This is a genomic window from Marinobacter sp. OP 3.4 (assembly GCF_036224885.1).
Taxonomy (GTDB): domain Bacteria; phylum Pseudomonadota; class Gammaproteobacteria; order Pseudomonadales; family Oleiphilaceae; genus Marinobacter.
The window spans coordinates 1-56,424 of sequence record NZ_JAVVLT010000040.1 but is presented as its reverse complement, the minus strand read 5'-3'; the positions used below and the strand labels follow the sequence as shown (position 1 = coordinate 56,424).

At 55.5% G+C, this 56,424-nt stretch carries 60 protein-coding genes (1 of these 60 only partly in view); 46 read left to right on the top strand and 14 right to left on the bottom strand.

What is annotated here, in order from left to right:
• Window positions 1-1,387 carry the 5' portion of an EAL domain-containing protein gene (locus tag RO069_RS07920; protein WP_328186548.1) on the bottom strand. 791 nt of this gene lie to the left of the window's left edge, so 1,387 of the gene's 2,178 nt are visible here — the first part of the coding sequence; its start codon is at window positions 1,385-1,387; its stop codon lies off the left edge, out of view.
• 87 nt (window positions 1,388-1,474) lie between these two features.
• On the bottom strand, window positions 1,475-3,019 hold the full coding sequence (locus RO069_RS07915; protein WP_328186546.1) for an HDOD domain-containing protein: 1,545 nt from the start codon (window positions 3,017-3,019) through the stop codon (window positions 1,475-1,477).
• 218 nt (window positions 3,020-3,237) lie between these two features.
• Here RO069_RS07915 and RO069_RS07910 point away from each other — a divergent pair, with 218 nt between their 5' ends.
• The 4 genes from RO069_RS07910 to RO069_RS07895 all read left to right on the top strand — a co-directional run bounded on the left by RO069_RS07910 (window position 3,238) and on the right by RO069_RS07895 (window position 9,712).
• On the top strand, window positions 3,238-4,491 hold the full coding sequence (locus tag RO069_RS07910; protein WP_328186545.1) for a MinD/ParA family ATP-binding protein: 1,254 nt from the start codon (window positions 3,238-3,240) through the stop codon (window positions 4,489-4,491).
• A 575-nt stretch (window positions 4,492-5,066) separates the two neighbouring features.
• Window positions 5,067-6,611, top strand: a complete 1,545-nt coding sequence (locus RO069_RS07905) for a fatty acyl-CoA reductase (RefSeq protein ID WP_328186544.1) — start codon at window positions 5,067-5,069, stop codon at window positions 6,609-6,611.
• A 307-nt stretch (window positions 6,612-6,918) separates the two neighbouring features.
• Window positions 6,919-8,865 carry an acetate--CoA ligase gene (gene acs, locus RO069_RS07900; protein WP_328186543.1) on the top strand — a complete coding sequence of 649 codons (1,947 nt, stop codon included), beginning with the start codon at window positions 6,919-6,921 and terminating at the stop codon, window positions 8,863-8,865.
• Window positions 8,866-9,046: 181 nt separating this feature from the next.
• Window positions 9,047-9,712 carry a response regulator transcription factor gene (locus RO069_RS07895; protein WP_328186542.1) on the top strand — a complete coding sequence of 222 codons (666 nt, stop codon included), beginning with the start codon at window positions 9,047-9,049 and terminating at the stop codon, window positions 9,710-9,712.
• Window positions 9,713-9,866: 154 nt separating this feature from the next.
• Here the strand turns inward: RO069_RS07895 and RO069_RS07890 are convergent, their stop codons facing one another.
• From RO069_RS07890 to RO069_RS07875, 4 genes are all read right to left on the bottom strand, one after another.
• Entirely contained in the window at window positions 9,867-10,271 is a 405-nt protein-coding gene (locus tag RO069_RS07890; RefSeq protein WP_328186540.1) for an endonuclease domain-containing protein, read from the bottom strand.
• Between the two features lie 341 nt (window positions 10,272-10,612).
• Entirely contained in the window at window positions 10,613-11,170 is a 558-nt protein-coding gene (locus RO069_RS07885) for a DUF1439 domain-containing protein (RefSeq protein ID WP_328186538.1), read from the bottom strand.
• Between the two features lie 88 nt (window positions 11,171-11,258).
• On the bottom strand, window positions 11,259-11,444 hold the full coding sequence (locus RO069_RS07880; protein WP_328186537.1) for a CPXCG motif-containing cysteine-rich protein: 186 nt from the start codon (window positions 11,442-11,444) through the stop codon (window positions 11,259-11,261).
• 62 nt (window positions 11,445-11,506) lie between these two features.
• On the bottom strand, window positions 11,507-12,730 hold the full coding sequence (locus tag RO069_RS07875) for a pyridoxal phosphate-dependent aminotransferase (protein WP_328186535.1): 1,224 nt from the start codon (window positions 12,728-12,730) through the stop codon (window positions 11,507-11,509).
• A 227-nt stretch (window positions 12,731-12,957) separates the two neighbouring features.
• On the opposite strand from RO069_RS07875, the gene RO069_RS07870 reads away from it, so the two are divergent.
• A complete protein-coding gene (locus RO069_RS07870; protein WP_328186533.1) occupies window positions 12,958-13,938 on the top strand; it encodes a D-2-hydroxyacid dehydrogenase in 981 nt (326 codons plus the stop codon).
• A 168-nt stretch (window positions 13,939-14,106) separates the two neighbouring features.
• On the opposite strand, the gene RO069_RS07865 is transcribed toward RO069_RS07870, so the two are convergent.
• Genes RO069_RS07865 through pilB form a run of 3 tightly spaced genes read right to left on the bottom strand, consistent with a single transcriptional unit; the run spans window position 14,107 to window position 17,939 of the window.
• Window positions 14,107-14,994, bottom strand: coding sequence for a prepilin peptidase (locus tag RO069_RS07865; RefSeq protein WP_328186531.1), 888 nt, complete (start codon window positions 14,992-14,994; stop codon window positions 14,107-14,109).
• On the bottom strand, window positions 14,995-16,221 hold the full coding sequence (locus RO069_RS07860) for a type II secretion system F family protein (RefSeq protein WP_328186529.1): 1,227 nt from the start codon (window positions 16,219-16,221) through the stop codon (window positions 14,995-14,997).
• Window positions 16,222-16,223: 2 nt separating this feature from the next.
• The gene (gene pilB / locus RO069_RS07855; RefSeq protein ID WP_328186528.1) at window positions 16,224-17,939 is read right to left on the bottom strand and encodes a type IV-A pilus assembly ATPase PilB; all 1,716 of its coding nucleotides are present in this window, start codon (window positions 17,937-17,939) and stop codon (window positions 16,224-16,226) included.
• A gap of 396 nt (window positions 17,940-18,335) precedes the next feature.
• On the opposite strand from pilB, the gene RO069_RS22100 reads away from it, so the two are divergent.
• From RO069_RS22100 to RO069_RS07815, 8 genes are all read left to right on the top strand, one after another.
• Window positions 18,336-18,695 (top strand): prepilin-type N-terminal cleavage/methylation domain-containing protein, encoded by a 360-nt coding sequence (locus RO069_RS22100; RefSeq protein ID WP_442915353.1) that lies wholly within the window; start codon window positions 18,336-18,338, stop codon window positions 18,693-18,695.
• A 100-nt stretch (window positions 18,696-18,795) separates the two neighbouring features.
• Window positions 18,796-20,265 carry an O-antigen ligase family protein gene (locus RO069_RS07845; protein ID WP_328186526.1) on the top strand — a complete coding sequence of 490 codons (1,470 nt, stop codon included), beginning with the start codon at window positions 18,796-18,798 and terminating at the stop codon, window positions 20,263-20,265.
• A 160-nt stretch (window positions 20,266-20,425) separates the two neighbouring features.
• Window positions 20,426-21,190, top strand: a complete 765-nt coding sequence (cysQ, locus tag RO069_RS07840) for a 3'(2'),5'-bisphosphate nucleotidase CysQ (protein WP_328186524.1) — start codon at window positions 20,426-20,428, stop codon at window positions 21,188-21,190.
• Between the two features lie 35 nt (window positions 21,191-21,225).
• Window positions 21,226-21,522, top strand: a complete 297-nt coding sequence (locus tag RO069_RS07835) for a type II toxin-antitoxin system ParD family antitoxin (protein ID WP_328186522.1) — start codon at window positions 21,226-21,228, stop codon at window positions 21,520-21,522.
• A gap of 8 nt (window positions 21,523-21,530) precedes the next feature.
• A complete protein-coding gene (locus RO069_RS07830; RefSeq protein ID WP_328186520.1) occupies window positions 21,531-21,818 on the top strand; it encodes a type II toxin-antitoxin system RelE/ParE family toxin in 288 nt (95 codons plus the stop codon).
• A 100-nt stretch (window positions 21,819-21,918) separates the two neighbouring features.
• A complete protein-coding gene (locus RO069_RS07825; protein ID WP_328186518.1) occupies window positions 21,919-22,251 on the top strand; it encodes a nucleotidyltransferase family protein in 333 nt (110 codons plus the stop codon).
• A gap of 321 nt (window positions 22,252-22,572) precedes the next feature.
• Window positions 22,573-23,931, top strand: coding sequence for a fibronectin type III domain-containing protein (locus RO069_RS07820; protein ID WP_328186516.1), 1,359 nt, complete (start codon window positions 22,573-22,575; stop codon window positions 23,929-23,931).
• Between the two features lie 138 nt (window positions 23,932-24,069).
• Window positions 24,070-24,303: a type II toxin-antitoxin system Phd/YefM family antitoxin gene (locus RO069_RS07815; RefSeq protein WP_328186514.1), complete on the top strand. Its 234-nt coding sequence runs from the start codon at window positions 24,070-24,072 to the stop codon at window positions 24,301-24,303.
• Between the two features lie 139 nt (window positions 24,304-24,442).
• Here the strand turns inward: RO069_RS07815 and RO069_RS07810 are convergent, their stop codons facing one another.
• Entirely contained in the window at window positions 24,443-24,655 is a 213-nt protein-coding gene (locus tag RO069_RS07810) for a hypothetical protein (protein ID WP_328186512.1), read from the bottom strand.
• 70 nt (window positions 24,656-24,725) lie between these two features.
• On the bottom strand, window positions 24,726-25,199 hold the full coding sequence (rfaH, locus tag RO069_RS07805; RefSeq protein WP_328186511.1) for a transcription/translation regulatory transformer protein RfaH: 474 nt from the start codon (window positions 25,197-25,199) through the stop codon (window positions 24,726-24,728).
• A gap of 398 nt (window positions 25,200-25,597) precedes the next feature.
• On the opposite strand from rfaH, the gene RO069_RS07800 reads away from it, so the two are divergent.
• The 19 genes from RO069_RS07800 to RO069_RS07715 all read left to right on the top strand — a co-directional run bounded on the left by RO069_RS07800 (window position 25,598) and on the right by RO069_RS07715 (window position 45,137).
• On the top strand, window positions 25,598-26,878 hold the full coding sequence (locus RO069_RS07800) for a Wzz/FepE/Etk N-terminal domain-containing protein (RefSeq protein ID WP_328186510.1): 1,281 nt from the start codon (window positions 25,598-25,600) through the stop codon (window positions 26,876-26,878).
• Window positions 26,879-26,950: 72 nt separating this feature from the next.
• Window positions 26,951-27,736, top strand: a complete 786-nt coding sequence (locus RO069_RS07795) for a Wzz/FepE/Etk N-terminal domain-containing protein (protein ID WP_328186508.1) — start codon at window positions 26,951-26,953, stop codon at window positions 27,734-27,736.
• 269 nt (window positions 27,737-28,005) lie between these two features.
• The gene (gene pseB / locus RO069_RS07790; RefSeq protein ID WP_328186507.1) at window positions 28,006-29,004 is read left to right on the top strand and encodes a UDP-N-acetylglucosamine 4,6-dehydratase (inverting); all 999 of its coding nucleotides are present in this window, start codon (window positions 28,006-28,008) and stop codon (window positions 29,002-29,004) included.
• A 2-nt stretch (window positions 29,005-29,006) separates the two neighbouring features.
• Window positions 29,007-30,176 (top strand): UDP-4-amino-4,6-dideoxy-N-acetyl-beta-L-altrosamine transaminase, encoded by a 1,170-nt coding sequence (pseC, locus tag RO069_RS07785; RefSeq protein WP_328186505.1) that lies wholly within the window; start codon window positions 29,007-29,009, stop codon window positions 30,174-30,176.
• Window positions 30,177-30,881: a pseudaminic acid cytidylyltransferase gene (gene pseF / locus RO069_RS07780; protein WP_328186504.1), complete on the top strand. Its 705-nt coding sequence runs from the start codon at window positions 30,177-30,179 to the stop codon at window positions 30,879-30,881. It begins immediately after the preceding gene.
• The gene (gene pseG, locus RO069_RS07775; protein ID WP_328186503.1) at window positions 30,878-31,990 is read left to right on the top strand and encodes a UDP-2,4-diacetamido-2,4,6-trideoxy-beta-L-altropyranose hydrolase; all 1,113 of its coding nucleotides are present in this window, start codon (window positions 30,878-30,880) and stop codon (window positions 31,988-31,990) included. The genes pseF and pseG overlap by 4 nt, the downstream gene beginning before the upstream one ends.
• A complete protein-coding gene (gene pseH, locus RO069_RS07770) occupies window positions 31,977-32,522 on the top strand; it encodes a UDP-4-amino-4,6-dideoxy-N-acetyl-beta-L-altrosamine N-acetyltransferase (protein WP_328186502.1) in 546 nt (181 codons plus the stop codon). Before pseG ends, pseH begins: the two co-directional genes overlap by 14 nt.
• 4 nt (window positions 32,523-32,526) lie before the next feature.
• Complete coding sequence (locus RO069_RS07765) at window positions 32,527-33,225, top strand: hypothetical protein (protein WP_328186500.1); 699 nt, start codon at window positions 32,527-32,529, stop codon at window positions 33,223-33,225.
• The gene (gene pseI / locus RO069_RS07760; protein ID WP_328186499.1) at window positions 33,222-34,268 is read left to right on the top strand and encodes a pseudaminic acid synthase; all 1,047 of its coding nucleotides are present in this window, start codon (window positions 33,222-33,224) and stop codon (window positions 34,266-34,268) included. Before RO069_RS07765 ends, pseI begins: the two co-directional genes overlap by 4 nt.
• Window positions 34,261-34,932, top strand: coding sequence for a PIG-L deacetylase family protein (locus RO069_RS07755; protein WP_328186497.1), 672 nt, complete (start codon window positions 34,261-34,263; stop codon window positions 34,930-34,932). Before pseI ends, RO069_RS07755 begins: the two co-directional genes overlap by 8 nt.
• A gap of 182 nt (window positions 34,933-35,114) precedes the next feature.
• A complete protein-coding gene (locus RO069_RS22095) occupies window positions 35,115-35,816 on the top strand; it encodes a phytanoyl-CoA dioxygenase family protein (RefSeq protein ID WP_442915352.1) in 702 nt (233 codons plus the stop codon).
• Window positions 35,817-35,826: 10 nt separating this feature from the next.
• On the top strand, window positions 35,827-37,014 hold the full coding sequence (locus RO069_RS07750; protein WP_328186496.1) for a hypothetical protein: 1,188 nt from the start codon (window positions 35,827-35,829) through the stop codon (window positions 37,012-37,014).
• Window positions 37,011-38,153, top strand: a complete 1,143-nt coding sequence (locus RO069_RS07745; protein WP_328186494.1) for a hypothetical protein — start codon at window positions 37,011-37,013, stop codon at window positions 38,151-38,153. The genes RO069_RS07750 and RO069_RS07745 overlap by 4 nt, the downstream gene beginning before the upstream one ends.
• Window positions 38,154-38,219: 66 nt before the next feature.
• Window positions 38,220-39,560 (top strand): hypothetical protein, encoded by a 1,341-nt coding sequence (locus RO069_RS07740; RefSeq protein WP_328186492.1) that lies wholly within the window; start codon window positions 38,220-38,222, stop codon window positions 39,558-39,560.
• A 69-nt stretch (window positions 39,561-39,629) separates the two neighbouring features.
• The gene (locus tag RO069_RS07735) at window positions 39,630-40,412 is read left to right on the top strand and encodes a glycosyltransferase family 2 protein (RefSeq protein WP_328186490.1); all 783 of its coding nucleotides are present in this window, start codon (window positions 39,630-39,632) and stop codon (window positions 40,410-40,412) included.
• Between the two features lie 72 nt (window positions 40,413-40,484).
• Complete coding sequence (locus RO069_RS07730) at window positions 40,485-41,357, top strand: sulfotransferase family protein (protein ID WP_328186488.1); 873 nt, start codon at window positions 40,485-40,487, stop codon at window positions 41,355-41,357.
• Window positions 41,341-41,931 (top strand): sugar transferase, encoded by a 591-nt coding sequence (locus RO069_RS07725; protein ID WP_328186487.1) that lies wholly within the window; start codon window positions 41,341-41,343, stop codon window positions 41,929-41,931. Before RO069_RS07730 ends, RO069_RS07725 begins: the two co-directional genes overlap by 17 nt.
• Before the next feature lies 1 nt (window position 41,932).
• Complete coding sequence (locus RO069_RS07720; RefSeq protein WP_328186485.1) at window positions 41,933-43,093, top strand: DegT/DnrJ/EryC1/StrS family aminotransferase; 1,161 nt, start codon at window positions 41,933-41,935, stop codon at window positions 43,091-43,093.
• Between the two features lie 112 nt (window positions 43,094-43,205).
• On the top strand, window positions 43,206-45,137 hold the full coding sequence (locus RO069_RS07715) for a polysaccharide biosynthesis protein (RefSeq protein ID WP_328186483.1): 1,932 nt from the start codon (window positions 43,206-43,208) through the stop codon (window positions 45,135-45,137).
• A 222-nt stretch (window positions 45,138-45,359) separates the two neighbouring features.
• Here RO069_RS07715 and RO069_RS07710 read toward each other — a convergent pair whose 3' ends face one another.
• Together RO069_RS07710 and RO069_RS07705 are read right to left on the bottom strand one after the other, a co-directional pair.
• Window positions 45,360-45,905, bottom strand: coding sequence for a GNAT family N-acetyltransferase (locus RO069_RS07710; protein WP_328186482.1), 546 nt, complete (start codon window positions 45,903-45,905; stop codon window positions 45,360-45,362).
• A complete protein-coding gene (locus RO069_RS07705) occupies window positions 45,906-46,214 on the bottom strand; it encodes a type II toxin-antitoxin system TacA family antitoxin (protein ID WP_328186481.1) in 309 nt (102 codons plus the stop codon).
• A gap of 356 nt (window positions 46,215-46,570) precedes the next feature.
• Here RO069_RS07705 and RO069_RS07700 point away from each other — a divergent pair, with 356 nt between their 5' ends.
• From RO069_RS07700 to RO069_RS07650, 13 genes are all read left to right on the top strand, one after another.
• Window positions 46,571-46,936 (top strand): GxxExxY protein, encoded by a 366-nt coding sequence (locus RO069_RS07700; RefSeq protein ID WP_328186480.1) that lies wholly within the window; start codon window positions 46,571-46,573, stop codon window positions 46,934-46,936.
• Between the two features lie 154 nt (window positions 46,937-47,090).
• Complete coding sequence (locus tag RO069_RS07695) at window positions 47,091-47,348, top strand: DUF4258 domain-containing protein (protein WP_328186478.1); 258 nt, start codon at window positions 47,091-47,093, stop codon at window positions 47,346-47,348.
• A 1-nt stretch (window position 47,349) separates the two neighbouring features.
• The gene (locus RO069_RS22090; RefSeq protein WP_442915351.1) at window positions 47,350-47,541 is read left to right on the top strand and encodes a DUF2283 domain-containing protein; all 192 of its coding nucleotides are present in this window, start codon (window positions 47,350-47,352) and stop codon (window positions 47,539-47,541) included.
• Window positions 47,542-47,574: 33 nt separating this feature from the next.
• Window positions 47,575-47,766, top strand: coding sequence for a hypothetical protein (locus RO069_RS07690; RefSeq protein WP_328186476.1), 192 nt, complete (start codon window positions 47,575-47,577; stop codon window positions 47,764-47,766).
• Window positions 47,767-48,004: 238 nt separating this feature from the next.
• A complete protein-coding gene (locus RO069_RS07685) occupies window positions 48,005-48,277 on the top strand; it encodes a type II toxin-antitoxin system Phd/YefM family antitoxin (protein ID WP_328186474.1) in 273 nt (90 codons plus the stop codon).
• 17 nt (window positions 48,278-48,294) lie between these two features.
• Window positions 48,295-48,726, top strand: coding sequence for a putative toxin-antitoxin system toxin component, PIN family (locus RO069_RS07680; protein ID WP_328186473.1), 432 nt, complete (start codon window positions 48,295-48,297; stop codon window positions 48,724-48,726).
• 90 nt (window positions 48,727-48,816) lie between these two features.
• Window positions 48,817-49,431, top strand: a complete 615-nt coding sequence (cysC, locus tag RO069_RS07675) for an adenylyl-sulfate kinase (RefSeq protein ID WP_328186472.1) — start codon at window positions 48,817-48,819, stop codon at window positions 49,429-49,431.
• Between the two features lie 177 nt (window positions 49,432-49,608).
• Window positions 49,609-51,375 carry an SLC13 family permease gene (locus tag RO069_RS07670; protein WP_328186471.1) on the top strand — a complete coding sequence of 589 codons (1,767 nt, stop codon included), beginning with the start codon at window positions 49,609-49,611 and terminating at the stop codon, window positions 51,373-51,375.
• A gap of 223 nt (window positions 51,376-51,598) precedes the next feature.
• A complete protein-coding gene (locus RO069_RS07665; RefSeq protein ID WP_328186470.1) occupies window positions 51,599-51,961 on the top strand; it encodes a histone-like nucleoid-structuring protein, MvaT/MvaU family in 363 nt (120 codons plus the stop codon).
• A gap of 20 nt (window positions 51,962-51,981) precedes the next feature.
• The gene (locus tag RO069_RS22085) at window positions 51,982-52,269 is read left to right on the top strand and encodes a DUF4160 domain-containing protein (RefSeq protein ID WP_442915350.1); all 288 of its coding nucleotides are present in this window, start codon (window positions 51,982-51,984) and stop codon (window positions 52,267-52,269) included.
• A 34-nt stretch (window positions 52,270-52,303) separates the two neighbouring features.
• Window positions 52,304-53,710: a mannose-1-phosphate guanylyltransferase/mannose-6-phosphate isomerase gene (locus tag RO069_RS07660; protein ID WP_328186468.1), complete on the top strand. Its 1,407-nt coding sequence runs from the start codon at window positions 52,304-52,306 to the stop codon at window positions 53,708-53,710.
• Window positions 53,711-53,981: 271 nt separating this feature from the next.
• Window positions 53,982-54,971 carry a hypothetical protein gene (locus tag RO069_RS07655; RefSeq protein ID WP_328186467.1) on the top strand — a complete coding sequence of 330 codons (990 nt, stop codon included), beginning with the start codon at window positions 53,982-53,984 and terminating at the stop codon, window positions 54,969-54,971.
• Window positions 54,943-55,326, top strand: a complete 384-nt coding sequence (locus tag RO069_RS07650; RefSeq protein ID WP_328186466.1) for a hypothetical protein — start codon at window positions 54,943-54,945, stop codon at window positions 55,324-55,326. The genes RO069_RS07655 and RO069_RS07650 overlap by 29 nt, the downstream gene beginning before the upstream one ends.
• 15 nt (window positions 55,327-55,341) lie before the next feature.
• On the opposite strand, the gene RO069_RS07645 is transcribed toward RO069_RS07650, so the two are convergent.
• Window positions 55,342-55,542 (bottom strand): SlyX family protein, encoded by a 201-nt coding sequence (locus RO069_RS07645; RefSeq protein ID WP_328186465.1) that lies wholly within the window; start codon window positions 55,540-55,542, stop codon window positions 55,342-55,344.
• Window positions 55,543-55,724: 182 nt separating this feature from the next.
• On the opposite strand from RO069_RS07645, the gene RO069_RS07640 reads away from it, so the two are divergent.
• On the top strand, window positions 55,725-56,291 hold the full coding sequence (locus RO069_RS07640; RefSeq protein ID WP_328186463.1) for a cold-shock protein: 567 nt from the start codon (window positions 55,725-55,727) through the stop codon (window positions 56,289-56,291).
• Window positions 56,292-56,424: the final 133 nt, after the last annotated feature.

The following is a 56,424-nucleotide window of genomic DNA, read 5'->3' as shown; positions in this document are numbered from 1 at the left end:
GGCTGGAGTCCACGGTCATGCTGCTGTCGAAGAAGCAGTAGTTGTCCTTGCCCCGGGACTTGACGTGGTACATGGCCAGGTCGGCGTTGCGTATCAGCTGTTCGATGCGCTTGCCCGCTTCCGGGTACATGGCGATACCGATACTGACGCCGACAAAGATATCCTGGTTGTCGAGCCGGAACGGCGCCTTGAGGGCATCGATCAGCTTGCGGGCAATCACGGCGGCGTGATCCCGGTCCGGTACCATCGGCAGCAGCAGGGTGAATTCGTCGCCTCCGAACCGTGACAGGGTGTCGCCCTTGCGCAGGCATTTTTCCAGGCGCTGGGTGACCGCCTGCAGCAACCGGTCGCCCATGGAATGGCCCAGGGTGTCGTTGATGATCTTGAAGCGGTCCAGGTCCAGGAACATCACGGCCAGCGGATGACGGTGCCGGTTGGCCTGGTTGAGGGCCATGTTGAGCCGGTCCCGGAACAGGGCCCGGTTGGGCAGGCGGGTCAGCAGATCGTGGTAGGCCTGGAAGCTGATAAAGGCCTCGGCCTCCTTGCGCTCGGTGATATCCCGGGCGATGCCGTAGTAGCGTGCGCGTTCGTTGAGTTCCCGCTCCTCCGGATTGCCCGTGCTGCTCCAGCTACCCGGGTCGATGGGGAACGCAGTGATCTCGAAGTGCCGGGTGGACTGAAGCCTGCCCTCGGCCTTCAGGCGCACCTCGAAGGTGGCGGGCCGGTCCGTGCTGATGCCCGGGTCGTTGAGGGAGGGGGCGCTCAGTGACGCGTCCTCCTCATGCAGCAGCAGGCGGAAGTGCTGGCCGATCAGGTCGGAGGGCCGGTAACCGAGCAGGTTGGACACTTTGGGGTTGAGGAAGCAGAAACGCCCCTGGTCGTCGAGCATGAACACGATATCGGGGGAGTTGTTGACGATATAACGGTGCAGGGTTTCGGATTTCTCCAGCCGTTGCTGGACATCCTCGTGGGCCCGCAGCAGCGACTGCCTGCCGAGCACGTTCTCCAGGGTTGCCAGCACCTCCTCCGGGTCGAAGGGCTTGCGGATATAGTCGCTGGCCCCCCGCCGCAGGGCACGGCTGACCGACAGGAAGGAGGTTTCGCCGCTGACCACCACCAGCGCGCACCGGGGCTGCAGCCGGCAGGCTTCCTCCATCACCTGGAAGCCGTCGCGTCCGGGCATGTTGAGGTCCAGGAAGGCGAGGGTGAACGGGTGTTGCTGCAACAGGCGACAGGCCTCATTGCCATCGGCGGCCATGGAGACATGATAGCCATGGTCACCGAGCAGGTCCGACAGGCCTTTCAGCAGTCGCGGATTGTCATCGGCCACCAGTATCCGCTGGCGCTCCCGATAAGGTTCTGGATCTGATTCGACTTTATGGATCATCGCACGCTACTCGTCGACCTTTGTCGGTTTTCAGCGAGTTCCTTACCGCAGTTGCCCGGGGCATGGCCACCGGGTCCTGCCGTGCTGTTACCGATCTTCGGTACTGGTCCCCGCAGGGAATAGCAGCCGGAACAGGGTTCCCGAAGGACTGCTCTGGCAACTGATGATGGCGTCCATGTCATCCATTAACTGTTTGACGATGCTCAGGCCCAGGCCGCTGTGGGCGTCACCCTTGCCGGTGGCGACCGGCTCGAACAGGTGTCGGCTGACGGAATCCGGCAGACCGGGGCCGTCGTCCTCCACGGTCAGTTCCACCCATTGCCGGTTCTGTTGCCAGACCGGGGCGGAAGACCGCAGGGTGATTCGTACCGGCCCGTCCGGCCGGCTTTCCGCAGCATTGCGAAGCAGGTTGAGTACCACCTGCCGGATCTGTGACGCGGGGGCCGCAATGGCGGAACTCGTGTCGCAGAGTTCCAGCGCACAGGTGACCTGCAACTCCTGGAACAAGCCTTCCGCCAGCAGGTCCCGCAGCGCACGGACCTCGTGATTGAGGATAGCCTGGCCGTCGTTGTCCCGCTGTCCCGGCGCCCCGTCCGCGTTGTTGCTGGCCAGTTCCCCAAGCAACTCGCTGGCCCGGGCAAGTTCTTCCTCGATGATGTCGATATCCCGCTCGCTGCCGGTTTCCGTCAGTCGTTTGCGCAACTGGTAGAGGTATTGGCGAACCACCGTGAGCGGGCTGTTGATCTCATGGACCTGCCGGCGTATCTGCTCCGCCGACACCGGTGGCGCCGACTGCTCCAGCAGGTCCCGGGCCAGCAGTTCCCGGACGGCGGCAATGGTCAGCCGTCGCGTGGCCTGGTCGCCGTCGTAGTGGGTAAAGGCCGGCACGCCCATCTCCCGGGCCAGGTCCCCGGTTTCCAGCCGGATACGGCGCAGGATTTCCGCCGTCAGTTCATCCTCCAGCCCGAACAGAGCCTTCGCCATGGTCAGGCCATGGCCCTCCCGGATCACCAGTTGCACCGCCACCGCGATAATGCGGGCCAGGTGCCCGGTATCGCCCAGAGTGCCGGTATCATCCTGCTGATGGGCCAGGGCCTCCAGGATCGCCGGGTCCAGTTGCCAGTGGCGGGCGAGGGTGGTGCTGAGCGCCACGTAGCCGGTTTCCGGCGGCCGGTGGGGGGCCTCGAGTTCCTGCCGCAGCAGGAGCAGCCTGCCGGCGTTGTGCAGCATGCCGGTGAGAAAGGCGGTGTCCGTTGCCGGGTAGCGGGTCAGGCGCGCCAGTGCCCGGGCCATCAGGGCGACGGACAGGGCGTCATGCCAGAAACCGTGGAGCTGCTGCCAGTGGCCCTTGCCCAAGTCGAACAGCAGTTGTTGCAGGGCCGCGGTCAGTACCAGGTTCTGCACCCGATCGGTACCCAGGCGCAGCAGGGCCTGTTCCAGGCTGTCCATTGGTTGGCTCGGGTGCGAGCCGGCAGCGTTGGCCAGGGCAAGGATGCGTGCTGACAATGCCGTGTCGAGCTGGATGATATCGGTGATCCGCCGGTAGCTTCGCTGCTGTCGACAGGCTTCCAGAGCCCGTAAATGGGGCTCCGGAAGGGTGGGGAGCTGCTCAGTGGCCGACGGCGGTGTCATTGTCTTTGTGTAACGGTCCGTAACGTAATGTTAATGAACAATACGTTAGGATAGTCATTAGAGAATACATATCAAGAGATTTTTGCCGAGGAATTGATCAATCGTCCCTCCCATTCCCGGAATGGCCTGAATCAGGGTATCATTGTCGTTTTGGTGTACTCACCTGATGATGTTTTGGTCGACTGACGGATAGCGGCCATTAGTGCAGGGTTATGGATGTGAGCGATTCCCAGAATGACGGGGCACAGGGCAGTGGCGGCGTGCCGGACCGTACGGGGCGTCCCGATATTGTCGCCCTGACGGGCGGCAAGGGCGGCGTCGGCAAGACCTCGGTGGCCGTTAACCTGGCCCTGACCCTGGCGCGTCAGGGCCGGCGCGTGCTGCTGCTGGATGCGGACACCGACCTTGCCAATGTCAGTATCCTCCTCGGACTCTATCCCACGCGGACCCTCGAACACGCCATGGCAGGGGAGTGCCGGCTGGCCGATGTCATCCAGGAAGGGCCTTTTGGTCTGCATATCATTGCCGGTGCCTCCGGTGTGCAGCGGTGCATGGACCTGGACATCGGCGATGCCGAGGGGGTCCTCCGGGAGCTGGCGGGCATGGAGCGGGCCTACGACACCATCCTCATCGATACCGCCTCCGGACTGCGCCCGGCGGCGCTGCACATGATCGCCGCGTCGTCCCTGGCCTGCGCGGTGATCACGCCGGACCCGGCTTCCCTCACCGATGCCTTCTCCCTGCTCAGGGTGCTGCAGCGCCGGGGCTATCGGCGCACACCGGGGGTGGTGGTCAACATGGCGGCGGGGGCGTCCCAGGCGCGGTCGGTCTACCGTCGTTTCGCCGGTGCCACCCGTCGTCACCTGGGCATGGACGTGGACTACATCGGTGCCATCTGGCGGGATGAATCCATACGCCAGTCGGTGGAACTGCAGCGGCCGGTGGCCACACTGTCGGAGTCAGACCCTTCAAGCCGGCAGTTCGTCACCCTTTCCGACCAGTTGCTGGGGCATCTGTCACGGCTGCCGGCACGGAAAGCGGGGCTGGCGGCCTATTGGTATCATCGCAGCCGACGGCAGCAGGAAGCCTCCGGCCAGGCCCTGCCGGCGCCAGCCTCCGGATCGGCCGATGCCCGGCCCGATGGCAATGTGCCGACCGGCCATGGTACGCAGGTGGCGCAGGACGACACCCCTGACGCCCGTTGCCGGGCCCTGTTTGCCGACCTGGAGCGATTGCTGTCGGAACAACCCGGGGATGCCCGGCTCAGACAGGAAGCACTGCGCGGTGCCTCCGCGCTGTTATCGCGGATGGCGTCGTCGGAGCCGGAGTTGCCATCGCTTCCCCAAGGGACAGGCTACAGCAAGGCCGATTTCGGTTCCCAGGATGCCCTCCTGGAGCGCCTGAAGTCCCAGCCGGATTCCGTGCGTGTCGACGGATTCCTCGCGGCGCTCTCCAATACCGCTGACGAGTAGCCAATACCGCTGACCGGTAGCGGAACGTGCCCGGATTCCGGTCTTCCTCACGCACGTGGTGCCTCACCGGTTTATCGACCGATCCGATGCTTCAGGATCGCCCGTCACAGGATTGCCGTGCACTTCATTGGGGCGGCCCGGGGCGGGCAGGATAGGGAGAAATGACGATTGTCGTCGGGCTTCCCCCGGTCAATAATCAGCAGTTCTATAACACCTTTTGTTATTCAAAACCGTGACGTGATTTTCGTGATGAGTGTCATGAAGTTACGTTCATGAAATAGGCAGTTTAATTTGTGCGATTTGTCTCTATATTGTCACGATGCCATGCCAGACTCACGGCGTCTCAACGTGAGGGAACGCGGGCTGGCGCGATTTCTGCAGATTCCCCGACAGATAGTGCATTAATGGCCGTGACACTGATGTTCAGACGCACATCGGGTATGGCTGAGGCGATGCTTTCCCGGCGAGCCAAACGGCTCAGGGATAACCGGGTTTGACCACCAGGGATGCCATTGGGATCCGGAACCACCCCCCACGCCGGATCCGTGATATTAACGAGAAGGAGTTCAACTGAAATGACCCATCTGTTTCCGGATATCGACGACACAAGTTCCTCTGTGCGCCGCGCCCTGGAGGGCAAGCATATCCTGATCACCGGCACCACCGGTTTCCTTGGCAAGGCCGTGCTGGAGAAGCTGATCCGGGCAGTGCCCGAGATTGGCGGCATTCATCTGCTGGTCCGTGGTAACGCCCGCCACCCGGATGCCCGTGAACGCTTCTACAGTGAGATCGCCAGCGCCAGCGTATTCGAACTCCTGCGCAGTGAGGACCAGGAGGGGTTCGAGGCCTTCCTGGAAGACAAGGTGTACTGCGTCAAGGGCGAACTGACCCGCCCCCGGTTTGGCCTGCCCGATGCCGAGTACGAACGCCTGACGTCGCGCATCGACCTGGTGATCAACTCCGCCGCCAGCGTCAACTTCCGCGAGGAACTGGACAAGGCCCTCACCATCAACACCCTGTGCCTGGACAACGTGGCCCACTTTGCCCGCCATGGTGGTGGCATCCCGGTGGTGCAGGTGTCCACCTGCTACGTGAATGGCATGAACAGCGGCCAGGTGGCTGAAGACGTTATCAAGCCTGCCGGTGCCCCCATTCCCCAGAGCGAGGATGGCTATTTCCAGACCGACGCGCTGGTGCGGCTGCTCCACGACAAGATTACCGATGTGCGGTCCCGTTACTCCGGCAAGCAGCTGGAGAAGAAGCTGGTGGAACTGGGTATCCGCGAGGCCAACCACTATGGCTGGAGCGATACCTACACCTTCACCAAGTGGCTGGGCGAACAGCGGCTGATGGAGGCGCTGGCGGACCAGAGCCTGACCATCGTGCGGCCCTCCATTATCGAGAGCGCCCTGAAGGAGCCCATGCCGGGCTGGATCGAGGGGGTCAAGGTGGCCGACGCCATCATCCTGGCCTACGCCCGCGAGAAGGTGACCCTGTTCCCCGGCGACCGCGAGGGCGTGATTGACGTCATCCCGGTGGACCTGGTGGCCAACAGCATCCTGCTGGCCGGTGCCGAGGCAGTGAGTGCCGGACAACGCCGCCGTATCTACCAGTGCTGCAGTGGTTCCATGAACCCCATTTCCCTGGGGGAGTTTATTGACCACCTGATGGACGAGGCGCGGGAGAACCATGCCGCCTACGACAAACTGTTCAGTCGTCAGCCAACCAAGCCCTTCATTGCGGTGAACCGGGCCCTGTTCGATGCGGCGGTCACCGGTATCCGGGTGCCCCTGTCCCTGGCCAGCAAGGCCCTGAAGATGGCGGGCCAGAGCCGTGAGCTGAAGCTGCTTCGCAACCTGGACACCACCCGGGCCCTGGCAACCATCTTCGGCTTCTACACCGCGCCGGATTACGTGTTCCATAACGAGAAGCTGATGGACCTGGCCGAACGCATGGGGGATACCGACCGTGAGATGTTCTCGGTGGACCCGCGTCGTATTGGCTGGGAAACCTATCTCCGCAAGACCCACCTGGGTGGTCTCAACCGCTACGCCCTGGCCGAGCGCCGGGTGTACAGCCTGCGAGCCCGCCGCGAGCGCCGCGCTGCCGTCGCTGCCTGATATCCGCACAAACCGTCGTCTTCTCCCGGGGTTGCTTTTCAGCCGCCCCGGGGGGAACTATCCTTCCTGTATGCGACACCTGTCCCCTGACATCGTCAGAACACTCTGGTAGTACGTTGGTCTAATTCAATGGTCAGGTCTGACATGGTCAGATAGGGCAATCCACTTATCAGGGATTTGATGGGCCGACCGACTGACGGCCACGATCCCTGCCCACTGCTGAAACCCGACTGCCCGGCAGTGGCTGACAAGTTCTGTTCCAACAATTCCGACAACTCAGCAACAGACTCTGAAAAAGGGGGAGATAATGACCGACAAGAAGCTATACCCGGTACCCGACAGCTTCGCGAAACGAGCCATCGTCAATCGCGAGCAATACGAACAGATGTACAAACAGTCCATCGAGGACCCGGAGACCTTCTGGGGTGAACACGGCAAGCGACTGGACTGGATCAAGCCCTACAGCAAAGTCAAGAATTCCACCTACGACTACGACAACCTCTCCATCAAGTGGTTTGAGGACGGCGTGCTCAACGCCTCCGCCAACTGCCTGGACCGGCACCTGGAGACGCGCGGCGACAAGACCGCGATCATCTTCGAGGGCGATGACCCCGCCGATTCCCGCCATGTGACCTATCGTGAGCTGCATGCGGAGACCGCCAAGTTCGCCAACGTACTCAAGACCCTGGGGGTCAAGAAGGGCGACGTGGTCACCATCTACATGCCGATGATTGTGGAAACCGCCGTGGCCATGCTGGCCTGTGCCCGTATTGGCGCCATCCACTCCGTGGTGTTCGGCGGCTTCTCGCCGGAAGCCCTGGGTGCCCGCATCGAGAACGGCAAATCCCGGTTCGTGGTGACTGCGGATGAAGGTGTGCGCGGTGGTCGCAAGATCCCGTTGAAGAAGAATGTGGACGCTGCCCTCAAGGGCAAGAACGTGCCGGATGTCGAGAAGGTGGTAGTGGTCAAACGCACCGGCGGGGACGTGCCCTGGGACGCCAGCCGTGATGTGCACTACGAGGACCTGATGAAGGACGCCTCCGCCGAGTGCCCGCCGGAGCCCATGGGCGCCGAGGATCCGCTGTTCATGCTGTATACCTCCGGCTCCACTGGCGCCCCCAAGGGCGTGCTGCACACCACGGGCGGTTACCTGACCTTTGTGTCCATGACCCATGAGTACGTCTTCGACTACCAGGAAGGCGATGTCTACTGGTGTACCGCCGACTTCGGCTGGGTGACCGGCCACAGCTATATCCTGTACGGCCCGCTGGCCAATGGCGCCATTACCGTACTGTTTGAAGGGGTGCCCAACTACCCGGACACCTCCCGCATGGGGCAGGTGGTGGACAAGCACAAGGTCAACGTGCTGTACACCGCCCCCACCGCCATTCGCGCCCTGATGGCCGAAGGCGAGGACTGCATGAAGGGCACCACCCGGGAGAGCCTGCACCTGCTGGGTTCCGTGGGGGAGCCGATCAACCCGGAAGCCTGGGAGTGGTACCACCGGGTAATCGGCAACAGCCAGTGCCCCATCGTGGACACCTGGTGGCAGACCGAGACCGGCGGCATCCTGATTTCCCCGCTGCCCGGGGCCGTGGACCTCAAACCGGGCTCCGCCACCCTGCCGTTCTTCGGTGTCAAGCCGGCGCTGGTGGACAACGACGGCAATATCCTGGACGGCAAGGCCGAGGGCAACCTGGTCATCCTCGACAGCTGGCCGGGGCAGATGCGCACCATCTATGGGGACCACGAAAGGTTCAAGCAGACCTACTTCAGCACCTACGCCGGCATGTACTTCACCGGTGACGGCGCCCGCCGTGACGAGGACGGCTACTACTGGATCACCGGTCGCGTGGACGACGTGCTAAACGTATCCGGCCATCGGCTGGGCACCGCCGAGGTGGAAAGCGCCCTGGTGGCCCACGACAAGGTGGCCGAAGCCGCCGTGGTGGGGTATCCCCACGACATCAAGGGGCAGGGCATCTACGTGTACGTCACCGTGGTACACGGCGTGGAGCCCACCGAGGAACTGCGCAAGGAACTGGTGCAGTGGGTACGCAAGGAGATCGGCCCGATCGCCTCGCCGGATGTCATCCAGTGGGCGCCGGGGCTGCCCAAGACCCGCTCCGGCAAGATCATGCGCCGTATCCTGCGTAAGATCGCCGCCAACGAGCACGATCAGCTGGGGGATACCTCCACCCTGGCGGATCCGAGCGTGGTGGACGAGCTTATCAGTGAGCGTGCTTTCAAGTAGACTCCCGTCCATAACGACGGACGGCGATGCCCGCAGGGATCATGCCCCTGCGGGCATTGTTGTGTTTGGGGTAGAATAACCCTGTTTCCCCGCCGGGTTTTCCGCTGATGTAACGGATCAGCGCTGAGAGATAGCCCGTTGCCAGGGTACAAACACTGGTTTAACAAGAGGATGTCCGTGGATGGCCCAACACATAATCATCGCCGATGACCACCCGCTGTTCCGCGCCGCCCTGCGCCAGGCAGTCAGCCAGGCCGTACCCGACGCGGAGGTGGCCGAGGTCGAGAGCATCAAGGCCCTGCAGGCGGAGGTGGAGCGGAAGCCGGACGCGGACCTGGTACTGCTGGACCTGAACATGCCAGGGGCCCATGGCTTCTCGGGCCTGGTGTTCATGAGGGGGCAGTATCCGGGGCTGCCGGTGGTGGTGGTATCCGGTTCCGAGGACCTGCAGGTGATGCGCCGCTCCATCGACTATGGCGCCTCGGGCTTCATCCCCAAATCCGCCCCCCTGCCGGAAATCACCGAGGCCATCCAGGCGGTGCTGGAAGGGGACATGTGGCTGCCGGCAGGCGTCGCGGAAAAGCTGGAACAGATGCAGGCGGAGAGTACCGACTTCTCGGATCGCCTGGCCTCCCTCACACCGCAGCAGTTCCGGGTACTCGGGATGCTGGCGGAAGGCATGCTCAACAAGCAGATCGCCTACGACCTGGACGTCTCAGAAGCCACCATCAAGGCCCACATCACCGCCGTCTTCCGCAAGCTGGGCGTACGCAACCGCACCCAGGCGGTGATCGCCATCCAGCAGATGGAGCTGGACCCGTCCGATACCTCCTTGTCCGGGGATTAGTAAAGCAGGGCTAAAGCCAGCACCCGCCACCATCGCTTGCGTCTTGATCTCCCTCTCCCCTGGAGGGAGAGGGCCGGGGAGAGGGGGAGGAGCCGGACTGCGGAGTTGCTATCTCCACCCTCTCCCCACCCCCTCTCCCGTCAAGGGAGAGGGGCTAAAGCCGGCGCCCGCCACCATTACTCGCGCCCTGATCCCCCTCTCCCCTGGAGGGAGAGGGCTGGGGAGAGGGGGAGGCGCGAAGCGCCCGATAAACCTCTTCCAGAACCACGTCAGTTTGGCGAAGGATATCGTGGTTCCAGAATCTCAGAACCCGAAACCCTTTCCGAGTCAGCCAGGCATCCCGTTCAGAGTCATTGTCGCACCCGTTATGCTGACCACCATCCGCTTCCACAATTATTTGATGCTTAAGCTCAACGAAGTCAACCACATAGGGTCCAATAGGATGTTGCCTTCTGAACTTGGCACCTTCGATCCTTTTGGCGCGTAAGTGACGCCAAAGCAAGTGCTCCGCATCCGTCATGTTGCTACGCAGGTTTTTGGCGAACTTCCTTTGTTCCATATATTGCCTTCCTTGATCGGAGGTGGAGTCTCCACCCTCTCCCCACCCCCTCTCCCGTCAAGGGAGAGGGGCTAAAGCCGACGCCCGCCACCATCGCTTGCGTCCTGATCTCCCTCTCCCCTGGAGGGGGAGGGCCGGGGAGAGGGGGAGGAGCCGAACTGCGGAGTTGCTATCTCCACCCTCTCCCCAACCCCTCTCCCGTCAAGGGAGAGGGGCTAAAGCCGGCGCCCGCCACCGTCGCTCGCGCCCTAGTTCCCCTTTCCCCTGGAGGGAGAGGGCCGGAGAGGAGGTCGGACTGCGGAGTTGGCGTCTCCACCCTCTCCCGTGAAGGGAGTGGGCTATCAGCGCTTCACGAACTCCAGCCGGCCCTGGGCCACGCGGAGATCCATATCCGTCATCCCCATCACCCGGGCGCCGAGGCTGGTGCCATCCAGCCGGTAGACGGGCACGGTCTCCAGCAACTGGGCCACCACCCGCATGACGTTCTCGGTGACCGGGGCCAGTTCACCGCTGCTGAAGTAGGGCGTGTCCACGCTGCTTTCCAGCAGCTTCAGACGGCGGATGTAGATGGCCTGTTCCTCGCTGTCGTACACCGGTGAGCCCTCCACCTTGAGGGACAGGTCCGCGGGTATCTTCGCCATCAGCGCATTCAGGGCCACCTGGCCGGACAGGTCGATCACCGCGACATCGCGGCCATCGGGCCCCAGGGTGATATCCGCCCTGTCCAGTGACAGGCTCAGGGGAGAGCCGGCCTGGAGTTGCTGCCGGTCATAGTTGCTCACCGCATCCTGCAGGTGTCGCTCGAGGGTGGATTCGCTGATGGTCAGGGGAGAGAAGCCGGCACAGCCGGTGATCAGCACGCTGGTGAGAATCAGGGCCAGTACAGCACGAACAGTCATGACATTTCCTGTGGCAGTGATAGGTGTTTATAGGGTCTCCGAGGCCGGTTCCGGAGGCAAGCGGAGATGCCGCCAAAAGCGTTACACCTTAGTCATTCTCCGGGGTCGCGGTGAGGTGCAGCTCTTCGTCTTCATCGAACCAGGCATGGATCAGGATCGGCTGGCAGCAGACCTGGCAGTCCTCCACATATTCCTGGTCCCGGACACTCGGGTCCACGAAGACCTCCAGCTGCTCCCAGCAATAGGGGCATTGCAGGACGGCGGGTTCCAGCATGGCATAATCACCCTGCCGGGGGGGGGGGGTAAACGCCAGCCCCCGGCGTTGTCAGTGGTGTATCAGAACTGCTGTTTGGCCATCCATGGGATAATGCGGTCGAAGGCCTCCTCCAGCCTCTCACAGGTGGTGGAGAAGCTCAGGCGAAGGGCACTCTGGGTGTGCTCGCCGAAGGCATCGCCGGGCACCGTGCACACGCCGGTTTCCTTGAGCATCCGCAGGGCCAGGTCCGACCCGTCCACATGGGGCGGCAGGTTGGGGAAGGCGAAGAAGGCGCCCCCGGGCTTGTAGCCGGTCAGGTGGGGCGTCTGGTCGATCAGCTCGACGATCTTGTCCCGGCGTTCCCGGTAGATACCCACCATATCCCGGATGCATTGCTGGTCACCGGTCAGGGCGGCAACGCCGGCAAACTGGGCCGGGGTGTTGGCCACCGAGGTGGTGAACATGTGGTACCGGCGCAGGCTCTTGATGGTGGCCTGACTGGAGATCACCCAGCCTACCCGCAGCCCCGCCATGCTGTAGGTCTTGGAGAAGCTGCTGATGCACATGATGTTGTCCAGGTCCACCGCGCAGTTGAGGACACTGGCATAATCATCGTCGTCGAAGATCAGGTGGTCATAGACCTCATCGGAAAAGATCTGGATCCCCCGGTAGGCGCATTCCTCCACGATGGTCTCGATGGTGGAGCGCGGGTAGACGGCGCCAGTGGGGTTGTTGGGGGAGTTCAGGACCAGGGCGAAGGTGCGCGAGCCCATGGCCCGGATCACCTCGTCCGGGTCAAGCTGGTGATCGTTCTCCGCCCGGGTGGGAATGTACTTCACCTCGCCACCGTTCATGCGGATCAGCGGCGCGTACAGCAGGAACGTGGGGTCGGTGATAATGAACTGCCGCCCCGGCTGCGCCGTGGAGGTGATGGCCAGGTACATGGCCTCGGTGGCACCGCTGGTGATCAGGATGTTGTCCCGGGTCAGTTTACGGCCGTAGCGCTTGCCGTAGTAGTCCCGCAGGGCCACCAGCAGTTCCGGCAGGCCGGCGTCCATGGTGTAGCCGGTCTGGCCCGCGTTGAGGGCGTCCACGTAGGCGTCGATCACATGCTTGGGGGTCGGCAGGTCCGGCTGCCCGATGGACAGGTGGATGACGTCCTTCATGGTGGCCGCCATGTTCACCATCCGACGGATACCAGGCACCGGAATCGCCTGCATGGCGGGGTTCCAGGACGCTTTTGCCTTGCGATACTTCACCTTGCGCGGCTGGGTTTGCCCGGTATCTCTTGCAGCCTCTGCCATAAGCACCTCTCACTGCCATGGGTTGTATTGCGGCAAGGCCCTGGGCCGGGCCTGCCAGCGGATCTGTAGCGCCTTTCTTCCTTCTCGCAGAGTAGTCCACGACACAATCCGGGTACAAGAGGCATCAGACCTTTTTCTGACGATCCCACTGACAGGTTTGACCCCGCATGGTCCAGCGGCCAAACTCATTTCAGGTTATACCCCGTCGTCAGGAGGATCCGACACCCATGAGCCAACAGCAGAAGCCGATCATCACCGTACTCACCGCCCCGGGGGAAGACGCCCCCCCGGGCATCGACGCCGTGAAGGCCCGTGGCGAGGTTCGCTTTGCGTGGGACGAAGCTACGCTGCGAGAGGCCTTGCCCGGCAGCCAGGTGATGATGGTGACGGATTTCCGCACGGAGGCCCTGGAGGCCGCCTGGTCCTGTGCCGACCGGCTGGAGTGGATCCACGCCACCAGCGCGGGGGTGGACGCACTCATGTTCCCGGCACTGATCGACAGTGATGTGACCGTCACCAACGCCCGTGGCATCTTCGATCGCAGTATCGCCGAGTACGTGCTGTGCACCATGCTGATGTTCGCCAAGGACTTTCCCCGGTCCATGCGGCTGCAGGCCGGCCACAAGTGGAAGCACCGGGATACCGAGCGGGCAGAGGGCAGTGAGGTACTGGTGGTGGGCGCCGGCTCCATCGGCCGTCAGATCGCACGGCTGGCCCGGGCCATTGGCATGAACCCCCACGGTATCGCCCGCCGGGCCCGAAGTGACGATGATGATTTCATCGCCGTGCACGCCAACGAGCAGCTCTTCGACCAGTTGGCGGTGGCGGATTTCGTGGTGATCGCCGCACCCCTGACGCCGCAGACAGAGGGCCTGTTCGACCAGAAAGCCTTCAAGGCCATGAAGAACAGCGCCCGCCTGATCAACATCGGCCGCGGCCCCATCGTCAACACCAAGGACCTGATCGACGCCCTCAACAAGGGGGATATCGCCGGCGCCGCCCTGGATGTGTTCGAGGAAGAGCCGCTACCGGAGGATCATCCCCTGTGGGAAATGGGCAACGTCATCCTCACGCCCCACATGTCAGGCGACTTCATCGGCTGGCGCCGGGCCCTGACGGACCAATTCCTGGAGAACTTCGACCGGTGGCATCAGGGGGGAGAGTTGTTCAATAACGTGGACAAGAAGCTGGGTTACGCGGGCAGTTAACCCCCCCCCCAAGCGTCCGTCGTACATCCCCTCTCCCCTGGAGGGAGAGGGCCAGGGAGAGGGGGAGCGCCCGCAGGGCGCCAGAGCTGGACGAAGGAGTTACCATCTCCCCCCCCCCCTCTCCCTCCAGGGGAGAGGGGCTACATAAAGCTCGCGTCAGTCATCCCCTCAGGCCACACCCAGCCAGGCATACCACCCAGCCAGGATCTCATCCCCAAACCACAACGCCAGCAAACCCGCAGCCGCCAGGTAAGGCCCAAAGGGAATGGGCACATCCCGTCCATGACGATGGAATACCATCAGGCTTATGCCCACCACGGCACCCATCAGCGACGACAGCAAGATCACCGCCGGCAGCAGTTGCCACCCCAGCCAGGCACCAATGGCCGCCAGCAGCTTGAAATCGCCATGGCCCATGCCTTCCTTGCCGGTCACCAGCTTGAACAGCCAGTACACGGACCACAGCGACAGATAGCCAGCCACAGCGCCCCAGAAGGCACTGGTAAAGTCCGTCAGGTAGCCAAAATAGTTCAGCACCAGCCCCAGCCACATCAGGGGCAGGGTGATGTTGTCCGGCAGCAGCTGGGTGTCAAAGTCGATCATGGTCAGGGCAATCAGCGCCCAGACCAGTACAAGCGCCCACAGGGTGCCCACGGAAGGCCCCAGCAGCCATACCGTCAGCACCGAGAAAAGCGCGGTCACCGCCTCGATCAGCGGATAGCGGACCGAGATCCGGGCGCTACAGCTACTGCACTTGCCACGGAGGAACAGGTAGCTGACCACCGGAATGTTCTCCCAGGGCCGTATCCGGTGCCCACAGGAAGGGCAGGTGGACGCCGGGCGGGAGAGGGTAATGGCTTCCTCGGACTTACGGTCTCCTTCCGGAACCGACAGGAACTCCTCACACTGGCAGCGCCAATCCTGATACATCATCTTCGGCAGGCGAAAGATGACCACGTTGAGGAAGCTGCCGACGCAGAGGGAGACAAAAAGAACAACCAGTGACAGAAGCCACTGGTTGCTGAGTAGGGTATCGAGGAACTGCTGTAGGATCATTTAGCCGACGACCTGGCCCATCTTGAAGATCGGCAGGTACATGGCAACGATCAGGCCGCCAACCAGCACGCCGAGAACCGACATGATCAGGGGCTCCATCAGTGTTGTCAGGTTGTCGACCATGTCATCCACGACACCTTCGTAATGCTCGGCAACCTTGCCCAGCATCTCGTCCAGATTACCGGATTCTTCGCCGATGGCAGTCAGCTGTACGGCCATGACCGGGAAGATATCGGTTTGTCGCATGGCAGCCTGCAGTTGTACACCTGCGGATACCTCTTCCTTGATTTTTGTAATGGCGTCCCTGTACACGGCGTTACCGGTTGCGCCCGCCACGGAATCCAGGGCATCCACCAGTGGCACCCCGGAAGCAAACGTTGTCGACAGTACCCTGCCAAACTTGGCGACAGCGGACTTATCGATGATTTCGCCGACAATGGGCAACTTCAGGATGTATTTATCAATGAGATCGGAGAATTTCGGTGATCGTTTCTTGGCCTGACTAAAGGATATGATGAACCCAACAATGCCCAGCAGTACCAGAAACCACCATTGCTGCATCCACTCAGACAAGTTGATAACCATCTGGGTAAACACCGGGAGGTCGGCGCCAAAACCCTGGAACAGGCTTTCAAACTGGGGCACAACCTTGACCAGCAGAATGGCCGTCACAATGATGGCCACCACGATGACCGAGATAGGGTAGGTCATCGCCTTCTTGACCTTCTTCTTGAGCAACTCGGTCTTTTCGAGATAGGTGGCGATCCGCTCCAGCATCTGTTCCAGGGCACCTGCCTTCTCACCGGAGTCCACCAGGTTGCAGTAGAGGTCGTTAAAGTGTTTCGGCTGCCGTCGGAGTGCACCGGCGAAACTTGTGCCGGAGGCAACATCATTCCTGATGGCAATCACCAACTCCTGAAGGCCCTTGTGATCCAGGCCATCGGCCACGATATCGAAGCTCTGGACCAGCGGGACACCGGCCTTCATCATGGTGGCGAGCTGGCGGGTGAACATGGCGATGTCAAAGGGCGTAACCTTTTTGTTGCCGCCAAACAGGGGTTTTGGCTTGCGCTTGACCTTGCTGGGCATAATGCCCTGCTTGCGCAGTTGGGCCTTCACCAACGCCAGATTGGTGCCGGAGACCTCGCCTTTGGTCTTGTTGCCCTTACGGTCTTTACCTTCCCAGACATACGCCTGAAGTTTTTCTGCCTTCTGTGCCTGTGCCATGCTTAATCCTTCGTTACGCGATTGGCTTCCTCAAGACTGGTCACCCCTTCGATCACCTTGCGAAGGGCGGATTGACGCAGGTTACGGAAACCTTCTTTCTGAGCCTGGCGAGCAATTTCCAGGGAGCTGGCCTCCTCCATGATCATGTTTGCCAACGCCTCGGTTATTTTCACCACTTCGTAGATACCTACGCGGCCCTTATAGCCTCCATTGCATTTATCACAGCCCTTGGGCGTGTACAACGTGAAGCCAGTATCGATTTGTTCTTCTGTGAACCCTTCCTTCAAAAGCGTCTCTTTCGGGACATCCAGTGGCTGCTTGCAACTGCAGAGTCGCCGGCCAAGACGTTGGGCAATGATCAGGCTGACAGACGTGGCGATGTTGAACGAAGGCACCCCCATGTTCATCATCCGGGTCAGTGTTTCTGCCGCGCTATTGGTGTGAAGGGTGGATAGCACCAGGTGTCCGGTCTGGGCCGCCTTGATGGCGATATTGGCGGTTTCCAGGTCCCGGATCTCGCCCACCATGATCACGTCCGGATCCTGCCGCAGGAACGCCCTGAGGGCTTCCGCAAAGCCAAGTCCGACCTTGGTGTTGACGTTAACCTGGTTGATCCCTTCCAGGTTGATTTCAGCTGGATCTTCCGCAGTAGAGATGTTGATCTCTGGTGTATTCAGGATATTCAGGCCGGTATACAGGGATACGGTCTTGCCAGAGCCCGTGGGGCCGGTTACCAGAATCATGCCCTGAGGTTGCTTGAGGGAGTCCAGGTACATCTGCTTCTGGTCCTCTTCGTACCCCAGGGCGTCGATACCCATCTTGGCCTGACTCGCATCCAGAATCCGCAATACAATCTTTTCGCCCCACAGGGTGGGCAGCGTATTCACCCGGAAATCGATGGATTTGGTCTTGGATAGCTTCATCTTGATCCGACCGTCCTGGGGTACCCGGCGCTCGGAAATGTCTAGCTGGGCCATGATCTTGACCCGGGCTGATATCTTGGGGGCCAGCTTGACAGAGGGGCGGGACATTTCCTTCATCATGCCGTCGGTCCGGTAACGCACCCGGTAGACTTTCTCGTAGGGCTCGAAGTGGATATCCGAGGCGCCTCCACGGATGGCATCCAGCAACATCTTGTTCACATACTTAACGATAGGGGCGTCGTCTACATCGGTTGCCGCAACAACGCCTTCGTCTTCGTCCTGTTCTCCCCCTTCTGTCTCAACGCCCTCCAGGTCGGCATCGTCAAGATCACCCATCGCATCATCATGGGACTCGAGGTACTTGTCGATAGCTCCCCGCAGCGCGGCATCGTCAACCAGGATGGCATCGGTACTGAGGCCGGTATTGAATTTGATCTCATCCAGCGCCTGGATATTGGTGGGGTCCGAAACGGCGATAAATAGCCTGTTACCTCGCTTATAAAGGGGTAAAGCGTTGTGCTTGCGGACCAGCTTCTCGTCCACCAGCTTCTCTGGCAGCATCTCCGGTGTAAAGCTGCTCAGGTCCAGCACGCTGACGCCGAACTCCATGGCCGCCGCAAAGGCCAGCTTCTGGCTATCGGCCAACTGGTTTTGCACGAGATAGGTGATCAGGGGGATGCGGTTATTGGCTGCCTGGAGATAGGCATCTTTTGCGACGGCCTCATCCAGTAACCCGTCTTCCACGAAGCGTCGGGCCAGGCCGGTGAGAGTCACGTTGCTCTTGTCGGTTGCCATAGATAGTAAGCTTTCGTTGGTAAGGCACTGACAGATCGGTCAACTGCCTGCGGTGATCAGATGACACAGAGTTTAGATGGGACAAGTATGATTGGAAAGGCCAGCTGTCGACCATTTGCGTCACTCGAGCATGTGAAGGTTGTCCCAGAGTGACGTTGAGCGTCAGTATTGGACCCGGCGGGGCAGGCTGTATTGTGCCTGAGTTCAGGCTATGGTTGTTTCCGAGTTTTCAGTAATGCTCTGTTTTAGAAAGAAAAAAAGGATTTTCGATGAATTGGCACGCCTGGTGCATTTGGTTCATCAGGCTCACACCGGGTCAGGGGCGACGCTCCTCCGGGGCCGAGGCCAGCCCAACGCAAACGCAAACGCAGAGGCAGTTTTATGAACAACATGCAAATGAACCACGCACAAAAGGGTTTCACCCTGATCGAATTGATGATCGTTGTGGCGATCATCGGTATCCTGGCCGCCATCGCGATTCCGGCGTATCAGGACTACGTAGAGGATAGCCGTATCACCTCCTGTCTGGGAGAACTGAAAGCGCAAACCAACAACTGGCTGATTGAGTATTCTCAAGATCCAACCATTGCCAACTTAACCGGCGAGGAGGAAGGGTCTTGTGCTTCTATTACCGCTCCGTCCAACTCGCCGACAAACGGTGGTGCCCCTCGTGATCCCTGGACACAAGCTGTAGCCAAAGACTCGAATAACACTGTTATTACCTGTGATGGCTCTGGTAGTTGCTCTGAGAGCTGATTCTGGTCATTCAATAGAATTATCAGGTCATCAAAGGCCCGGTGGTTGATTCCCCGGGCCTTTGTCGTTTCTGCTTTTCAATTTTTGATTGAAGTTCGTTATGCGTACTACCCAAACAGTTCTGTTTTCGCTGGTCGTGGCGATGGTATTTGTGATTGTACTGTTCGCAGATCTGTTGCCGTTGCCTTTGGGGGACTATGCATCACAGCGGTTTTTACTGGTCGGGTTTCTGGCACTAGGGTGTAGCTCTGCTGTCGCGGTATGGGTGAGCCGGAACGGCTGGCAGGGGTTCAAGCGAGCATGGTCGGTATTGTTGGTTGCGGCTGGTTATATAATGCTGGCGGTACCGTTTGGAACTAATCCCCACGCCTGGGTTGAGCCCGGCATGTATGCCGCTTTCTTCTCCGGTTTCGTTTTTGTGGGGAATCTCGCGGCCGATGACACCCAAAAACATCGTTGGGTCGTTATTCTGGTTTACACGGGAGCGATTTCGGCGGCGCTCTATGGGGCTGTCACCCTGATGGTCTACCTGTTTGCACTTTTGGATCAGGTGACGGACCTTTCAACCTTTATTCCCTGGGGCTTCGTTAACATCCGTTACTGGAGTCATGTTGCCACCTGGTTGATACCGTTGCTTGCGCTGGCATCGTTGGTTGGCCCTTTCCAGAAGCAAAGGTTGTGGCAGTTCTGTTGTGCTATGGGGGCCACCCTTTGGTGGTGGGTTGTGCTCCTCTCCTCTGCCCGCGGCACCATGCTGGGGCTTGCGTTTGGCGCACTGGTAGCGGTCAGCTGTGTAGGGCGCCCGGCACTGCCCTGGCTGAAAGTGTTCCTGCGGTACCTGGCTTATGGCGTAGTTGCGTGGCTGTTGCTTTCGGTGCTGGTTCCGGCGCTGCTGTTGAATGAAGCGAGCCTTCGCAACCTTCATGCAGGCAGCGCCGGCAGACTACCGATGTTTATTGAAGCCTGGCGAATGAGCTTGGAAAACTTCCCGTTGGGCTTGGGGCCTCAGTCATGGCTGACCCACGACATCCTCACTGAAGACTATCTACGGCGTTCCAAACCCGGCCACCCACACAATATGTATCTGATGTGGGCGGCTGAATATGGCTGGCTGATGATGGCGGCCATTCTGGTTCTGGCTGGCCAGGCTATCCGGCTGTTCTGGCAACGGCGGGCTGAAGTTCGCGCTCAAAGTTCAGGCGAACAGGCGCTCCCACTGGCCGCTTTTACCGCTTCGGTATCAGCTGCCTTGTTGCATGCGGGGGTATCCGCCGTATTTATGGCACCGGGTTCCATGTTAATTGGCTTTTTGGTGCTCACGGTTTTCTGGGCCTTGATTTCACCTAATACACAGGCTGCCCCCAGGAAATCGAAAGGAAGAGCGCTGGCTGCGATTGTGGCCGGGGTAACCCTCGGTATTCTGGCCTGTTTTTGGCTCCGTGAGGTCACGGTGTATTACCACGCTATGGTGGAGGACCGTGACCATCACTTTGATAGCGTGCCGTACGGGACCCCTCCCCGGTTCTGGTATTACGGCAATTTTCCACGCCATCCAAGCCAGATGCCGTAGTGGCGAATCTGTCCCTATGACTTGCCCGGGAGAATGCACCGTGTATCTGGTGTCGAACAACACGAGATGGTCCTGGGGCAGAACCCGGGTTCGGTCTGTGGGGTGATCATCAGGAGCCGGATATGAAACAATAAGCCCCAAACCTCAGACAGGACGACCTATGAACCACGCCTCCCTCCTGGACAACCTCCTCCAAATCGCCGACACCGCCAGCGAAAGGGTCATGGCCATCTACCAGACCGATTTCGAGGTGAATACCAAGGAAGACGACAGCCCCATTACCGCCGCCGATATCGCCAGCCACCACGTTATCGTGGATGGCCTGAAGGCGCTGACGCCGTATATCCCCATCCTCTCGGAAGAATCCGCCAACGCCCCCTGGGACGAGCGCAAGCACTGGATCCGCTTCTGGCTGGTGGACCCGATTGACGGCACCAAGGATTTCACCAATCGCACAGGGGAATTCACCGTCAACATCGCCCTGATCGAGAATGGCGAGCCGGTGATGGGCGTGGTCACCGCCCCGGCCCTGGGTGAAGCCTACTGGGGCATCAAGGGGCAGGGCGCTTGGAAGCGGGAGGCGGATGGCGTTACCCGTAAACTGCAGGTGGTGGAGCCGCCGGAAGCGGTGCGCACCGTCGCCAGCAAGAACCACCTGAACCAGGAAACCCGCGACTTCATCGAGCAACTGGGTAAGCATGAACTGGTCCAGGCCGGCAGCAGTCTCAAGTTCTGTCGTATCGCCGAGGGCAAGGCCGATATCTATCCCCGCCTTGGGCCAACCTGCGAATGGGATACCGGAGCGGCCCATGCGGTGCTGGCCGCCGCCGGCGGAAAGGTCAACAAGCTGGATGGCACGCCGTTGCTCTATGGCAAGGAGGATGTGCTGAATCCCTATTTTGTGGCTTCCGGTGCCTGGTACTGATTGCTCTAGTGAATCCGAAATCGGTGCTTTCCAGAATGGCAAAAATTGGCAATAATTGCCATTCAGGTAAAGTAGAAACGCTGGAGGTGCCCATGGCCACAATGAATGTATCGCTGCCGGAACCAATGAAAGACTGGGTCGAGGCCCAGACCCGAACAGGTCGATACGCCAATACCAGCGATTATGTAAGGGACCTGATCAGAAAGGACCAGGACAGGGCTGATAAGATCGCCAGAATGCAGCAACTGGTCAATGAAGGGCTGGAAAGTGGCGACGGATCCAGAACCATGGACGAACTACGTGAACACGCACTAAGGATGGCCAAAGGATAGCCCCGCCAATGGACTATGTGCTCAGCCGGAAAGCTGAAGAAGATGTCGTCAGTATTTTTCTGGAAGGAACCGTTGAATTTGGTGTCGATCAGGCGGATCGCTACCACAAAAAACTGGAAGAGAGCTTCCGCTTTCTGGCATCAAACCCCCTTGCAGCTCCCGAGCGCACGGAACTGAGCCCTCCAGTGCGGGTGCATCCGGTTGGTGTGCATATAATCGTTTATCGACTGGAGCCTCAGTCGGACCGTGTGCTGATCATCCGCATCAGGCATGGCAAAGAGGATTGGCTAAGTTGAGAGTATGGTAGGGTTGACTGACAGGTAACAGCAGGGTGGTTACGGATGGATAACGAAGACATCAGGTGGTTGCAGCGCCTGCGCGCACAGGCGACAAAGCATGGCATCGGCTGAATCACCCGCGACGGGCCACTCAACGGGTCTGCCTGACAATGTTCTCCAGGATCTTCAACGTATTTTTGCAAATCATCCGGTCGTGGAACGTGTGGTGTTGTATGGTTCCCGGGCTAAAGGTAATTTTCGCCCCAATTCTGGCATAGACCTGATGGTCATCGCGCCGAAAATCTCCTGGCGCGAGTTTAATCAGATGGAGACCGAAATCGATGACCTCCTTCTGCCCTGGAAGGTGGACCTTGCCCTGGAGCACCAGGTTGAAAATGATGAGTTACTGGCGCACGTGCGGCGTGTCGGTATTCCGCTTGACGACCGGTGAACGCCAGGAGCCCTGGTTTCGGTATGTGGGCTGATCACCAGGACCCGGGTGCGGGGCAGGTTATACACGCTGAAAGCGGAACACCCTGCATGGTTCAAGCGGATCGGGAGGAGTTTGCGATCGTTATCGTGTTGGGCAGGCGTAAGCGAGCTGCTGTAGAACAACTCAGCTACCCGTTGTAACCAGAAATTGCCCACTATTACAGTACGTTACAATGCCAAAAAACCGACGGAAACAACGTCTGAAAACGGCAACCGGATAACAGTATTGAACGACCAGGAGCCCTAGGATGGAACCTCGACGTTTCTCCGGAGGTGCCCCATGGTTGTCGCCCGACTCACTGCCGCTTTACTGATTGCCACCTTGTCCCTGTTGCTGGGTGCCTGTGGGGGCGGTGGCAGTGGTGCCGGGAGTTCTTCCTCGGGCACCTCGGCTTCATCCGACGCCCCGGAGCCGGATGAAGACCGCTCCGTGACGATATCCGGCTACGCCGTCAAGGGCGTTATTTCGGAGGGTATTATCACTGCCTGGGTGCTGGATTCCGACGGCGCCTTCGTCCGGGTAGGGGAGCCGGTTCGCAGCGACGAGCGCGGTTATTACGACCTGGCTGTCCCGGCTGGACACGACCTTATCAAGCTTGAACTGACCAGCGACGGCAATACCCGTATGCGCTGTGATGCTGTCGACGGCTGCCAGGGTTATGGCGGCTCGGCCGCGGCCGCCTTCGGTGAAGACTTCTGGCCCGGCCCTAACGTCCAGTTGGAAACCATAGTCGCCATTGATGGCAGTGATGGCCCCACCAGTGGACACCTGACCCCCCTCACCACCCTCAGCACCACCCTGTTCGAGGTAACCGGTGCCGGCAACGGATGGCAGGGAGTCGAGCAGGCACAACGCCAGGTAGAGGCCTGGTTCGGCCTGCAGGCAGGCGCTGTGGCGATCACCCCGGTGGACATCACCCGAGAGCTGCCCACCGACCTTGCCGTAACCGATCTGGAAGCCGCCCTGGTCAATTCCGCCTTCCTGGGGCTGGCGGAGGAATTTCCGGTGGAAGGGGTGCAGGGGGTGATCGATGCTTTTCGCCAACAGCTCATGAACACCGGCGAGATAGCCCCTGACGATACGAATGGACAGCCAGGCAGCGACCGCATCAGGGCGCACGCGGCAATGCACGCCTATACCCTGGCTGAAAGCGAAACCAATACAGACACGCTGTTGTCGGCGGCGGAACGTCTGGTTGGCACCATGGACGATCCGGTTAACGCAGGCACACCACCGGACGACCAGCCGGCATCCGGCGACGATGGTGCAACAACCGAAGACGAGCCCGACACCGCACCAGAACCCGAGGAGGACCTGGTCCAGCAACCCGCGCCGGAGCCGACGCCTGAACCCCCACCGGAAACCGCCGTGGCCAGGCTCTCCTGGCAGGCCCCGCTGACCCGTGAAAACGGCAACGCCCTGTCCATGGGCGAAATCGACCGGTACATCGTCCGCTATGGCACCCAGCCCGACGTGGACCAGATGACCAACGAAGTGATTGTGGAAGACGGTCAGGCCATGGAATATGAGATCACCGATCTGCAACAAGGCACCTGGTACTTCGTCATGCGCACGGTTGACCAGAATGGGCTGGAGAGTGCCTGGTCAGAGGTGGCCAGCAAGACAGTGGCCCAATAAACCCGGGTCAGACGCCGGTTTTCGAACGCCCTCGGCAGGACCGCACCAGGTGCCGTAGTGTTGGCGAAAGTGCAGCGTGCATCGCGATCAGCATCTGGTATGATAATGTTTCACAAACAAGTGAAACAGGAGGCTGCAATGGAAGCCACCACCAGAGACTTGCGGCTCAATACCAAAGAAGTGCTCTCTGCCACTCGCCGCGGCGAGGATGTGATTATCACCTACCGGGGCAAGCGCACGGCTCGTCTTGTGCCGATAGACGAAGAGCCTGCAAAGGGCAGGAACCCTGGTTTCGGTATGTGGGCTGATCATCAGGAACTGGGTGTTGACGAACAGGTTCGACGTTTCAGACAGGGAAGGCGGTTTGACTGATGCTGATAGACACGGACGTACTGATCTGGGCGTTCCGAGGAAATGAATAGGATGTAGTCCCCTTGGCCAGCCTGGGCGATGACGACAGCGGGCCGGAGTTTCTGGTTTGAAAGATCTGAGAAGGGAAAGCGGATGAGAACTACGCTTCCTTTTGCAAATGCTCCCATGCATGGTCCTCTTCCTCGTTGAGCCAGTCTTCCCGCAGGGCAGATTTTGCTGCCTGGAGGGTCTCATCCTGAGATTCGTCATCAAGTAGCGTAATCAGTACGCGCCGCTTACCTTTTATGGATACCTTCTCCAGCCACTGAATATGCCCGGATTCGTCGATAACGGCTTCTACGGTATTCATCATGTTCCTGCTCCCGGACGGGATTGATGACGGAAATTGTGACACTGCCCGGTCCCTTGAGCAAACCTTGCCCTCACAAATCCCCAAGCCGAACCTTAACTACCTGCTGCTTCTGCATAAACGAAATCAGCACAATGGCCCGCTCCTCGCCATCGTAGGCCTGGAAGATCCCCTCCACGCCCCGGAAGGGCCCATCCTGTATCCGGACCTTCTCGCCCTTTTTCAGGCCACCTTGCTCCTCAACCGCTGTCAGACCGTCGTGGATGTACGCGATCACCTCATCCGGCACGGGCATGGGTTTTCCCCCAAAGCTCACCACCCGCAGGACACCCCGGGTCGAGCGCAGCTTGCTCCATAACGGATCTGACTCATCTATATTGATAAACAGGTACCCGGGAAACAGGGGCTCCAGCCGGGAGGTGCGCTTGCCGGCACGGATGCGCTCCACCGTCACCTTGGGGTAGAAACACCGGGCATCCTGATTCTGCAGGTTTTCGAGCGCCCTGTCGCCTTGGGCGGCTTTGTGTTGGATAACGTACCAGGGCATGGCGGCAGTCCTTGCTGTCATTGATCTGTTTAACGATGCGACACAGTGAAGGTTAGTGCAATCCCTGGAGATTGCCGGGGTTGGGCTGGCCCACCGTTGAAAAGGCGCGGAGATTAACGCACCACAGGCAAAAAACAAATGCAAAACTGACCCTTTAACAAGCGTTAACCAAAACCCTTAAGAAAAGTACTGTTTTGACCAACGGTGGGTCTTGTTGTTTCTGTTTCGTAACGTAGAATTGCAACACATTTTCCGGGCATGCGGACCGGGGATGAAACTGACAATTCTTGCCATCGCCAGAACGCACCAATATCGGGTAGGTGGGGCGGTAGCGTGCCCGGGGTAGCCACCGAAACGGCACACAACAGCAAAATAACCGGAAACTCAAGAGGTACACTGTGAACGACGGCCAACAACGCCTTCGGACTGACGATGAAATCGATCTGCGCGACATCGCCTGGGCCCTTATCGAAGGCTGGCGATGGATCCTGGGCACCATGGTCGCTGTGGTCCTGCTGGCCGCTATCTATGTGTTTGCCGCAACGCCCATCTACAGCACGAACATCGTATTCGCCCCGCCTACCGACGGCCTGCGAAGCCTGAACTCATTGCCCGGTATCGACTACTCAAGGGAAGAAGTGGTTGGTGAGCTGTCGGTGCGCCTGAGCTCCTACGAGAACTTCAGCCGCTTCCTGGAAGCCAGTGAAGAGCACCGTAACCGGCTGGTGGGTGCGCTGCAGAACGTGGAAGACGAAGCCCAACTGCCGGCTGTCCAGTACCGCCTGTTCACTGAAAACCTGTCCGTCGTGAAAATGGGTAGCGGCGAAGACGATGACGACCCCAGGCGCAAACTCACACTATCCTTCAGCGACCGCATTGACGGCCCCGATTTCGCCAACCAGTACTTCCACTGGACCCGGGAAACCTTTACCGACACCCTGGTGGAACGGGCACAGCGCGCCATTGATCAGACCGTCCGCCGCAATCAGTCCAGAATGGAAGCCCTGCTGGATGCCCAGAAGGCACAGGTGGAAGCCCGCATCGCCCGCATGCAGGAAGAGGATGCCATCCGCCTGAAGCAACTGCGTGACGAACTGGACGCCGAGATAGCGTCCGTGATTGCCAGCCGGGAAGAGCGCATCCGCATCTTGCAGAATGCTGAGGCCATTGCCTCAGATATGGGCATCCAGCGCCCGACAACACCCCGTGATCTGAGCCCCCGCCAGGGTAACGCCGAGGTTGTCTATGCAGAGATCAACGCTGCCAACTCCCAGGACGGCCTGCCCCTGTACTTCATGGGCGTGGATGCCCTGAAGGCCGAGCGCCAGGTCATCGAAAACAACCTGCAACAGGAAACCAAGACCCCCGCCATCAGGCAGCTGGAAAAACAGATCGCCATACTCCAGCACAACCGGGAAATCGAGGCCCTGAAGGCCCGGGAAAGCAACGCCCCGTTTTCGGAAGAATACAATCGCCTGAGCGAGGAAAACACCCTGCTCAGGGCCAACCAGGTCGATAAAGATGAAGTCGACGTCACTCAGGTGATCAGCTGGGCCTATCGCCCCGGCAGCCCGGATTCGCCGAAAAAGTTGCTGATTCTGGCATTGTCAGTGGTTCTGGGTGGCATGTTGGGCATCGTTGTGCTGATGATCGCCCGGCTGATACGTAGCAGAAGCTAACAGTATCTTAAGAGACTGAGCCCGGCCGGGTGGCGGACAATAACGGCATCGAACCCAGGAAGGATGTAAGCGATGTCGGTCCCGAATTACGAGCAGCAGCCCGCCTACGATGACGAAATCAGTCTGGTTGACCTGGCGACAACACTCATTCGCCGCCGATATGTCATATACGCCGTGTTTGGCGGCACGGTGCTGCTGGCCTTGTTCTATGCCTTCTTTGTAATGGCGGAAGTGCGGGAATACGTCACCCTGGTCCAGTTGGGAGAAGACGACGGCAAGGCCCTGGAGTCACCATCCTCGGTTATCGCCAACGTTGAAAGCCACTGGTACCCGGACCTGCGGGGCCGGTACCGGGCTGAGAACGACACCAGGCTACCGTTTGATATCAGGGCAGAGAACCCGGAAAACACCCACCTGGTCAAGCTGACATCGAAAGCCACCGCGGAAAATGTTGAGAATGTTGAAACCCAGCACCAGGCGCTGGTGGACAGGCTGACAGAGCGGCAGACAGACCTGCTGAACCGCCAGAAACAAGAGCTGGAAGAGCGGGTGGCGTCCCTGCGGGATTACCTGGAAGAGCTCTCCGGTATGGAAGCAACCGGAGAGGCCCAGGCAGAGCTGATCCAGCAACGGGCCAGAATGCTGTCGGAGATTGAAAACACCACCAGCCGCATTGACAAGCTCCAGCCAGCCGAAGTGCTGGTGGTGGCGAGGGAAAGCGCCGAGCCTAAAGGCCCCTCCAAAGCTCTTGTGCTGGCCCTTGCCGCCGTCCTCGGCGGCATGGTGGGCATCTTCGCCGCCTTTATGGCGGAGTTTATCAGCCACGTGCGGAAGGCCATGACAGCAAACTCCCCCTGAACGGCCCACAACAACAGGGCTACGGACAATCCCAGCAAAATCGGATATCGCACACTATGTCGCTAGAGCTGACGTTACCTGCCCTTGCCACCGGCGGCATATTGATGACTACCAGAGCTTGCTAGTTGATTTTGTGGGGGGCATGGAGGCAGAAGCCTGCGGGCAGGACTTCGTCGTTTGCCGGCCCTATCCCTTGGCAACTAAAGTAGAATTTTTAAGATAGTCCGCGCTTAATCGTTTAAATTATCAGATATCCAGAGAAACTATCTATGCTAGAAAACTCCACCATTCTCGTCACCGGCGGCACCGGTTCCTTCGGCCACAAATTCATTCCCATGACTCTGGAGAAATACAACCCGAAGAAGATCATTGTGTTCTCGCGGGACGAGATGAAGCAGTGGGAAATGGCCAAGCTTTTCGAAGGGGACGATCGGCTGCGCTTTTTCATCGGTGATGTTCGAGATCGAGAGCGTATTTACCGTGCGTTGGATGGCGTGGACTACGTAGTACATGCCGCCGCTACAAAAATAGTACCCACAGCAGAGTACAACCCGTTCGAGTGTATCAAGACGAACATCAACGGCGCGATGAACCTGATCGATGCCTGCATCGACAAAAAGGTGAAGGGTGTTGTTGCCCTTTCTACCGACAAAGCCAGCAGTCCGATTAACCTTTACGGTGCAACCAAGCTCGCGTCAGACAAGGTATTTGTAGCGGGCAATTCCTACGCTGGTGGCCACGACACCAGGTTCTCGGTAGTTCGCTATGGCAACGTAATGGGTTCACGCGGCTCTGTCATTCCCTTCTTCATGTCCATTAAAGATAAGGGAGTGCTGCCGATTACTGACCCCCGCATGACCCGTTTCATGATCAGCCTGGAGCAGGGTGTCGAGTTGGTTTGGCATGCCTTTGAAGATATGGTTGGCGGCGAAATCTATGTTAAGAAAATCCCATCCATGAAGATGACAGATTTGGCCCGGGTCGTAGCGCCGGATGCCAAACAGGAGGTGGTCGGTATTCGCCCAGGTGAGAAGCTGCACGAGCAGATGATTGGCGCGGAAGACTCCCATTTTACCTATGAATACCCGGAACATTTCAAAATTCTCCCCAACATTAATGACTGGGGTACTTGCAAAGAGCGAATTAAGGACGGTAAAAAAGTACCAGAATTCTTTGTCTACTCCAGTGATAGCAATACTGAGTGGATGACCGACGCAGACCTCCAAGCCTGGATCGACCGGCACTACAACGAAATTGGTAAAATCTGATCATGATTCCGTACGGCAAGCAGGCCATTTGCCAGGCAGATATCGATGCAGTGCTTGAGGTGCTGCAGTCAGACTTTCTGACCCAGGGCCCCAAAGTGCCAGAGTTCGAAGCAAAGGTGGCCGACCACGTGGGGGCAAAGCACGCCTTGGCGGTAAACAGCGCTACCTCGGCGTTGCACATCGCATGCCTGGCCCTCGGCCTGGAGGATGGCGATTGGTTATGGACTACGCCCATTACCTTCGTGGCCTCCGCCAACTGCGGATTGTATTGCGGAGCAAAAGTGGATTTTGTGGATATCGACCCACAAACCTACAATTTGTGTCCGCAAAAGCTGGCCGAAAAACTGGAACAGGCTAAGCAGGAAGACCGCTTGCCGAAGGTGCTTGTAGCCGTTCACCTAAGCGGCCAACCCTGCGATATGGAAGCTATCCATAAGCTGGGCCAGCAATACGGCTTCCGTATTATTGAAGACGCCTCTCATGCTATCGGTGGAAAGTACAAGGGAGAGTTTATCGGTAGCGGTCGCTACAGCGACATCACGGTGTTCAGCTTCCACCCTGTGAAAATCGTTACCACAGCCGAGGGTGGCATGGCCCTGACCAACAGTGATGAGCTGGCGAGTCGTATGAATCTGCTTCGGAGTCACGGTGTAACTCGGGACCAGAGCCTGATGACCCATGAGCCGGACGGCCCTTGGTACTACCAGCAGGTGGATCTGGGTTTTAATTACCGCATGACCGAACTGCAAGCAGCACTGGGAGTAAGCCAGATGGATCGGCTGGACGCCTTCGTTGCACGCAGGCACGAACTGGCTAAACGCTATGATCATCTACTGGCATATCTGCCCGTAACCACACCTTGGCAGCACCCGGACAGCTATTCCGGTTTGCATTTATACGTGATCCGTCTGCAGTTGGATAACATCAGCAGAAATCACCGTCAGGTTTTTGAATCTCTGCGGGAACAGGGTATTGGTGTAAACCTGCATTATATCCCCGTGCACACCCAACCCTACTACCAAGCTATGGGATTCACAGCCGAGGATTTCCCGGAGGCTTTGGCTTATTACCGAGAGGCGATTAGCTTGCCGATGTTTCAGGGGATGACGGACGAGCAGCAGAAAGAGGTAATCAACGCATTAAAGTCAGCGCTTTCAACGGGTGGGGGCTAAATGAACCGAGTTGCGATAATCCCTGCCCGCGGCGGCAGCAAACGCATACCCCGTAAGAACATCAATGCCTTCTGTGGCAAGCCGATGATCGCATGGTCCATAGAAGCGGCAAAATCAAGCGGGTGCTTCGATCACATTATCGTATCCACCGATGATCATGAAATTGCAGAGGTCGCAAGAGCCTGGGGAGCAGCCACACCCTTTCTAAGGCCCGCTGAACTGTCTGATGACTATACTGGTACCTTGCCCGTCATCCGGCATGCCGTGGAATGGCTGGCTGAACACAACAACAGGGTGGATTACGCATGCTGTCTTTATGCCACTGCGCCATTTGTCTCCGCCAATAACCTGAAAAAAGGTTTTGCGCTGATACAGCAAGAGCGTTGTAGTTATGCATTTTCGGTCACCAGCTACGCCTTTCCCATTCAGCGAGCCGTCCGGATTACTGGGCGTGGCCGTGTGGCGATGTTCAACCCGGAGTACTTCAGTACTCGCTCACAGGATCTGGAAGAAGCTTGGCACGACGCTGGTCAATTCTACTGGGGAACGGCTGAAGCATGGTTAGAAGAAAAGCCGATCTTTGGCGAAGACTCAGTACCGGTCAAACTGCCCCGCCACCATGTTCAGGATATCGACACACCCGAAGACTGGGCCCGTGCGGAGTGGTTATTCAAAGCCATGCGCGCACAAACGGAGACACAATGAAAGTCGCCTTTCGTGTGGACGCCTCCGTCCAGATTGGTACAGGCCATGTCATTCGCTGCTTGACCTTGGCTGAAGATCTGCGTCGACAGGGATACCAGTGCCTGTTTATTTGTAGAAACCATGAAGGCAACCTCGCGGACTTAATCGCCCAGAAGGATTTCGAAATCCACCTGTTGCCTTCACCAGAGCAGTCGACAATGCCGGCAAATAACGAACCAGATTTGGAACATTCCTGTTGGTTAGGCGTCTCATGGCAAACTGATGCAAAGCAAACGCTTGAAGTACTTGGCTATCACAACATCGACTGGCTAATTGTTGACCATTATGCCCTTGATGCCCAATGGGAGCGCCTATTGGCCGAAGCGGTTGGTCAGATTATGGTAATAGATGACCTGGCAGATCGGGATCACCAGTGTACGGTGTTGCTGGATCAGAATGTTTTAGGCGGCGATGTGAAGCAAAGGTACGAAGCCAAGGTCAATAAGGGGTGTGAACTTTTACTGGGTCCGCACTATGCGCTGTTGCGCCCTGAGTATGAAATGTTAGCTAGGGCCTTGCCTGAACGTGACGGCAAAATATCGCGAGTGTTGGTCTTTGTGGGTGGAAGCGACCCCTATCATCTCACAGAGTGCTATCTGGATACGCTTCGGTCTAAACCGTTTGAGCACCTATTCGTCGATGTTGTGATTGGTAAGAATCATCCCTCTCCAGAAACGGTAGAGCAGTTGGTGACTAATCGTAGTAAAACGCGACTTTACTGTGGATTGCCAAGCCTGTCTGCATTGATGGTCAGGGCAGACCTGATGCTTGGTGCGGGGGGCGCGACGAACTGGGAACGGATGTGTCTTGGTTTGAACTGTATTGTTAGTAGTGTTGCTCGCAATCAAGATGAGATAAACCGGGAGCTGGGAGCTCAGGACCTCATACAGTTTCTTGGAGATGCAGAGTCCCTAAGCATGGTCGAAGTATACGAGGCCGTAAAATTTGCATTGGAGCATCCAGAATACAATCGGGTTCAATCAAATGCTATGAGAACCATTGTGGACGGACGTGGAACCCAATACGCATCACAAACCCTGAAGGATGTTCGAGATCGTGTCGCTTCGTAAAGTTGGTGAACAAGACCTGGAGTTAATGTTGAGCTGGCGGAACAATCCAGTTGTTCGGGCTAGTATGTTTTCTCAAGATGTTATTCACCTGAATCAGCATCGAGAGTGGTTTAGGCGCGAATCCGCCAAACAGGACTCAGCCTGGTTTTTGTTTATTGACGCGAATAAAAATCCTGCCGGAGTGGTTTATTTTACTAATATGGACAGGATCGCCAATCACGTTTTCTGGGGGTTTTATGCAGCGCCTGGAGCTACACCAGGTACTGGTACAAAGATGGGAATCGAAGCTTTGGATTATATCTTTGACACGGAGGGATTCCATAAAGTTAATGCTGAGGTTCTGGAAACCAACGAACGGAGCTATGCACTCCATAAAAAGCTAGGTTTCCGTATTGAAGGAACCTTCAATGACCACTACTTAGGTCGTGATGGTTATGAGAGCGTTACACGATTTGCTCTGATGGCAAGTGAGTGGTCAGATCTCCGAAAAGGATCTTTCTTTAGGAAAAATACTCTCATAGATCTCGGGTAAAAAATTGCATACAAAAACGTATATTCTTGCTTCATCAAAACCTTGGCATAAGACACAAACCGCTGCCACCAAGCTATCGAGCAGCGAAAGCATTATTTGGGTTGAAAGCCCTGAAGAATTGGATCACGCGCTTGAGGTTACTTCGACTGTCCGATATATCTTCTTTCTACATTGGAGTTGGTTAGTCCCGGAAAGGGTATGGAAAAATTTTGAATGTGTATGTTTCCATATGACAGACGTACCCTATGGTCGAGGGGGCAGCCCGCTTCAGAATCTGATCGTGCGAGGTCATGCAGAAACCATGCTTACATCGCTTCGCATGGTTGGAGAAATGGATGCGGGCCCTGTTTACGCTAAACGCTCCTTATCACTTGACGGAACAGCTCATGAAATTTACCTGCGGGCTGGTGAACTGAGTTTAGAGCTTATCGATTGGATGATAGAACAAGAGCCACAACCAGAGCCACAGAAGGGAACGCCGCTGGTGTTCAAACGCAGGGTGCCTACACAAAGTTCGTTACCTGCCTTTGGCACAATAACTGATCTTTACGATCACATACGGATGCTGGATGCTCCAACGTATCCCAAAGCTTATTTAGAGCACGGTGAGTTTATTCTTGAGTTTTCCGGTGCTAATGCCAGCGAGGAAGAGCTTACTGCTACTGTAAAGATTCGCAGAAAATCAAATCAGGGGATAGAATGAACGTAACGATCGACGGTGTAAAAATTGGTCCAGAACACCCACCCTATATCATTGCTGAACTCTCGGCCAACCACAATGGTTCCTTGGATCGGGCCTTGGAAACCATTAGCGAGGCTAAACGCCGAGGTGCTTCGGCGATAAAGCTGCAAACCTATACTGCAGATACGATGACCATCGACAGCGACAGGCCTGAGTTCCTAATTAAAGGGGGGCCGTGGGATGGCTACAAGCTTTATGATCTTTACAAGTGGGCACAAACTCCTTTTGAATGGCATAAAGCTTTGTTTGATCATGCCCGTGAAATTGGAATTACCGTTTTCTCGACACCATTCGACGAGAGCGCTGTAGATTTGTTGGAAGAGTTGAACGCTCCAGCATATAAAATCGCCTCTTTTGAACTGACAGATATCCCACTCATTGAATACGTTGCGAAAACCGGAAAGCCGATTATTATGTCAACCGGCATGGCAACAGAGCAGGAAATCGAAGAGGCGGTCGCAACTGCTCGCAACGCTGGCTGTAGGGAACTTGTTTTATTGCATTGCATTAGCAGTTACCCGGCGCCGATGGACCAGGCTAATGTAGCCCAACTGGTGGAATTGGGACTGCGCTTCAACGCCGTGCCAGGCTTGTCTGATCATACGCTGGGCACCACGGCATCGGTTGCCGCTGTGTCCCTCGGTGCGCGCCTTATAGAAAAGCACTTTATCCTGGATCGAAATGACGGTGGTCCAGATAGTGGATTTTCGATTGAGCCAGAAGACTTGGAAAGACTATGTACTGATACACGTGATGCTTGGGCTGCGATTGGAAAAGCAGGATATGATCGTCAAGAGGCTGAACAACCTAATAAAATGTTCCGTAGGTCGATCTATTTTATGCGGGATATGAAAGCTGGAGAAACCGTGTCTGAAACAGATATTCGCCGAATCAGGCCTGGAGTGGGCATAGAGCCAAAATATTTCAAAGCACTCATCGGCAAAACGGTCCGGGTAGATGTGCACGGCGGCACACCTACAAGCTGGGAGCAATTCGATGAGTAAAACTGTTCTTGTCGTAGCCGCTCACACCGATGACGAGGCCTTGGGCTGTGGTGGTGCCATCATTAAACATGTAGCTCAGGGGGACATCGTTTACGCAGTGTTTTTGGCAGATGGGGTGACCTCACGTCCAGATGCCAGTGCTGATCAAGTGGAGGAGCGAATTTCGGCAGCCACTAATGCCCACCAGGTGTTAGGGATCAAACAGAGCTATATGCTTGGGTTCGCTGATAACCGAATGGATAACGTTCCATTACTGGACATTGTTCAAAAGCTCGAAGAGGTTTTGATTAAAGTTCAGCCGCAAGTTATATACACACATCATTATGGTGATCTTAACGTCGATCACCGCGTTACACACCAGGCAGTAATTACGGCCTGTAGACCTGTACCCGGCGCTTCCGTCAAGGAAATCTATCTATTTGAAGTTCTCTCCGCCACGGATTGGAATACACCGGGTGTGGCTTCTTTTATTCCGAATGTTTTTGTCGACGTTTCTGAATTTTTGAAAAAGAAAATGGAAGCTTTGGCAGCTTATGAGCTAGAGATGCGGGCGGCTCCACACACTCGCTCAATGGCAAACGTAAGGCGGTTAGCTGAGTTCCGGGGAAGTTGTGTCGGTTTTGATGCGGCCGAGGCCTTTAGTTTAATTCGATTGCTAAAATAGTAATTTCACAATCGCATATAAATAGAAGTCGACTATCTTCGACTAAAAAAGTCCAGTGACGATCTGATTTTTTAGGCTTTGAAACTTCGGGTGTCTGGTTGTAAACATAAATATACCAAGCTAACAGTTCGAGCAGATCTTGAGGACTAAAGGTGAGATTAATACGTAATACAATTAAAACGATGATCGCTTCACTGTGGATGGTTACTTTTGGGGGCAAAGGAAAGCTGAGCATATTGAAGCACACTACTGCCCATGTTTATCCAGGGGCGTTACCCAAGCATACCTGTAAGGAACTAATCGATATTTTTGAAAATGCGGCTTTTGAGACAGAAAATCCGAGGTTGTGGTGCGATCAAACAGGCTCAGATTCACGACTTTGGTGTTTTGAAAAAGATATTGGGAGTCTAATTGAGTTCTTCGACATTGATCATTGGGTAGATGCTGTAGAAAGTTACACTGGGAGGAAAGTTAGGTCATGGTGTCTTATGGCAAACCGGGTTGTGCATGCCGATGGGAACCTAGGTTCAGGTGGCGGAGCGCATCGAGATTCCGCATTTTCCCATCAGGTTAAATGTATATGGTATTTAAGCGACGTTGGGCCTGATAACGGACCTTTTCAGTATATCCCAGAAACTAATATGAATTTGTGGAGTCAACGAAAGCGATATCCATTAGGCCAGACAAGACTGCATGATATTCAAGAAGGTTTTCAAGAGGTAAACGCATCAGCAGGAACTATGTTAGCTTGTGACACGAAATGCATACATCGCGGAAAGCCTATTGATAAGGGGGTTCGGTACGCAGTAACTTTATATACGTTTCAGAGTGACCGTGGTGTTTCTAATATATTACGGAAGAGTGGCTTGATTCCTTTTGAATAGGTAACACTACGTGATAAAACTTCTTGTTTACCGGATAGCCCCAATTGCACTTCGGCCACTCGCAATTTATCTGGAAGGGATGCTGCCTGGTAAACCAACAATTCTCGTATTATCCATCCCAATAGCGATGATGGCCCTTACTCTATCATCTATTCCTGTTTATCGCGATTATTATATGTCGCGATCAGATGATCCAGCGTATTTAATTAAAAAACACGCTTATATGAGCGGTTTGGTTTGGTTGATGGTCGCTGCGATAGCATTGTTGATTCTAGTTTTGATGACGCCAATAATAGATTATAGTTGGCGATTTGTGGCTATCGTATGCTTCACTTTTATCATAGAGAAGCTATCGGAAGAGTGCTCTAGGGCGTTAGAATTTAGAAAACAATTTTTTGGTTGGTTTTTGGTACAAGTCTATCGGTCAATATGGGTCTTCATCGTCTTTATTTTGCTGTCTTTTAATAATAACTATCAGTTTATTTATTTGTTGATTTCTGCGTTTTCTGCACTGGGTGTTTCTTTTATCTTTATGAAAGTGATTGGTAGACCTTCATTCCTCACGACCAAAGGGATAATTGCTATTAGAAAGAACTTTGCATATATAGTTGGAACATTTCTTCCTGCGTCATATAGACAGTTGCCAAGAATTGCGATCGTAAAATGGTATCCAGAGCAAGCTCATACTTTTGTCGCTCTAGCACAGTTGGCGCAAGGCGTAGGAATCTTGTTTAATGTTCGATATCAAATACCATACAGGAAACTTATTGCTCGACGACCTCTAATGTTTCAAAGGCGTTTGGAACCGACAATGAAAAAACTATTGGGGTTTCCAGCTGTTCTAGTGATGGTGTATTTGATGGGCCCCATGTTCATAGATCTCTCTGACCTATCAACGATTACACAGATGGTTTTACTCACTCCGATTGTCGTAGCAGATGCACTGCTCTTCGCGATAATGTCAGTTCATCTGGGGTACGTTCAGTGGGCTTCGGGTATAACCAGAGCGGTAACCTTTTATATTGTATGTATCTGTATTGCGCTAGCTTTTTGTGCGGTTTTATGGGTGGTCGATGCAATTGATAGTGTTAATCTGTCAGGAATTCCATCTAGTACAATTTTTATTGGTTTACTATGGCTGGTTACTGCTAAACTATTTTTCTTTAAAAGCTCCGATTTCAGTAAAAGAACTCAATGAGCCACTCCCAACTCGGAATCGCTAGAAGAAATACCGCCTGGTTATTAGTCATTCTATATGGGAGTGATGTTTTTTGGTTTCTTTTGTCTAGAAGTGGGCTAGTAACTATAAGGGCGTATAAAATTCAGCCCTTCTCTTGGGTTGATTTTTCGATCTTCCTTGCCTGCGTCCTAGTTTTTTGTTTGGCTAGCTTCCTTTTCACATATGTAGTTCGGCCACTTCCAAAGTTTGTAATTGGCTACTTGGTAGCGCGCTCTTTGGTTGTTCTGGCGATAATTCTCAATATACTATGTTTTATCATTGTTGACCCTCAGGCACGATATAGTGGAGGAGAGTTCACTCCTTTAAGCTGGATAATATACCAAGTCGCAAAAGGCTTTACTCTGGCTTTGGTGGTATTAATTGTAAGGGAAAATTACGAACGAAATTTCGTTTCGTCGATTTGGATCTTTTTTCTGCTGGCCAGCTATTCAATGACCATAGACGGCTTGGCATCTGCTTTAACTCTGTTTGTCTTTATCTACCTGTTATTGGAATCGAAAAAACTCACGTTAATCAGACTATTTACTTTAGCGCTATGCGGTCTTCTACTTTTTTCTGCGGGATTTTATTCAAAGTTTGACGGTATTCCAGATTACGTTACTCCCCAGTTCATCGCCGAATGGGTCGTTTCTAGATTTTCGATTCAAGCAGAACAAATGTACACCTACTCGGCAGGGAGTAGTATAGTTAATTCTCAGTATTCCTATCTTGAGCTAATACAGCGCGATTTAGAGTTCCGTATAGGTAAGGCGCTTGGGCAAGGTGCTAACTTTGAACATCCCAGGAATATTTCTGAAGCAACTAGATTTGATATGCATAATAGATATGAAGCATCAGCTGGCTCTAGTGCAGGAGCTCTGCTTGGTACCGCTTATCTTGGGCCATTTTTTTTAATCGCTCCTCTATTTTATTCGTTTATTTTTATACAGTATTTTTACGGTCTATCTAAAAAGGTAAGCTTTTTCGGTCTTATTGGCTATGCATTTGTCTTTAAAGTTTTGCACGCAAATTTTGCAGGTTATTTGGTCATTATGAGTGCTTCTTTTGTGTCTGGATCTATTTTTATTCTGATGTGTTTGCTTATGCGAAAAAAATGATCCATGTTTGTATGTCCTCTGTTATGTTTAGAGCAGGTTAGATATAAATAGAGTTTAGAGCGGTTAGTGACGAATAATATTTTTGGGTTAACTGAAAACCAGCTAATTAGGTGTGTGAAATTGCTGTCGTATTTAAGCAAAAAAAAGATACTGTTAGAGGTGGAAAATTCTTTAGAGCGATTTTATGGCCAAGAAGTGTATAGCTCGAATGAAAGAAGTTTTTCTGATCGCTCAAACACTATCAATTTCATTTTTAACATCATTCGTTTGGCAAATCGGTTTGTCATTTTCAATTTTATATGTTTAGTGGCGATTATAACTTTTTCGGGTATTTATCGGTATCCTGTTGGTCAACCTAAGATCTTTCAGTACGGAGTCACTCGGAATAATTTGTTAGCATTAAATAAGCTGAATAACTGTCTTTCGAAGGAGGTAAATGAATGTATAGCTGAAATGTCGCGAAACCTGCTTTGGAAGGAGAGGGTAAAGTCGCTGATTTCTATACGTTTTTTATGGTATGCTGCTACGTTGTTGGCGAATAATAATTACCAAAATGCACTAGTTTATGCGAAAGTGGCGATAGGGATGGGGGCAGTCATCGTTTATTCAAGTCGACCTTTGCCCTCAAGCGTCGAGGTCGTGTGTATAGCGTCGGACCACTCTCCAGTTGCTAGAGCCTTAATAGCCCTTTCGAAACTAGAGGGTAGGAAAACCTGTTATGTTCAACATGCGCCGGTTACGAAATATTTTCCCCCTTTGTCAACCGATTTGTCGATTTTGTATGATGACAAATCGATTCAAGCCTATCGAGAAGCTTCTGAACTATCAGGGACAACATTCGATGCTGAGGTTCAATTAATGCCTCCGTTTTCTGAATGTTTTCGCTCGCCAACGTTAAGTGATGGTCCTTATATCGTGGGAGTGTGCTTGAGTCGATTTCCCGATACTTCGACGTTAAAGAAATTCCTCAACGAACTGAGTAAACGTGAAGATGTTACAGACATATTTTTGAGGCGTCACCCGGCATGTAAGCTGGATTTGTCGTTATTGAAAATGATTTCAAAAGTTAGCTTTAGAGATATTGACGAAAGCCTTTTCGATTTTTCATCTTCTATATCCTTGGCAATTGTTCCCAATAGCGGCGTTACAGTTGAATTGCTCCATCTAGGCGTTCCCACATTTTACAAATCTGGTCTGGATGATATTGCTGAAGACTATTATGGTTTCTTAGAAGAGGAAATATTACCCTCTTTTCATAGTTCGAATGCGTTTAGTTCGACTTTTTGTAAGAATTTTTTCGATGAACGCTGGAAGCAACGCTTTTCTAAGTATGATTTGACGGTATATAGGTCAATTTGGGAGTGTAGGCAGCGAGTCGGGACAGCGTTCGCCAAGCTTATGCGATAAAAGTTGCGCATTGTTATCGGTTATTCTTTATATTTATTTTCCTAAGTAAAAACGAGTGCTGAGTTTACCATGCCGAATGAAAGACCATTAGTTAGTATCATAACGCCGGCTTATAACAGTTCAAAGTTTATAGAGGACGCTATTGAGTCTGTTGTTCTTCAAACTTTTAAATCTTGGGAAATGATTATTGTTGATGACGCTTCCAGTGATTCGACTGTACAACTAGTGTCAACTTGGATGAAACGAGAGCCAAGAATTAAGCTAATTGAAAATACTAGTAACCTTGGCCCGGGTCCATCTAGAAACTGTGCATTAGGTATCGCGCGAGGACGATATGTGGCCTTCCTTGATAGTGATGATGTTTGGTTAGCGGAAAAGCTCGAACGTCAGATCTCTTTAATTAGTAAGACCAGAGCACCCATGGTGTTCTCATCATATTCAGTTATCGATGAGGACGGTCAAGATGTTGGGAAAATAATTTCTGCGCCAAGTTCAGTTAGTTACGCATATTTGTTAAGTAATACTGTAATTGGCTGTCTAACAGTTCTAGTAGATAGGGAAAAGGTCTCTGATTTAAGAATGCCTGATATACCCTCAAGACAGCCACTTGTGCTTTGGTTAAGTATATTGCGGAACTATGGAGACGCAAAAGGGTTGGATGAAGTGCTTGCAAAATATAGGGTCCGACCTTCGTCTATTTCAAGCAATAAATTTTTGGCTGCTCGCCAAGTCTGGAACGTATATAGAAACTATGAAGGGCTTAATTTCATAACCAGCATTTGTCATTTCATTAGGTACGCTATCAATGGCTTATTGCGGAATCGCAGTATTTTAAAAAATAGGTTTTTTTGATCTCACAAATCGATAGCTCGGTTTTTGGAGTTATTGTTAATTATTTTCACTTTCAATAAAAAGGTTTTATTAATGAAGCAAAGACCGGTTTTCATTATCGGAGCTGGCCGATCAGGAACAAAGTTTCTCCGAGATACTTTGTCGGTAAGTCCTGATGTGGTTCGGGTTCCTTACGATATCGGTTATTTGTGGCGTTATGGCAATGAACGACTGAAACATGACGAAATTGATCCAGCATCTGTTTCAGATAAGTCTATTCAGTGGATGCGAAATAAGCTACCGCATCTGGCCGAACGTGACGTTCAAAAGGCGAAATCGGACATTCTGATCGAAAAGTCTGTTCCTAATTCCCTGCGACCGTTGTTACTATATCGGGCATTTCCAGATGCTACGTTCATCCACTTGGTTCGCGATGGGCGTGCTGTTACAGAGTCGGCCATTCGGATGTGGCAAACCCCACCTGAGAAAGGATATCTTATGGATAAGATCCGGTATTTTCCTTGGGGTAATTTTCGGTACGCTTTTTGGTATTTGTGGAACCGAATTTCTGGTTTGTTCAACAATGCCCCGCCTATTTGGGGGCCTCGTTACAAAGGTATTGAGGAGGATGTCAAACGTTATCCCCTTCATGTTGTTTGTGCAAAACAGTGGTTTCACTGCGTCCGTATTGCTTTTGATCAGTTGTCTCAGATTCCAGATAGTCAGGTAATAACGATTCGATACGAAGAATTAATGGACAACGCTGATACAATCGTATCCCTGTGCATGCAGCTTGGTATCGATCCTCATCCCGTTACCCGTCAATACAAAGATACTCTTAAAACGGGTGAAAACGAGAAATGGCGGCAAGGCCTGTCTGAAGACCAGCAGAGTGAAATCCTGAGAATCTTTGAGGAGCTCCCGGCCACCATAAAGGAGTATGTCTTTTGTGAAGCGTCTATTTGACATCGTAGTTTCTCTTTCTGCGTTGCTATTTTTGTTTCCGTTAGTGGTTTTGATATATATCTGGGTACGCTATGATTCCCGTGGGGGCGCTTTTTTTCGACAGTCCAGAGTCGGACTCAATGGTAAGCCTTTTTCTATCCTGAAATTTAGGACAATGACGCTAAAGCCGCAAACTGATACAGGCTCTTTTGACGCAGGGGATTCCAGTCGTATTACTTATGTTGGCCGAATTTTGCGCAAATACAAACTTGATGAATTACCTCAGCTTATCAACGTGCTAAAAGGTGAGATGTCGATTGTTGGGCCCAGACCTGAGGTTCGGTCGTGGGTCGACACCTATCCAGAGCGTTGGCGCAAGATTCATCAAGTAAAACCAGGTATTACAGATCCCGCTTCCATCGAGTTTCGTGATGAAGAAGTGCTTCTGGCTCAGTACCATGATCCACAAGCCGCGTACAAGAACATTATCCTCCCACGTAAATTAACGTTGTACGAAGAGTATGTGGAAAATCACAGCTTTGTCGGCGACGTTAAGTTAATTGTAAAAACGGTCTTTAAGGTGGTTGCAAACTGATATGAATATACCTTACTTTAGGCTTTCGTCGTGTGAGCAGGAACTGGCTAATGTGCAAGAGGTGCTTGAGTCTGGATGGCTTACAACAGGGAAATGGGCCCAAAAGCTTGAAAGCCTTTTTGCAGAGCACTGTGGTACCAAGCACGCTCTGGCTGTCAACTCATGCACCGCAGCGTTGCATCTTGGGATTGAGGCGTTGGGTATCGGCCCGGGCGACAAGGTTATTGTTCCCTCGTTGACCTTCACTGCGTCGGCTGAGGTTATTCGCTATGTTGGCGCTGATCCTATATTCGTCGATATCGATAAAGATACATTATTGATGGATCCTCGGGTTGTTGCTGAAGCGATCCGCCGAACCGAAGGTATCAAGGCTGTCGTGGCAGTCCATTTCGGCGGTCAGTCGGTTGAGCTGGACGGGGAAGAGGGGCTCATTGCAGTTTGTAAGGAGTACGGTGTTCGGCTCCTGCAGGATGCCGCCCATGCCTTTCCCGCCCAAGATACCTATGGTCCCGTCGGCAGTGTTGGTGACATCACCTGTTTTAGCTTTTACGCCAATAAAACTATTACCAGTGGTGAGGGAGGCATGCTCGTTACCAATGACGACGATATTGCCCGCCGTGTAAAAATGATGCGCCTTCACGGTATAGATCGGGATGTGTGGGATCGTTTCTCTGGCAATAAAGCGTCGTCCTGGGTCTACGATGTTAAGGCTCCGGGATTCAAATACAACATGCCTGACTTAAACGCCGCTGTTGCTGTGGCTCAGTTTGTTAAGGCTGAAGCGTTCAGGGAGGCTCGCCAAGCAATCGCTGAGCGGTACAACCAAGCATTCGGTGGGCTTTCCGGTGTTCAGTTGGTGAAATGGCGGGTGCCGGTCTCTCGGCATTCCCACCATTTGTTCCCGATTGTTCTTGGTAAAAACAGCAAAATTTGTAGAGAGGAATTTATTGAAAAGCTTTCTCAGTGCGGGATAGGGACGTCGGTGCACTATCGCCCTCTTCACCACATGAGCTATTACCGTGAGAAGTATAGTCTGGATGCTGAAAAATTCCCTAACACTGAGTCTTACTGGAATGGGTGCGTATCGCTGCCCGTGTATCCAGCAATGAGTGATGACAATGTCGATCGTGTCGTTTCCGAAGTGTCTAGGCTCTTGACCTGATGCAGTTGCCGAGTCTCACAAAACTCGGCTCCAACTTTTTCCAATCTCCAGCGACAGTGTTCCTGATCCTGCTCTAGACTGGGACATAAAGACTCATCGAATGAGGGTATCCATGCTCCAGGCATTTCTTAATCTCTCTCGAGCCAGTAAACGACTGATTTCTGTCCTATCGGATACGATCTTTCTTTCGTTTGCCTTTTGGGCTGCTTTTGCCCTTCGTCTCGAGGAAAAAGCCTGGATGCCAAGCCAAGACCAGTTGTTGGTGGGTGGCCTTACCATCGGTGTCTCAGTAGTGATTTTTGTCCGGCTTGGGCTTTACCGGGCAATCATTCGATACCTTAGCGACAAAGCGTTTGTAACAATCAGCATTGGGGTTGGTTCGTCTGCGCTTACCTTGATTGCGCTTGCCTACCTGTTGCAGGTGTTTGTCCCCCGGTCCGTCCCGATCATCTACGCTGCCCTGGCTTTCATCTTTGTCAGTGGTACACGGATGGGTGTCCGCATGCTGGTGGCTCGTCCCCAGCGGCGCAACAAGGAGCCTGTCGCGATTGTTGGTGCCGGGGAAACCGGTGTGCAACTGGCGGAGGCCCTGCGTCAGGGCACGGAATATCAGCCGGTCGTGTTTATCAGTTACCACAAAGCCAATCACCGTACGCTGATTCACGGGCTACCCGTTTATGGCATTGATCATATTGAGAAGGCCATTCGCAAGCATGGGGTGAAGCGCCTGTTGTTGGCGCTGGATGCAGATACCCGACTAGACCGTAAACAACTGTTGCGGGAGCTGGAGCCCTTGGCGGTGCCGGTACAGACGGTGCCAAGCATGGCGGAACTGGTGTCCGGCCGCGCCCGCATCAACGATATCCGCGACCTGGAGCTGGAAGATCTGCTGGGCCGTGAACCCGTGTCACCGGACAGTGCCCTGGTGGCCTCCAGTCTCTTTGAGAAGTCGGTGATGGTGACGGGTGCCGGCGGCTCCATTGGCTCCGAGCTGTGCCGTCAGATCCTGCGACAGAAACCGGCCCGCCTGATCTTGTTCGAACAGACCGAGTACGCCCTTTATGCCATCGAACGGGAATTGCGTTCGATCAATGCCGTTGAGGACCTGGGTGTCGAGCTTCACGCGACCCTGGGCAGTGTCATACACCGCCGCCGGTGTGAGGCCATTATGCGTGCCTTCGGGGTGCACACGGTCTACCACGCCGCCGCCTACAAGCATGTGCCCCTGGTGGAGCACAACATCATCGAAGGGGTGCAGAACAACACTTTTGGCACCTGGCATGTGGCGGAAGCAGCCATTGAAACCGGCGTGGAGCGCTTTGTGCTGGTGTCCACCGACAAGGCCGTTCGCCCCACCAACGTCATGGGGGCCAGCAAGCGCCTGGCGGAACTGGTATTGCAGGGGCTGGCGGAGCGCCAGTCCGATACCCGCTTCACCATGGTACGGTTTGGCAATGTGCTGGGCTCTTCCGGCTCGGTGGTGCCCCTGTTCCGGGATCAGATACGCGATGGTGGTCCGGTAACGGTGACCCACCAGGATATCATCCGCTATTTCATGACCATTCCGGAGGCCAGCCAGCTGGTCCTGCAGGCCGGCAGTATGGGGCAGGGCGGTGAGGTGTTTGTATTGGATATGGGCGAGCCGGTAAAGATTGTCGACCTGGCCCGCAAGATGATCCACCTGATGGGGCTGTCGGAGAAGACGGAGGATAACCCGGACGGTGATATTGAAGTCCGCTTCACCGGCCTGCGCCCCGGCGAAAAACTTTATGAGGAACTGCTCATCGGCGATGATCCGCAAGGCACCAGCCACCCCCGCATCATGATGGCCCGGGAGGCCTCCATGCCCTGGGCGGAGGTGGAGTCCCTCCTCAAGAAGCTTTCCCTGGCCAGCCAAAACTTCGATTGCGCCCGTATCGCGGAACTGATCCGCGAGGCGCCCACCGGCTATGCGCCCAATGGCGAGGTGGCGGACCTGGTGTGGTGTCATTCCGCGCTGCCTGAGGCACAGCCGGATGGTGGAGTTCGGCGGCTTGGGGCCTGAGTTCAAGGACTTGGTTGGCCACGGAATCCACGGAAGAACACGGAAAAAAGAAAGAAAAAGTTACCAGGATTTTTTAGGTCTTTTTGTCTTTCCTTCCGTGGATTCCGTGGCCAAAAATTTTTATCGAAAGGAATAACTGATGCTCAAGGAAGACGAGCTGACCTATAAGATTCGCGGTTGTGTATTCAAAAGATGGAGTCAGACTCCGATGGGCGCCCAGCCTCACCGGTCGTTATAGGCCCTGGCAATTGTAGTTACTGGAAGAAACATCCTGAGGGGGCATGATGGCAGGGACTGGAAGCCGTAACTTTCATACAATCTTTGCCGTCTGGTAACAGCGTCCGGATTACCGCAATCCAGAATATCCAGTAACACGACAGCTGTGCCGACGCGCTCTGAGGCGAATTGGGCGCCCTTGAGCGCATCCGCCAGTAGCAGGCCGCCGAGGCCGTTTCCCTGGACAGCCTCTGTGACACCGATCATGCTGATGAATGCTGCCGGAATGTTGCCGTCGGGTAGAGCGTATCGTCGGTAACGACCGGGCAGAGCCTGATATTCAATGCTATGGGCGTTGATGGCGTAAAATCCGAGGATTCGTCCGCACGTGTCTGCCGGGTCCACCGCGACAAATACTCTCGCTGTACCTCCTTTCATTAACTTGCCTGCTGTTTTTTGCAGGAAGTTATCAACGGCATCAACCCCTGATGAGAACGTCATTCTGTCGTGCCTGCGGGTATCGAGCGGCTCGATTACGAACTTCCCTGTCATTTAGCGCTTTGAAACCTTTTCCTTGTGTTGGCTGAACGCGTGACGGAGTTTGTCTGTTGGCTCGGCAGGGTGCTCCAATGCCTCGAAAAACGCTTGGTGATCTTCCGGCTTCAGGTGTGTGACTTCCTGCGACCGGATTGTCTCGATGGCACGTTCGTATGCAGCAGTAACCGCAAAGGTTGAGGTATCCTGCCCCAGCATTGCAGCGGCGTGCTCTACGGTTTGCTTGATCCGCTCGGTGGTACGGAAGTTGAAGCGGGCCGTATTGCGATCCCGACTTTCCGGGGTGTTGTCAGGTATGGTGAGCATTATGTGAGCTCCTTACAGGTAAGTCCGGATTTAATTGTACGTCACCTGGGCGTACGCAGCAACAAAGGTACCATTGCCCCAGTCTGATGGTGGTGTGAGGCGCGGTTGACGCTACGCACCCAGTGGGGATGAGGCTGACCTGGTGTGGTGCCGTTCTGTGCCGCTTGAAGAATCGTCCGATAGTGGTGTTCGGCGATTGGGGGCTTGAGCTCAAGGAACTGATTAGCCACGGAATCCACGGAAGAACACGGAAAAAAGAAAGAAAAGGTTACCAGGGTTTTTTAGGTCTTTTGTCTTCCCTTCCGTGTCCTTCAGTGGATTCCGTGGCAAAAAAATCTTTTTCTAAGGAATAACTGATGCTCAAGGAAGACGAGCTGACCTATAAGATTCGCGGCTGTGTGTTCGAAGTATACCGCCATCTGGGGGCCGGGTTTCTGGAGTCGGTTTACCAGAAAGCGCTGGTTCAGGAGTTACGGCTTGCCGGGTTGGCTGTGGCATGTGAGGTACCGGTTGTCGTCTACTACAAAGGCAATCCCATCGCTGAACACCGGGTGGATCTTCTGGTCGAGAATTCTGTCATTATTGAACTCAAGGCCCAGCAAAAGATGCCACTCTCGGCAGAGCCGCAGCTGATCAACTATCTGAAGGCCACCGGCAAGGAGGTTGGGCTGTTGGTGAACTTTTCGTTTCCCAAGGCAGTGGTGAAGCGGGTAGTTGCTTGATTGCCTAAACGGCCAGAATTTCGATAGAGCCTCAGTGTGGAACTGATCCGCGAGGCGCCATTTTGAGCCTTCCGATAGTGGTGTTCAGCGTCTGGGCGCTTGAAGAGTAGTTAGTCAAAGATGAATCAGCTAGTTTTGGGCAAAAGGAAGTGCCATGTATTCAGATCGTTTTGGGCGATCAGTCAGAATTAGCCGTCACGCCAGCAATCGAATGAAAGAACGGTCGATTTCGGCCGGCGAGCTTTCCGACTTGATCGAGCATGGACAGACTCGGTATAAAGACGAGACACGGCTGTGGATTGCCCATCATTTTGCCGACCGGTCGGATAACTTATTGTGCGTGCCTGTGGTGCTTGAAGGTGAGTTTCTGATTGTGAAAACTGTCATGCATCACTTTTCCTGGGAGGTCTGAAATGCGAACTGTTTATGATTCAGATGACGACATACTGACAATGCACCTCAGTGACAAGCCCATCGTTAAAGAGGTCTCTCAGGATTGGAATACGCATGTCAGCTACGCTGAAGATGGGTCTATCGTAGAGATCGTGATTCTGGAAGCAAAGAAGAGTGGCGCTTGGCCGTTGGTGACAACCCACGCAGCCTGATTATTAGGGGCTGAGAACCAGTCACCCCACATCATGATGGCCCGGGACGATGTGGAATCCCTCCTGAAGAAACTCTCCCTCGCCAGTCAGAACTTCGACTGCGCCCGCATTGCCGACCTCATCCGCGAGGCGCCTACCGGATACGCACCCAATGGCGAGATGGCGGATCTGGTGTGGTGTCATTCTGCGCCGCTTGAGGAATCATCCGATAGTGGGGTTCGTTGATTGGGGGCCTGAGTTTAAGGACTTGATTGGCCACGGAATCCACGGAATAACACGGAAAAAGAGAAAGGAAAAATTACCACGATTTTTTAGGTCTTTTTGTCTTTCCTTCCGTGGATTCCGTGGCTAAAACAATCTTTCTGGTGGGTGGCGGCGTTTGAAGCTTAATTGGGGCTGCCGGTGTTCTCTTATGACGTCTTCACTGTTATGATCATAGTGATCAGTATTGCAGGAGGTGAGCATGATCACAGAAACCAGTGCGGTTAAATTCCGGCAAAACCTGGGTGAGATGATTAACCAGGTTCAGTACCGGCACGACAGTGTGTTAATCAAGAAGGATGGTAAACCTGTGGCCGCGCTGGTGGATGCGCGCCTGTTTAACCGGATTCGCAGAATGGAAGCTCGCTTCGATGCTTTGAGCAGCAGATTGGAGCAGGGGTTCTCCGGTGTGCCTCAGGATGTAGGTATGCGGGAGATCGAAGAGGCCGTCGTCAACGAACGCTCTGAAAAATAACGGGAACGAGACCAGGGATGGCATCTATTCAGGTAGTGCTTGATACGAATGTGATTATCTCCGGCATGGCTTTCCCGGCCAGTGTGCCGGGAAAGATCATGCAAGCGTGGCGGAGCGGCGCGATTGACGTTGTTCTCTCGGATTATATTCTTGATGAAATCCGCAGAGTTCTTCCCAGGTTGAGAGGTCGACACGGTATGTCGGATCTGGAGATCGACGATCTGGTTGATATTTTGGGGTTTATCGCGGATATCGTTGACCCTGTAACGCTGCCCCATGATGCCGTGAGAGACATACGTGATACCCCGGTGCTTGGTACCCTGGTAGCTGGTATGCAGTTCCACGAAGTGGGTTATCTGATTACTGGTGATAAGGACCTGCTTGTCCTGGAAGAGTACTATCCAGTCGTAACACCATCAGAATTCTGGGCCAGGCATGGCGGTTTGTAGGCTGTACGCTGCTGGCTCCGTGATATTTGCGGCACATATGGCAAAAACCTATAATCTTATACCGTAATTCATTTCAGCTCAGGATCCCCCTTGTCTTCCAATATCGTCTGGCACAATCATAAGGTCACCCGCGCCGAGCGGGCCACAATCAAGCACCAGAAGCCCTGCCTGCTGTGGTTTACCGGGCTCAGTGGTTCCGGCAAGTCCACCATTGCCAATGCGCTGGACGTGGCCCTGCATCATCGGGGTTACCATACGTTCCTGCTGGACGGTGACAATGTACGCCACGGCCTGAACAAGGACCTGGGGTTCTCCGACAGTGACCGGGTGGAGAACATCCGCCGTATTGGCGAGGTGAGCAAGCTGTTTACCGATTCCGGGCTGATTGTGCTCAGTGCGTTCATTTCCCCCTTCACCAGCGACCGTCGCATGGTGCGCAACCTTTTCCCCGCTGGCGAGTTCATCGAGGTTTTCATGGACACGCCCCTTGCCACCTGTGAGGAGCGTGATCCCAAGGGCCTGTACCAGAAGGCCCGGGCAGGGCAGATCAAGCACTTCACGGGTATTGACTCCCCCTATGAGGCTCCGGAACGGGCCGAGGTTTGCCTGGATACCTCCGAGATGACGGTTGATGACTGTGTCGACAGTCTTATCGAGTATCTGCTGGAACGGGGGCTGATCCTCCAGAACGGAAAATCCGCCTGACGTTCATTACCTTATTCAAATTCCGTATTTGGCATTCGGCGGGTTTAACGGTTTACTGTGTGCGCCCTGGTTATTAAAAGGGTGTTTGCTATTCCTTTTGGTGCACAGTCACGACTCTCGTCCGGATGAGACAGGGAGTTTTTACGCACACGGATACGGTTCGGGAGTTTCATTTCCATGGCGTGGGAAGCCATCTTTACGCTGGTCCTGCTGGTGTCTGTCCTGGGGGCACTGGTTGCTACCCGGGTGTCGGCGGACCTGATCCTGATGGGGGCGTTGATCCTCCTGGTTATCACCGGTGTGTTGACGCCCGCGTCGGCGCTGTCGGGGTTTGCCAACCCGGGCGTGATCACCATCGCGACGCTGTACGTGGTGGCGGCTGGCCTGAAGGAAACCGGGGCGGTGCAGTGGATCGCCCGGCGAATGCTGGGCCATCCCAAGAGCGCCTCCGGTGCCCAGGCACGCCTGATCGGGCCCACCGGGGTGCTCAGTGCCTTCATGAACAACACCGCTGTGGTGGCGATGTTCATCCCCGCCGTTCAGGACTGGGCCCAGCGCCTGAACCTGCCTGCCTCCAAGTTGCTCCTTCCCCTCAGTTATGCCGCCATACTCGGCGGTACCTGTACCCTGATCGGCACCAGCACCAACCTGGTGGTGGATGGGCTGTTGCAGAGCCGGCTGGATATTCACCTGGGGCTCTTCGAGTTGGCCTGGGTGGGGATTCCGTTGCTGGTGGTTGGCGGCCTTTTCCTGGTGCTGTTCGCCACCCGCCTGCTGCCGGACAGGGGCGGCCTGAACGAGGAACTGGAGGCGGTCCGGGAATATGGCGTGGAAGTGGAAGTCGTCAGCCCGGGGCCGCTGGTGGGCCGCACCGTGGCCGAAGCAGGCCTGCGCTCACTGAATTATGGTTACCTGACCGAGATTGACCGCCAGGGGCGGTTGATTACCGCCGTGGAGCCGGACCGGATGCTCCAGCCCGGGGACAAGCTGTACTTTGTCGGCGCCCCGGAGTGTGCCAGCGAACTGCGGCGCATCCAGGGGCTCAAGCCGGCCAACGGTGGTGTCCACAAGCTGGACCTGGCCAACCATCAGCGCTGCCTGGTGGAGGTGGTGCTGGGGCCGGAGTTTTCGGCCCTGGGGCAGACGGTTCGCGACAGCCGGTTCCGTTCCCGTTTCAATGCCGCCATCCTCTCGGTGTCCCGGGAGGGCAAGCGCGTGCCCGGTAAACTGGGGGATATCCGCTTCAAGATGGGCGATACCCTGTTGCTGGAAGCCAGCCAGGAGTTTGCGGAGCAGTACCGGTTCCGCCGGGATTTCCTGCTGGTCAGCGCCCTGAACGATTCCACGCCCCCGGATTTCAGCAAGGCGCCCCTGGCCCTGGGTATCCTGCTGGCCATGGTGGTGGTCAGTGCCTCCGGCCTGCTCAGTATCCTGGAGGCGGCGTTCCTGGCTGCCGGTGCCATGATTGCCTCACGCTGCATTACCGCCAGCCGTGCCCGCCGGAGTGTGGACCTGCCGGTGCTGGTGGTGATCGCCTCGTCATTTGCCCTGGGAACGGCCATGTCGGAGACCGGCGCGGCCCAGTGGGTGGCCGGCAGTCTGCTGAATTTCGGAACGCTGACGCCCTGGCTGGCACTCGCCCTTATTTATGTGCTGACCGCGGCCTTTACGGAAGTTATTACCAATAACGCGGCGGCGGTACTTATGTTCCCGATTGCCCTGGCGGTGTCGGAACAGCTTGGCGTCAATTTCATTCCCTTTGCGGTCGCGGTCATGTTTGCGGCGTCCGCCAGTTTTATCACGCCCCTTGGTTATCAGACCAACCTGATGGTTTATGGCCCCGGTCGCTATCAGTTCACCGATTACATGCGGATTGGTGTTCCCCTGAGCCTGTTGGTGGGAACAACGGCCGTTCTGTTAATTCCCCTGGTGTGGGGGTTCTGAACGCGGATGGTTTCAGTCGATACTGGCCGGTCCTGTTTAAAGCTCTCCGTCGCCCTGTTTCCTTCCCGTTATTTGTGTCTGGTGGCTTTCGTTATTTTTTCTTCATTTTCTCGCTGTGACGAATTTCTTTAATCCCTGCAAGTAATGATTTATGATTACTGATGTTTCAGGGATGGAAATGGAAAACCTGCAAATATCTCCAGTTTAAAAAGGTTGAATTTACATGGCGAATATCAACGATTACTACCAGAAGAAACAGCTTCTGGAAAAGCTGTCTGATGAACTGAACAAGATGGAACAGGACCAGGCGCTGAAAAGTGACCTGGAGTTCGAAAACAAGGTCAAGGGACTGATGGACCAGTACAAGAAGTCCCCGAAGGACGTGCTGCAGATCCTCGGCGCCATTGATCCTTCCGTGGCGACCGGCAAGGCCGACGGCGGCACCCGCGCCAAGCGCCCCCTGAAGACCTACAAGAACCCGCACACCGGTGAAGTGGTCAAGACCCGTGGCGGCAACCACAAGACGCTGAACGAGTGGCGCCAGAAGTACGGTAAGGAAGCCGTACAGGGCTGGCAACAGAACTAAGCCGGCTGTTTTTAGCCCGGGTGAAGTTTAACGCCCGGGTTACCCCTTCCCCCTCATTGTCCAGACGGAGTTGGATAGTGCCTGTCATATCGACTTTCTTTGGTATTCTCATCCGTATGTGGCATGACGATCATCCGCCACCCCATATACACGTTGAATACCAGGGTTTCGAGGCATTGGTGGAAATTGAAACCGGTGAGATTAAAGTTGGTAAATTACCCCGTAAGGTTGCCCGGATCGTTCGCGAATGGTGCTTTGAACATCGCGGGGAATTGAGGGAGAATTACAGTGTTCCGTCTGATCAATAAATTTTCACCTCTCTATTCGCAAAAAGGACCTGTCATGCTAGCGATCATACTCTCTGGTGGTTCCGGAACCCGCCTGTGGCCGCTTTCCCGTGAAGCCTACCCCAAGCAGTTTATTCCTGTTGTGTCAGATGAGTCCCTGTTGTCGGATACCATTTCCAGGGGGTTGAGGCTGGGTGCGGATGTACGCGTCATGGCCATTACCAATGAAGAGCACCGGTTTGTGGTGGCGGCGAACCTGCACCAGCTGGCCGCCGACCGGACGACCGGTATCATCCTGGAACCGGTCGGGCGCAATACCGCGCCGGCCATTGCCCTGGCGGCCCTGGCCGTGGCCGAGGAGAATCCGGACGAACTCATGCTGGTGATGCCCTCGGACCAGGTGCTGAAGGACGAGGAGGCGTTCTCCCGGGCCGTGGCCGCTGGCTCCGATGCGGCCCGTGAAGGCAAGCTTGTGACCTTCGGCATCGTGCCGTCCTCGCCCCACACCGGTTATGGCTATATCCGTGCTGGTGGCAGTGGCGGCACCTGGTCCAATGTGGATGCCTTTGTCGAGAAGCCGGACGAGGAAACCGCCCAGCGCTACCTGGACGAAGGTGGCTATTACTGGAACAGTGGCATGTTCCTGTTCTCGGCGGGGCGTTACCTGGAAGAGCTGGAGCGTTTCCAGCCGGCGATTCTGGAGGCCTGCCGGGCGGCCTATGGCGCTCGCAAGGGAGACATGGACTTTACCCGGGTGGACAAGGAAGCCTTCGCCGCCTGTCCTGATGATTCCATTGACTACGCGGTTATGGAGCACACCAGGGACGCTGTCGTGGTGCCCCTGGATGCGGGCTGGAGTGATGTGGGCTCCTGGTCCACCCTGTGGGAAATCCAGCCCCAGGATGAAAACGGCAACGCCTGCCATGGCGACGTGATCCTGGAGGACGTCTCGGGGTCCTATGTGCATTCCGAAGGCCGCCTGATCGCCGCCCTGGGGGTCAGCGACCACGTGATCGTGGAAACCGACGACGTGGTGCTGGTGGCGGACCGCAATCGCGTGCAGGACGTGAAGAAGCTGGTGAATCGCCTGAAGGAGCAGGGCCGCCCGGAATACAAGCTCCACAAGAAGGTGCACCGGCCATGGGGTACCTATGAGGGCGTGGCCCATGGCGAACGGTTCCAGGTCAAGCGGATTACCGTCAACCCCGGCTCTTCCCTGTCATTGCAGAAGCACCACCACCGCGCGGAGCACTGGGTGGTGGTAACGGGCACGGCCAAGGTCCAGCGGGGGGAGGATGAGCTTCTCCTGACCGAGGACCAGTCCACCTATATCCCCCTCGGTGTCACCCACCGGCTGACCAACCCCGGCGTTATCCCCCTGGAGTTGATTGAGGTGCAGACTGGCAGCTATCTTGGCGAAGATGACATTGTTCGCTTTGAAGATACCTACAATCGCGTCTAGACTTCACTAAGTCATTTCCGGATTTTGTCTCACAGCCTCGTCGTATTTTTCAGAAGGAAAGTGCGACGGGGTTCCTGTTTTGTAACCTGAGTTTCAGTTTTTTCCGATATTTTGCTGGAAATGTGACGGCGGCGAGCGTCCTCGGTGACGAAAAACGGTACTTTCGGGGTTTTCACAGGGGGCTCGGCCGGTTGGTGCCTGTAGTGGATTCTCTGCTTTAACGCAGGTGGATTCTGGCGCCCCCTCCAGAACGTGGAACGAGGGTGCTTTTATGCGACTGGGGCAGGTGCCTGCAACCGGGCGTACAGCCAATCCGGTAGTGATTACGGATGCCAACTGGTATCGGCTGGCCGATGACCTGGCGGTCGCCCTGGCGTCCTCGCCCCACGGTCTGTTGTGGGTGACCGCGGAGCGGGGAGCGGGCAAGACCGCCTGGCTGCACGCCCTGATGCCCGCCATGCGCACGGATTTCTACCTGGCAAACCTGCGCAACCCACAGGAAACCCTGGAGATCATGGAGCAGCTTGAGGGCTACTCGAACCATGTCCAGGGCACCTTGCCCACCCTCGTCCTGGACAACCTGTCCCCCGCCGACCTGATGGCCCTGATGGCGGAGCCCGATCATCCTGCCCGCCAACTGCTGTCGAACTATATCGGCCCCCTGTTGCTACTCAGCCCGGAACGGGACGATGATGCGGTGGCCGCACGCCGTATGGAGCGGTTGATGGGGCGATCACTGGTGCGTCATGATCTGCCGGCCAGCAGCCATGCCCAGAATCACGCCATCCTGGTGGCGCATCGGCCGGTGATCGAGGCGCGCTGGAAGGTGCGGATTACCGATGCCGCCATGGGGCTGGCAACCTCGGGCCTGCATTACCGGGCAACGCCGGGCCAGGTGGTGGAATGGATGGAACGGGCCGCCGCCCGCGTATCGGTCATCGCCGAGGAAGGGCCGGCGGAATGCCGTCGCCTGCTGGCGGAGCTGGATACCCTGACGCGGCGTATCGAAGCCAACCGTGAAACCGGTGAGCCGGTGGAAGAGCTGGAGCGACAGTTGTCCCAGCTGTCCCTGGAACTGACGGCGGCGGAAGTGGACTGGCTGGAGCGCCAGGCCAGGGGCACCCTGCGTCAGGTTTTCCCGGATGATGTCCGGGCAGAACTTGAATCCATAACCGGCACAGGCGATTATCCTGACTTGCATGTTCCAACCCACGTCCCCGGAGGCGCCCGCAGTGCAGGATCTGGAAATCTACGTTCGTGACCTTGACCCCGCCCGCCTGACCATCTGGCTGGAAGCCAACTTCGACCAGCTCCTTGTCCCCCTGACCCCATTCGGCAACAAGCCTGGCCTCTACAAGGGGGAGGGCCGCTACGGCGACCATCTGGTTCGCATCAGTGTGTATGCCGAGGCGTTCGGCAAACGCTTCAGTTCCGTTGTGCTGGAAGGCAAGGAGCTGCCCTGGACCACCGACCTGGACTGCGCCCGCAGCGCCTGGCGAACCCTGGAAACGGAAATCCGCTGCAGCCAGGGTGAATGGCAGGAGGGCGACCCGGTCCAGGAGGAGAAATGGTGGCGGCTGGATAGCCGGGGTGAGCAGCTGGTGGTGTGGAATTAAGCCAATTCTGCGGCATTAATAGTGCGGCGGAGGTGTCTCCTCGTTCTCCCCTTTTATATTGGACGGCGACATCTCCGACAGTTGTTTTTTCAGGTGTTGCTTCGCTTCCCATAACTTGCGGATATCCAGTTCCTGCTGCGCGACCTGATCGGACAGGGTGTTGATCAGCTCGTCCTGGAAAGCCAGCCGGGTCTCCAGTTCGTCCATTCTTGCCATGAGCTTTTCTGTCGCGTTTGTGTCGGTGTTCGCCATAGTGTGGAACGCTTTGGTCAGGTTTGTGGTGAATCTGCTATTATGCCCGCTTTATTCGCCGGGGTGTCGGGTTTGGACACGTGTCCGACGGATAAAAGGTTATCTCAACAACTGTGATCCATGATCTTACGGAGTCTGTTTTATCCATGCGTAATCCAGCAAGAGCAATTCTTTCAGCGGTACTGGTTGCGATTCTCGCCCCGCTGGTTCTGGGGTTTATCCTTGTTAACGCCACGCCCGCATTGTTTCAGGTGCTTTATATGTCGGTAACCGGTGAGGGCACCGGTGCACTTCAACTGCTTGGCGAGCCTTCAGCCATCGCAGCATACGTGATCACCTTTATTCTGTTTGTGATTGTTGGCGTACTAACGGTTCTGGTCAGCGAGCGCAAGGCCGGCTCGCCGAAGCAGCGCAGCAACAATCAGGGGGCTCGCCACCAGGGTAACCATCGTACGCAGAGCAACAGCGACGATGGCTCTGACGACGACGATGACTACGGTCCGGAAGGTGTCGAGGAAGGCACCGTGAAGTGGTTCAACGTCAAGAAGGGCTTTGGCTTCATTGTCCGCGAGGGTGGTGACGAAGTCTTTGTTCACTTCCGCGCCATTCGTGGCCGGGGCCGCCGTGTGCTACGCCAGGGGCAGGCCGTGCGTTTTGATGTGGTTGAAGCCTCCAAGGGGTTGCAGGCGGATAACGTCTCTACCCTGGACTGAACTGTCGACTAAGCCCCTCTTCCCTGGGCTGAGTTGTCGATAAAGCCCCTCTCCCCAACGCGGGAGAGGGGTTGGGGAGAGGGGGAAGCCGGCAACTCCGGAATCCGGTCTCTGGCGCCCTTCGGGCGCGGGG

Bases quoted from the DNA above. Each gene is read 5' to 3' on its own strand.
- pseC (WP_328186505.1), top strand. From the start codon at position 29,007: ATGATTCCGTACGGCAAGCAGGCCATTTGCCAGGCAGATATCGATGCA.
- RO069_RS07730 (WP_328186488.1), top strand. From the start codon at position 40,485: ATGAAGCAAAGACCGGTTTTCATTATCGGAGCTGGCCGATCAGGAACA.
- RO069_RS07710 (WP_328186482.1), bottom strand. From the start codon at position 45,905: ATGACAGGGAAGTTCGTAATCGAGCCGCTCGATACCCGCAGGCACGAC.
- RO069_RS07875 (WP_328186535.1), bottom strand. From the start codon at position 12,730: ATGGCAGAGGCTGCAAGAGATACCGGGCAAACCCAGCCGCGCAAGGTG.
- RO069_RS07880 (WP_328186537.1), bottom strand. From the start codon at position 11,444: ATGCTGGAACCCGCCGTCCTGCAATGCCCCTATTGCTGGGAGCAGCTG.
- RO069_RS07680 (WP_328186473.1), top strand. From the start codon at position 48,295: ATGGCATCTATTCAGGTAGTGCTTGATACGAATGTGATTATCTCCGGC.
- RO069_RS07810 (WP_328186512.1), bottom strand. From the start codon at position 24,655: ATGATGAATACCGTAGAAGCCGTTATCGACGAATCCGGGCATATTCAG.
- RO069_RS07835 (WP_328186522.1), top strand. From the start codon at position 21,226: ATGGCAAAAATTGGCAATAATTGCCATTCAGGTAAAGTAGAAACGCTG.
- RO069_RS07720 (WP_328186485.1), top strand. From the start codon at position 41,933: ATGAATATACCTTACTTTAGGCTTTCGTCGTGTGAGCAGGAACTGGCT.
- pilB (WP_328186528.1), bottom strand. From the start codon at position 17,939: ATGGCAACCGACAAGAGCAACGTGACTCTCACCGGCCTGGCCCGACGC.
- RO069_RS07915 (WP_328186546.1), bottom strand. From the start codon at position 3,019: ATGACACCGCCGTCGGCCACTGAGCAGCTCCCCACCCTTCCGGAGCCC.
- cysQ (WP_328186524.1), top strand. From the start codon at position 20,426: ATGAACCACGCCTCCCTCCTGGACAACCTCCTCCAAATCGCCGACACC.
- RO069_RS07690 (WP_328186476.1), top strand. From the start codon at position 47,575: ATGATGGCCCGGGACGATGTGGAATCCCTCCTGAAGAAACTCTCCCTC.
- RO069_RS07815 (WP_328186514.1), top strand. From the start codon at position 24,070: ATGGAAGCCACCACCAGAGACTTGCGGCTCAATACCAAAGAAGTGCTC.
- RO069_RS07795 (WP_328186508.1), top strand. From the start codon at position 26,951: ATGTCGGTCCCGAATTACGAGCAGCAGCCCGCCTACGATGACGAAATC.
- RO069_RS22095 (WP_442915352.1), top strand. From the start codon at position 35,115: ATGATCGCTTCACTGTGGATGGTTACTTTTGGGGGCAAAGGAAAGCTG.
- RO069_RS07655 (WP_328186467.1), top strand. From the start codon at position 53,982: ATGCGACTGGGGCAGGTGCCTGCAACCGGGCGTACAGCCAATCCGGTA.
- pseF (WP_328186504.1), top strand. From the start codon at position 30,177: ATGAACCGAGTTGCGATAATCCCTGCCCGCGGCGGCAGCAAACGCATA.
- RO069_RS07735 (WP_328186490.1), top strand. From the start codon at position 39,630: ATGCCGAATGAAAGACCATTAGTTAGTATCATAACGCCGGCTTATAAC.
- RO069_RS07640 (WP_328186463.1), top strand. From the start codon at position 55,725: ATGCGTAATCCAGCAAGAGCAATTCTTTCAGCGGTACTGGTTGCGATT.
- RO069_RS07685 (WP_328186474.1), top strand. From the start codon at position 48,005: ATGATCACAGAAACCAGTGCGGTTAAATTCCGGCAAAACCTGGGTGAG.
- RO069_RS07820 (WP_328186516.1), top strand. From the start codon at position 22,573: ATGGTTGTCGCCCGACTCACTGCCGCTTTACTGATTGCCACCTTGTCC.
- RO069_RS07660 (WP_328186468.1), top strand. From the start codon at position 52,304: ATGCTAGCGATCATACTCTCTGGTGGTTCCGGAACCCGCCTGTGGCCG.
- RO069_RS22100 (WP_442915353.1), top strand. From the start codon at position 18,336: ATGAACCACGCACAAAAGGGTTTCACCCTGATCGAATTGATGATCGTT.
- RO069_RS07745 (WP_328186494.1), top strand. From the start codon at position 37,011: ATGAGCCACTCCCAACTCGGAATCGCTAGAAGAAATACCGCCTGGTTA.
- RO069_RS07870 (WP_328186533.1), top strand. From the start codon at position 12,958: ATGAGCCAACAGCAGAAGCCGATCATCACCGTACTCACCGCCCCGGGG.
- RO069_RS07700 (WP_328186480.1), top strand. From the start codon at position 46,571: ATGCTCAAGGAAGACGAGCTGACCTATAAGATTCGCGGCTGTGTGTTC.
- RO069_RS07890 (WP_328186540.1), bottom strand. From the start codon at position 10,271: ATGGAACAAAGGAAGTTCGCCAAAAACCTGCGTAGCAACATGACGGAT.
- RO069_RS07715 (WP_328186483.1), top strand. From the start codon at position 43,206: ATGCTCCAGGCATTTCTTAATCTCTCTCGAGCCAGTAAACGACTGATT.
- acs (WP_328186543.1), top strand. From the start codon at position 6,919: ATGACCGACAAGAAGCTATACCCGGTACCCGACAGCTTCGCGAAACGA.
- RO069_RS22090 (WP_442915351.1), top strand. From the start codon at position 47,350: ATGCGAACTGTTTATGATTCAGATGACGACATACTGACAATGCACCTC.
- RO069_RS07905 (WP_328186544.1), top strand. From the start codon at position 5,067: ATGACCCATCTGTTTCCGGATATCGACGACACAAGTTCCTCTGTGCGC.
- RO069_RS07755 (WP_328186497.1), top strand. From the start codon at position 34,261: ATGAGTAAAACTGTTCTTGTCGTAGCCGCTCACACCGATGACGAGGCC.
- RO069_RS07830 (WP_328186520.1), top strand. From the start codon at position 21,531: ATGGACTATGTGCTCAGCCGGAAAGCTGAAGAAGATGTCGTCAGTATT.
- RO069_RS07825 (WP_328186518.1), top strand. From the start codon at position 21,919: ATGGCATCGGCTGAATCACCCGCGACGGGCCACTCAACGGGTCTGCCT.
- RO069_RS07670 (WP_328186471.1), top strand. From the start codon at position 49,609: ATGGCGTGGGAAGCCATCTTTACGCTGGTCCTGCTGGTGTCTGTCCTG.
- pseI (WP_328186499.1), top strand. From the start codon at position 33,222: ATGAACGTAACGATCGACGGTGTAAAAATTGGTCCAGAACACCCACCC.
- pseB (WP_328186507.1), top strand. From the start codon at position 28,006: ATGCTAGAAAACTCCACCATTCTCGTCACCGGCGGCACCGGTTCCTTC.
- RO069_RS07885 (WP_328186538.1), bottom strand. From the start codon at position 11,170: ATGACTGTTCGTGCTGTACTGGCCCTGATTCTCACCAGCGTGCTGATC.
- RO069_RS07845 (WP_328186526.1), top strand. From the start codon at position 18,796: ATGCGTACTACCCAAACAGTTCTGTTTTCGCTGGTCGTGGCGATGGTA.
- RO069_RS07645 (WP_328186465.1), bottom strand. From the start codon at position 55,542: ATGGCAAGAATGGACGAACTGGAGACCCGGCTGGCTTTCCAGGACGAG.
- RO069_RS07860 (WP_328186529.1), bottom strand. From the start codon at position 16,221: ATGGCACAGGCACAGAAGGCAGAAAAACTTCAGGCGTATGTCTGGGAA.
- RO069_RS07895 (WP_328186542.1), top strand. From the start codon at position 9,047: ATGGCCCAACACATAATCATCGCCGATGACCACCCGCTGTTCCGCGCC.
- rfaH (WP_328186511.1), bottom strand. From the start codon at position 25,199: ATGCCCTGGTACGTTATCCAACACAAAGCCGCCCAAGGCGACAGGGCG.
- RO069_RS07665 (WP_328186470.1), top strand. From the start codon at position 51,599: ATGGCGAATATCAACGATTACTACCAGAAGAAACAGCTTCTGGAAAAG.
- RO069_RS07705 (WP_328186481.1), bottom strand. From the start codon at position 46,214: ATGCTCACCATACCTGACAACACCCCGGAAAGTCGGGATCGCAATACG.
- RO069_RS07865 (WP_328186531.1), bottom strand. From the start codon at position 14,994: ATGATCCTACAGCAGTTCCTCGATACCCTACTCAGCAACCAGTGGCTT.
- pseG (WP_328186503.1), top strand. From the start codon at position 30,878: ATGAAAGTCGCCTTTCGTGTGGACGCCTCCGTCCAGATTGGTACAGGC.
- RO069_RS07695 (WP_328186478.1), top strand. From the start codon at position 47,091: ATGTATTCAGATCGTTTTGGGCGATCAGTCAGAATTAGCCGTCACGCC.